Origin of the sequence: Actinoplanes sp. NBRC 103695 (genome assembly GCF_030269485.1) — a bacterium.
Taxonomy (GTDB): domain Bacteria; phylum Actinomycetota; class Actinomycetes; order Mycobacteriales; family Micromonosporaceae; genus Actinoplanes.
Genome location: NZ_BSTL01000007.1, coordinates 295682 through 351431 on the forward strand (window position 1 = coordinate 295682; position 55750 = coordinate 351431).

The 55750-nt window shown below is 70.7% G+C and carries 58 protein-coding genes (2 of these 58 cut by a window edge); 28 read left to right on the forward strand and 30 right to left on the reverse strand.

Going from position 1 to position 55750, the window contains the following annotated elements; all coding sequences use genetic code 11:
* On the reverse strand, positions 1-926 hold the 5' portion of the coding sequence (locus QSK31_RS14675) for an acyl-CoA dehydrogenase family protein (protein ID WP_285684312.1). 247 nt of this gene lie to the left of the window's left edge; 926 of the gene's 1173 nt are visible here — the first part of the coding sequence; the start codon lies at positions 924-926; its stop codon lies off the left edge, out of view.
* 56 nt (positions 927-982) lie between these two features.
* Here QSK31_RS14675 and QSK31_RS14680 point away from each other — a divergent pair, with 56 nt between their 5' ends.
* From QSK31_RS14680 to QSK31_RS14690, 3 genes are read left to right on the forward strand one after another with little or no spacing between them, the layout of a single operon-like run.
* Positions 983-1612, forward strand: coding sequence for a TetR/AcrR family transcriptional regulator (locus tag QSK31_RS14680; RefSeq protein WP_285684313.1), 630 nt, complete (start codon positions 983-985; stop codon positions 1610-1612).
* On the forward strand, positions 1609-3033 hold the full coding sequence (locus QSK31_RS14685) for an aldehyde dehydrogenase family protein (protein WP_285684315.1): 1425 nt from the start codon (positions 1609-1611) through the stop codon (positions 3031-3033). The genes QSK31_RS14680 and QSK31_RS14685 overlap by 4 nt, the downstream gene beginning before the upstream one ends.
* Positions 3030-4118 (forward strand): alcohol dehydrogenase catalytic domain-containing protein, encoded by a 1089-nt coding sequence (locus QSK31_RS14690; RefSeq protein ID WP_285684317.1) that lies wholly within the window; start codon positions 3030-3032, stop codon positions 4116-4118. The genes QSK31_RS14685 and QSK31_RS14690 overlap by 4 nt, the downstream gene beginning before the upstream one ends.
* Before the next feature lie 174 nt (positions 4119-4292).
* Here QSK31_RS14690 and QSK31_RS14695 read toward each other — a convergent pair whose 3' ends face one another.
* From QSK31_RS14695 to QSK31_RS14775, 17 genes are all read right to left on the reverse strand, one after another.
* The gene (locus QSK31_RS14695; protein WP_285684318.1) at positions 4293-5015 is read right to left on the reverse strand and encodes a nitroreductase family deazaflavin-dependent oxidoreductase; all 723 of its coding nucleotides are present in this window, start codon (positions 5013-5015) and stop codon (positions 4293-4295) included.
* A 29-nt stretch (positions 5016-5044) separates the two neighbouring features.
* Positions 5045-5632 carry a TetR/AcrR family transcriptional regulator gene (locus QSK31_RS14700; RefSeq protein WP_285684319.1) on the reverse strand — a complete coding sequence of 196 codons (588 nt, stop codon included), beginning with the start codon at positions 5630-5632 and terminating at the stop codon, positions 5045-5047.
* Positions 5629-6828, reverse strand: a complete 1200-nt coding sequence (locus QSK31_RS14705) for an acyl-CoA dehydrogenase family protein (RefSeq protein ID WP_285684321.1) — start codon at positions 6826-6828, stop codon at positions 5629-5631. The genes QSK31_RS14700 and QSK31_RS14705 overlap by 4 nt, the downstream gene beginning before the upstream one ends.
* Entirely contained in the window at positions 6829-7812 is a 984-nt protein-coding gene (locus QSK31_RS14710; protein WP_285684323.1) for a phosphotransferase family protein, read from the reverse strand.
* Complete coding sequence (locus QSK31_RS14715; RefSeq protein ID WP_285684325.1) at positions 7809-8576, reverse strand: SDR family oxidoreductase; 768 nt, start codon at positions 8574-8576, stop codon at positions 7809-7811. Before QSK31_RS14715 ends, QSK31_RS14710 begins: the two co-directional genes overlap by 4 nt.
* Positions 8573-9313: an SDR family oxidoreductase gene (locus QSK31_RS14720; protein ID WP_285684327.1), complete on the reverse strand. Its 741-nt coding sequence runs from the start codon at positions 9311-9313 to the stop codon at positions 8573-8575. The genes QSK31_RS14715 and QSK31_RS14720 overlap by 4 nt, the downstream gene beginning before the upstream one ends.
* A 102-nt stretch (positions 9314-9415) precedes the next feature.
* A complete protein-coding gene (locus tag QSK31_RS14725; RefSeq protein WP_285684328.1) occupies positions 9416-10699 on the reverse strand; it encodes an ABC transporter substrate-binding protein in 1284 nt (427 codons plus the stop codon).
* 1 nt (position 10700) lies between these two features.
* Positions 10701-11693, reverse strand: coding sequence for a branched-chain amino acid ABC transporter permease (locus QSK31_RS14730; protein ID WP_502872958.1), 993 nt, complete (start codon positions 11691-11693; stop codon positions 10701-10703).
* Positions 11694-11776: 83 nt separating this feature from the next.
* Positions 11777-12655 (reverse strand): branched-chain amino acid ABC transporter permease, encoded by an 879-nt coding sequence (locus tag QSK31_RS14735; RefSeq protein ID WP_285684330.1) that lies wholly within the window; start codon positions 12653-12655, stop codon positions 11777-11779.
* 12 nt (positions 12656-12667) lie between these two features.
* Positions 12668-13384: an ABC transporter ATP-binding protein gene (locus tag QSK31_RS14740; RefSeq protein WP_285684331.1), complete on the reverse strand. Its 717-nt coding sequence runs from the start codon at positions 13382-13384 to the stop codon at positions 12668-12670.
* Positions 13385-13558: 174 nt separating this feature from the next.
* Positions 13559-14338 carry an ABC transporter ATP-binding protein gene (locus QSK31_RS14745; RefSeq protein ID WP_285684333.1) on the reverse strand — a complete coding sequence of 260 codons (780 nt, stop codon included), beginning with the start codon at positions 14336-14338 and terminating at the stop codon, positions 13559-13561.
* Between the two features lie 194 nt (positions 14339-14532).
* On the reverse strand, positions 14533-15147 hold the full coding sequence (locus QSK31_RS14750) for an alpha-ketoglutarate-dependent dioxygenase AlkB (RefSeq protein WP_285684481.1): 615 nt from the start codon (positions 15145-15147) through the stop codon (positions 14533-14535).
* Positions 15148-15201: 54 nt separating this feature from the next.
* Positions 15202-16233 carry a succinate dehydrogenase/fumarate reductase iron-sulfur subunit gene (locus tag QSK31_RS14755; RefSeq protein WP_285684335.1) on the reverse strand — a complete coding sequence of 344 codons (1032 nt, stop codon included), beginning with the start codon at positions 16231-16233 and terminating at the stop codon, positions 15202-15204.
* Complete coding sequence (locus tag QSK31_RS14760) at positions 16233-18143, reverse strand: fumarate reductase/succinate dehydrogenase flavoprotein subunit (protein WP_285684336.1); 1911 nt, start codon at positions 18141-18143, stop codon at positions 16233-16235. The genes QSK31_RS14755 and QSK31_RS14760 overlap by 1 nt, the downstream gene beginning before the upstream one ends.
* Positions 18144-18155: 12 nt before the next feature.
* A complete protein-coding gene (gene sdhC, locus QSK31_RS14765; RefSeq protein WP_285684337.1) occupies positions 18156-18962 on the reverse strand; it encodes a succinate dehydrogenase subunit SdhC in 807 nt (268 codons plus the stop codon).
* Positions 18963-19297: 335 nt separating this feature from the next.
* Positions 19298-20668, reverse strand: coding sequence for a TldD/PmbA family protein (locus tag QSK31_RS14770; protein ID WP_285684338.1), 1371 nt, complete (start codon positions 20666-20668; stop codon positions 19298-19300).
* The gene (locus QSK31_RS14775; protein WP_285684339.1) at positions 20665-22101 is read right to left on the reverse strand and encodes a TldD/PmbA family protein; all 1437 of its coding nucleotides are present in this window, start codon (positions 22099-22101) and stop codon (positions 20665-20667) included. Before QSK31_RS14775 ends, QSK31_RS14770 begins: the two co-directional genes overlap by 4 nt.
* A 98-nt stretch (positions 22102-22199) precedes the next feature.
* On the opposite strand from QSK31_RS14775, the gene QSK31_RS14780 reads away from it, so the two are divergent.
* From QSK31_RS14780 to QSK31_RS14790, 3 genes are all read left to right on the forward strand, one after another.
* The gene (locus tag QSK31_RS14780; protein WP_285684341.1) at positions 22200-23114 is read left to right on the forward strand and encodes a class I SAM-dependent methyltransferase; all 915 of its coding nucleotides are present in this window, start codon (positions 22200-22202) and stop codon (positions 23112-23114) included.
* A 244-nt stretch (positions 23115-23358) separates the two neighbouring features.
* Positions 23359-24210, forward strand: coding sequence for a helix-turn-helix domain-containing protein (locus tag QSK31_RS14785; RefSeq protein ID WP_285684342.1), 852 nt, complete (start codon positions 23359-23361; stop codon positions 24208-24210).
* 14 nt (positions 24211-24224) lie between these two features.
* Positions 24225-24419: a DUF397 domain-containing protein gene (locus QSK31_RS14790; protein ID WP_285684343.1), complete on the forward strand. Its 195-nt coding sequence runs from the start codon at positions 24225-24227 to the stop codon at positions 24417-24419.
* A gap of 126 nt (positions 24420-24545) precedes the next feature.
* Here QSK31_RS14790 and QSK31_RS14795 read toward each other — a convergent pair whose 3' ends face one another.
* The gene (locus QSK31_RS14795) at positions 24546-24761 is read right to left on the reverse strand and encodes a hypothetical protein (protein WP_285684345.1); all 216 of its coding nucleotides are present in this window, start codon (positions 24759-24761) and stop codon (positions 24546-24548) included.
* A gap of 476 nt (positions 24762-25237) precedes the next feature.
* Between QSK31_RS14795 and QSK31_RS14800 the strand changes: the two genes are divergently transcribed.
* Both QSK31_RS14800 and QSK31_RS14805 read left to right on the forward strand, forming a co-directional pair.
* Positions 25238-26134, forward strand: a complete 897-nt coding sequence (locus QSK31_RS14800; RefSeq protein ID WP_285684483.1) for a helix-turn-helix domain-containing protein — start codon at positions 25238-25240, stop codon at positions 26132-26134.
* Positions 26103-26312, forward strand: a complete 210-nt coding sequence (locus QSK31_RS14805; protein ID WP_285684347.1) for a DUF397 domain-containing protein — start codon at positions 26103-26105, stop codon at positions 26310-26312. The genes QSK31_RS14800 and QSK31_RS14805 overlap by 32 nt, the downstream gene beginning before the upstream one ends.
* Before the next feature lie 302 nt (positions 26313-26614).
* Here the strand turns inward: QSK31_RS14805 and QSK31_RS14810 are convergent, their stop codons facing one another.
* Positions 26615-27037: a Uma2 family endonuclease gene (locus tag QSK31_RS14810; protein ID WP_285684348.1), complete on the reverse strand. Its 423-nt coding sequence runs from the start codon at positions 27035-27037 to the stop codon at positions 26615-26617.
* Positions 27034-28740 (reverse strand): prolyl oligopeptidase family serine peptidase, encoded by a 1707-nt coding sequence (locus QSK31_RS14815; RefSeq protein ID WP_502872961.1) that lies wholly within the window; start codon positions 28738-28740, stop codon positions 27034-27036. Before QSK31_RS14815 ends, QSK31_RS14810 begins: the two co-directional genes overlap by 4 nt.
* Before the next feature lie 134 nt (positions 28741-28874).
* Between QSK31_RS14815 and mshB the strand changes: the two genes are divergently transcribed.
* The 4 genes from mshB (at position 28875) to QSK31_RS14835 (ending at position 32468) form a co-directional block, all read left to right on the forward strand.
* Entirely contained in the window at positions 28875-29753 is an 879-nt protein-coding gene (gene mshB / locus QSK31_RS14820) for an N-acetyl-1-D-myo-inositol-2-amino-2-deoxy-alpha-D-glucopyranoside deacetylase (RefSeq protein ID WP_285684352.1), read from the forward strand.
* Positions 29750-30184 (forward strand): hypothetical protein, encoded by a 435-nt coding sequence (locus QSK31_RS14825; RefSeq protein WP_285684354.1) that lies wholly within the window; start codon positions 29750-29752, stop codon positions 30182-30184. Before mshB ends, QSK31_RS14825 begins: the two co-directional genes overlap by 4 nt.
* Positions 30185-30265: 81 nt before the next feature.
* On the forward strand, positions 30266-31987 hold the full coding sequence (locus tag QSK31_RS14830; protein ID WP_285684356.1) for a VanW family protein: 1722 nt from the start codon (positions 30266-30268) through the stop codon (positions 31985-31987).
* A gap of 16 nt (positions 31988-32003) precedes the next feature.
* Positions 32004-32468, forward strand: a complete 465-nt coding sequence (locus QSK31_RS14835; RefSeq protein ID WP_285684357.1) for a hypothetical protein — start codon at positions 32004-32006, stop codon at positions 32466-32468.
* A 537-nt stretch (positions 32469-33005) separates the two neighbouring features.
* Here QSK31_RS14835 and QSK31_RS14840 read toward each other — a convergent pair.
* The 3 genes from QSK31_RS14840 to QSK31_RS14850 form a co-directional block, all read right to left on the reverse strand.
* Complete coding sequence (locus QSK31_RS14840; protein ID WP_285684358.1) at positions 33006-33479, reverse strand: GNAT family N-acetyltransferase; 474 nt, start codon at positions 33477-33479, stop codon at positions 33006-33008.
* A gap of 496 nt (positions 33480-33975) precedes the next feature.
* Positions 33976-34812, reverse strand: coding sequence for a DODA-type extradiol aromatic ring-opening family dioxygenase (locus tag QSK31_RS14845; protein ID WP_285684360.1), 837 nt, complete (start codon positions 34810-34812; stop codon positions 33976-33978).
* A gap of 25 nt (positions 34813-34837) precedes the next feature.
* The gene (locus QSK31_RS14850; protein WP_285684362.1) at positions 34838-35806 is read right to left on the reverse strand and encodes a GNAT family N-acetyltransferase; all 969 of its coding nucleotides are present in this window, start codon (positions 35804-35806) and stop codon (positions 34838-34840) included.
* A 98-nt stretch (positions 35807-35904) separates the two neighbouring features.
* Here QSK31_RS14850 and fdxA point away from each other — a divergent pair, with 98 nt between their 5' ends.
* The 7 genes from fdxA to QSK31_RS14885 all read left to right on the forward strand — a co-directional run bounded on the left by fdxA (position 35905) and on the right by QSK31_RS14885 (position 42579).
* Positions 35905-36234 (forward strand): ferredoxin, encoded by a 330-nt coding sequence (gene fdxA, locus QSK31_RS14855; RefSeq protein WP_285684364.1) that lies wholly within the window; start codon positions 35905-35907, stop codon positions 36232-36234.
* Positions 36235-36237: 3 nt separating this feature from the next.
* A complete protein-coding gene (gene dapC / locus QSK31_RS14860; protein WP_285684365.1) occupies positions 36238-37329 on the forward strand; it encodes a succinyldiaminopimelate transaminase in 1092 nt (363 codons plus the stop codon).
* Positions 37330-37443: 114 nt separating this feature from the next.
* Positions 37444-37842, forward strand: coding sequence for a hypothetical protein (locus QSK31_RS14865; protein WP_285684366.1), 399 nt, complete (start codon positions 37444-37446; stop codon positions 37840-37842).
* Positions 37839-39278 (forward strand): hypothetical protein, encoded by a 1440-nt coding sequence (locus QSK31_RS14870; protein WP_285684367.1) that lies wholly within the window; start codon positions 37839-37841, stop codon positions 39276-39278. Before QSK31_RS14865 ends, QSK31_RS14870 begins: the two co-directional genes overlap by 4 nt.
* Positions 39279-39703: 425 nt before the next feature.
* Positions 39704-40759 carry a S8 family serine peptidase gene (locus QSK31_RS14875; protein WP_285684368.1) on the forward strand — a complete coding sequence of 352 codons (1056 nt, stop codon included), beginning with the start codon at positions 39704-39706 and terminating at the stop codon, positions 40757-40759.
* Between the two features lie 12 nt (positions 40760-40771).
* Positions 40772-41482: a hypothetical protein gene (locus QSK31_RS14880; protein ID WP_285684369.1), complete on the forward strand. Its 711-nt coding sequence runs from the start codon at positions 40772-40774 to the stop codon at positions 41480-41482.
* A 395-nt stretch (positions 41483-41877) separates the two neighbouring features.
* On the forward strand, positions 41878-42579 hold the full coding sequence (locus tag QSK31_RS14885; protein ID WP_285684371.1) for an SIMPL domain-containing protein: 702 nt from the start codon (positions 41878-41880) through the stop codon (positions 42577-42579).
* A 220-nt stretch (positions 42580-42799) separates the two neighbouring features.
* Here QSK31_RS14885 and QSK31_RS14890 read toward each other — a convergent pair whose 3' ends face one another.
* The gene (locus QSK31_RS14890) at positions 42800-44098 is read right to left on the reverse strand and encodes a DUF4407 domain-containing protein (protein WP_285684373.1); all 1299 of its coding nucleotides are present in this window, start codon (positions 44096-44098) and stop codon (positions 42800-42802) included.
* A 58-nt stretch (positions 44099-44156) separates the two neighbouring features.
* Between QSK31_RS14890 and QSK31_RS14895 the strand changes: the two genes are divergently transcribed.
* The 3 genes from QSK31_RS14895 (at position 44157) to QSK31_RS14905 (ending at position 46757) form a co-directional block, all read left to right on the forward strand.
* Positions 44157-45011 carry an aldo/keto reductase gene (locus QSK31_RS14895; protein ID WP_285684374.1) on the forward strand — a complete coding sequence of 285 codons (855 nt, stop codon included), beginning with the start codon at positions 44157-44159 and terminating at the stop codon, positions 45009-45011.
* A gap of 404 nt (positions 45012-45415) precedes the next feature.
* The gene (locus QSK31_RS14900) at positions 45416-45910 is read left to right on the forward strand and encodes a COG1361 family protein (protein WP_285684375.1); all 495 of its coding nucleotides are present in this window, start codon (positions 45416-45418) and stop codon (positions 45908-45910) included.
* Positions 45911-46016: 106 nt separating this feature from the next.
* Positions 46017-46757 (forward strand): class I SAM-dependent methyltransferase, encoded by a 741-nt coding sequence (locus QSK31_RS14905; RefSeq protein ID WP_285684376.1) that lies wholly within the window; start codon positions 46017-46019, stop codon positions 46755-46757.
* 68 nt (positions 46758-46825) lie between these two features.
* Here the strand turns inward: QSK31_RS14905 and QSK31_RS14910 are convergent, their stop codons facing one another.
* The 3 genes from QSK31_RS14910 to QSK31_RS14920 are packed head-to-tail and all read right to left on the reverse strand — an operon-like array spanning position 46826 to position 49776.
* Entirely contained in the window at positions 46826-47893 is a 1068-nt protein-coding gene (locus QSK31_RS14910) for a threonine aldolase family protein (protein ID WP_285684377.1), read from the reverse strand.
* A gap of 13 nt (positions 47894-47906) precedes the next feature.
* Positions 47907-48893 carry a DNA polymerase III subunit beta family protein gene (locus tag QSK31_RS14915; RefSeq protein WP_285684378.1) on the reverse strand — a complete coding sequence of 329 codons (987 nt, stop codon included), beginning with the start codon at positions 48891-48893 and terminating at the stop codon, positions 47907-47909.
* 46 nt (positions 48894-48939) lie between these two features.
* On the reverse strand, positions 48940-49776 hold the full coding sequence (locus QSK31_RS14920; RefSeq protein ID WP_285684484.1) for a LysR family transcriptional regulator ArgP: 837 nt from the start codon (positions 49774-49776) through the stop codon (positions 48940-48942).
* An 80-nt stretch (positions 49777-49856) separates the two neighbouring features.
* Here QSK31_RS14920 and QSK31_RS14925 point away from each other — a divergent pair, with 80 nt between their 5' ends.
* Positions 49857-50456: a LysE/ArgO family amino acid transporter gene (locus QSK31_RS14925; protein ID WP_285684380.1), complete on the forward strand. Its 600-nt coding sequence runs from the start codon at positions 49857-49859 to the stop codon at positions 50454-50456.
* On the opposite strand, the gene dapD is transcribed toward QSK31_RS14925, so the two are convergent.
* The gene (gene dapD / locus QSK31_RS14930) at positions 50439-51389 is read right to left on the reverse strand and encodes a 2,3,4,5-tetrahydropyridine-2,6-dicarboxylate N-succinyltransferase (protein WP_285684381.1); all 951 of its coding nucleotides are present in this window, start codon (positions 51387-51389) and stop codon (positions 50439-50441) included. The genes QSK31_RS14925 and dapD overlap by 18 nt on opposite strands.
* Before the next feature lie 60 nt (positions 51390-51449).
* Between dapD and dapE the strand changes: the two genes are divergently transcribed.
* Entirely contained in the window at positions 51450-52520 is a 1071-nt protein-coding gene (gene dapE, locus QSK31_RS14935) for a succinyl-diaminopimelate desuccinylase (protein WP_285684382.1), read from the forward strand.
* Between the two features lie 34 nt (positions 52521-52554).
* Here the strand turns inward: dapE and QSK31_RS14940 are convergent, their stop codons facing one another.
* Complete coding sequence (locus QSK31_RS14940; protein WP_285684383.1) at positions 52555-52734, reverse strand: hypothetical protein; 180 nt, start codon at positions 52732-52734, stop codon at positions 52555-52557.
* Between the two features lie 166 nt (positions 52735-52900).
* On the opposite strand from QSK31_RS14940, the gene QSK31_RS14945 reads away from it, so the two are divergent.
* From QSK31_RS14945 to QSK31_RS14960, 4 genes are all read left to right on the forward strand, one after another.
* Positions 52901-53689: an LOG family protein gene (locus tag QSK31_RS14945; RefSeq protein ID WP_285684385.1), complete on the forward strand. Its 789-nt coding sequence runs from the start codon at positions 52901-52903 to the stop codon at positions 53687-53689.
* Complete coding sequence (locus tag QSK31_RS14950) at positions 53690-54235, forward strand: LOG family protein (protein WP_285684386.1); 546 nt, start codon at positions 53690-53692, stop codon at positions 54233-54235.
* Positions 54236-54249: 14 nt separating this feature from the next.
* Positions 54250-55275: a LacI family DNA-binding transcriptional regulator gene (locus QSK31_RS14955; RefSeq protein ID WP_285684388.1), complete on the forward strand. Its 1026-nt coding sequence runs from the start codon at positions 54250-54252 to the stop codon at positions 55273-55275.
* Positions 55276-55342: 67 nt separating this feature from the next.
* Positions 55343-55750, forward strand: the 5' portion of a protein-coding gene (locus QSK31_RS14960; protein WP_285684389.1) for a hypothetical protein. Its footprint extends 21 nt past the window's final position; the window shows 408 of its 429 coding nt (coding positions 1-408); the start codon lies at positions 55343-55345; its stop codon lies off the right edge, out of view.

The window sequence follows — 55750 nt, forward strand, 5'->3', positions numbered from 1 at the left end:
TGGTCGACGGTCCAGGCGGCGCGCAGGATCAGCCAGCGCGCGGCCTCCAGCTCGACCTCGGAATCGGCGATCATCCACTGGATCGCCTGGTTCTCACCGATCTTCCGGCCGAACGTCTCGCGGGTGTTCGCGTACTCGATCGCCATGCCCAGCGCGCGTTCCGCGCTGCCGAGCGCAGCTGATGGGATCAGGTAGCGGCCGCGGCCGATCCACTTCATACCGAGCTCGAAGCCCTGGCCGATCTCGCCGAGGATGTTGCGGGCGGGCACCCGCACGTCGTCGAAGATCAGCGACGCCGGCCGGGCGTCGCCCATCGTCTCGATCACCTCGGAGCGCCAGCCCATCGAGCGGTCCACCAGGAACGCCGTGGTGCCCCCGCCGCGGACGCCCTTCTCCTTGTCGGTGACCGCGACGACGATGCAGAAGTCCGCGTCGTTGCCGTTGGTGATGAAGGTCTTCTCGCCGTTCAGCACCCAGTCGTCGCCGTCCTGGCGGGCGCTGAGCTTGATGTTCGCCGCGTCCGACCCGGCGCCCGGCTCGGTGATGGCGAAGCAGGAGATGCGGTCGCCCTCGATGGTCGGCAGGAGGAACTCGCGCTTCTGCTCCTCGTTGGCGTAGTACAGGATGTTGTCCGCCTCGCCGCCGAAGCTGAACGGCACGTACGTGCGGCCCACCTCGGTCCAGATCAGGGACTGCATCAGCGCGGGGAGCTCCATGCCGCCGTACTGCTCGGGTGTGCCCAGGCCCCAGTAGCCGAACTTCTTCGCCTTCTGCCGGAGCTCGACGAGTTCGCCGCGCTCCAGGCCTTTCTGGCCCTTGCGCTCTCGCCGGAGCACCTCGGCCTCCAGCGGCATCACCTCCTTCGCGATGAATTGCCGTGCTGTATCGCGGATCGCGCGTTCCTCATCGCTCAGAGAGAAGTCCATGTGGATAAACTAGCGGTGTAAGTTTTAACACGTCCAGTGCAACTTTTGGAGGCTCCATGGCTCGGCCCCGGCAGGTCCTGCTCAGCCGCGAGCGGATCGTCGACGCCGCGGCCGCGCTGGTCGACGCCGAGGGACTGGAGGCGGTGTCCGTGCGCAGGCTCGCCACCGAGCTGGGCGTCGCCGGACCGTCGCTGTACAACCACTTCGGCACGAAGGCAGAGATTCTGGACGCCGTTGCCGACGCGGTGATCCTGCGGGTCGACATCTCGGCGTTCGAGGCCCACGAGTGGGGCAAGGCGCTGCGGCTCTGGGCGCAGTCGTACCACGCCGTGCTCAGCGCCCACCCCAACATCGTGCCGGTGCTGGCCCGCGGCCCCGGCCGCAACCCGGCCGCGCTGGCGATGGCCGACGCGGTCTACGGCGCGCTGATCCGGGCCGGCTGGTCGCCGTCCCGGGCCACGCACATCGGTGCGCTGCTGCGCTACCTGGTCACCGGTTCCGCGCTGGGGTCGTTCGCCCTCGGCTTCCCCGAGGACCCGGAGCTGTACGCGCACTATCCTCACCTCCATCACGCCCACCACCTCGCCGAACACCGCGAGCGGGTGGACGAGGGAGCGTTCGTCCTCGGCCTGGAGACGCTGGTCTCCGGCCTCGAATCCCAGCTGCAGAGCGAGGCGGAACGATGACGTTGACCCGAGACAAACGCCTGATCCGAGACAAGCTCCTCATCGGTGGAGGCTGGGTGGCCCCGGCTTCCGACGGCGTGATCGAGGTGATCAACCCGGCCACCGAGGAGGTGCTGGGCACGGTTCCGGAAGGCACCGCGGCCGATGTCGACGCCGCCGTCGCCGCGGCACGTGCGGCCTTCGACGGCTGGGCCGGCACCCCGATGGCCGAACGCGGCGCGGCGCTGGATCGCCTGCACACCGCGTTGTCCGCACGGGCAGCCGACATCGCCGAGACCGTCGGGCTCGAGCTGGGCACGCCGCTCAAGATCGCCCAGATGGTCCAGGCGGGTCTTCCCCTCTCGGTTCTCCGGGGGTACGCCGACCTGGCCGCGCAACCGGTGACCGAGCAGACCATCGGCAACTCGCTGGTCGTCCGCGAACCGGTCGGCGTGGTCGGCGCGATCACCCCGTGGAACTACCCGCTGCACCAGGTGGTGGCCAAGGTGGCGGCCGCCTTGGCGGCGGGCTGCACCGTGGTGCTCAAGCCGAGCGAGCTGACGCCGCTGACCGCGTACCTGCTGGCCGACGCGGCCGTCGAGGCGGGCCTGCCCGACGGGGTGTTCAACCTGGTCACCGGCACCGGGCCGGTGGTCGGCTCGGCGATCGCCGGCCACCCCGACGTGGACATGGTCTCGTTCACCGGAAGCACCGCGACCGGCCGGGCCATCTCGCACGCCGCCGCCGACCGGATCGCCAAGGTCGCGCTGGAGCTCGGCGGGAAGTCGGCCAACGTGATCCTGGAGGGCGCCGACGTGACCCGGGCGGTCAAGACCGGGGTGGCCAACGCGTTCCTCAACTCCGGGCAGACCTGCACCGCCTGGACCCGGATGCTGGTGCACCGCAGCCTCTACGACGACGCGGTCGCGCTGGCCGGCCAGGTCGCGGCGGCGTTCACCGTCGGCGACCCGTTCGACCCGGCCACCCGGCTCGGCCCGCTGGTCTCGGCGGCGCAGCGGGAACGGGTGCGCGGGTTCGTCGAGCGGGCCGAGGCCAAGCTGATCGCCGGCGGGCTGGATGCTCCCGTACCCGAGAAGGGGTTTTTTGTGGCCCCGACGGTCTTCGCCGACGTCGACCCGGACAGTGAGCTCGCGCAGGAGGAGATCTTCGGGCCGGTGCTGTCGATCATCCCGTTCGACGACGACGACCACGCCGTACGGATCGCCAACAACTCGAAGTACGGCCTGGCGGGCGGCGTCTGGGGCGAGCCGGAGCGGGCGATCGCGGTGGCCCGGCGGTTGCGGACCGGCGCGGTGGACGTCAACGGTGGCGCGTTCAACCCGCGGGCGCCGTTCGGCGGCTACAAGCAGTCCGGCGTGGGGCGCGAGCTCGGTGCGTTCGGACTGGAGGAGTTCCAGCAGGTGAAGGCCATTCAGCGATGACCGCCCGGGTGAACGCGGTGGTGGTGCGCGCCGCCGGTGAGGCGCCGGAGATCGCCGAGCTGCAGTTGCCGGAGATCGGTCCGGGCCAGGTCCGGGTACGCATCCGCGCGGCCGGGGTGTGCCACTCCGACCTGTCCATGGTGAACGGGACGCTGCGCCCGCCGTACCCGCTGGTGCTGGGTCACGAGGCGGCCGGCGAGGTGCTCGAGGTCGGCCAGGGTGTGACGACCGCGGCGGTCGGCGACCACGTGGCGCTGAACTGGCAGCCCGCCTGCCGCATGTGCTGGTTCTGCACGCATGGGCAGCCGTGGCTGTGCGCCACCACGAGCGGCATCGCGGCGCTGGAGAACGGCAGCACGCTCGACGGCGTCCCGGCGCACGTGACCCTGGGGCTGGGCGCCTTCGCCGAGCAGGTGGTCGTGCCACAGAACGCGGTCATCGGCGTACCCCGGGAATTGGATTGGGCCCCTGCCGCGCTGCTCGGGTGCGCGGTGCTGACCGGGACCGGCGCGGTCCGCAACGCCGCGCGCGTGGCCGCCGGCGAGTCGGTGCTGGTGATCGGCCTCGGCGGCGTCGGACTGTCGGTCGTCGCGGCGGCCCGTGCGGCGGGCGCGGGCACGGTGCTCGCGGTGGACGTCAGCGAGTCGAAGAAGGCGCTCGCCGAGGCGGCCGGGGCGACCGAGTTCCTGGTCGCGTCGGAGGCACTGTCCAAAGAGGTGCGCACCCGGACCGAGGGACGAGGCGCGGACCACGCGTTCGAGTGCGTGGGCCGGTCGGCGACGATCCGGGCCGCGTGGCGGGCGACCCGGCGCGGCGGCCAGGTGACCGTGGTCGGCATGGGCCGGCACGACGACATGGTCGAACTCAGCGCGCTGGACATCTTCTCGTCGGCGCGCACGCTGCGATCCTCGGTCTACGGCAACGCCGACCCGGACGCCGAGATCCCGGCGCTCGCAGCCGACGTGCTGGCCGGCACGCTGTCGATCGACCACCTGGTCACCGACCGGATCGGACTGGCCGACGTGCCGGCCGCCTTCGACCGGATGAGCCGCGGCGAGGGCGCCCGCTCGGTCGTGCTGCTCTAAGCCAGGTCCGTTCCCGGCCCGCCGGTCTGCCCGCTGACGGTTGCTGCCGCCGTTCGGGCTGTGGTCGTTCGGGCTGTGGTCGTTCGCGCGGTAGTAGGAGCGAGTCTGATTGGTAGGTGCGGGCGGGAGTGGTGGGACCGTGCGGCTGGGCTAGATCTTCGCCCCGGAGCGGGGCTAACGTCGCTCGCTCAGGTTGAGCATCGACTCGTGCACCTGGGCGGGGGGCAGCGGTCCGACGGGCAGTGGGCGGGGTGGACCCGTCCGCAGCCCGTCGAGGGTCAGGGCCAGGGAGCGGCGCCAGGCGTCCGGGGCGGTGCGCGCGGTGGCCCGCACGACGTTCGCGGTCGACCAGAAGAGGAACGACAGGTCCTCGGTCGCGAAGTCCGGGGCGCAGGACGCCGGCCTGGCGGGCCCGCTCGACGAGCGGCCGGATCCACTCCAGCTGGGCGTCGCAGATCGCGAGCGCCGGGTGGTCGCCTTCGCGTACTCGGCGTAGCCCGGGTAGGCGGTGGTGATCAGGCTCCAGAGGCGCGCGTACTCCTCGTCGGGGACCTCGGCGGCCAGCACCGCGATCGTCTCGGTGCCCACCTCGGCCGAGACCTCCGGGTGGGCCTTGAGGTTGTCGCACCAGGCCGGATTGACCGGGGCGCCACCCATCGACGCGACGATCAGCAGCGCGCCCTCGTGGCGCAGGTAGGCGAGAGAGCTCACCCGTTCGATCCCGGTCCGCGCGCCCCGACGGTGCAGGAGCAGCATCTCCGAGTCCTCGAAGGGGGGCCCGACCCTGCCGCCGTTCGCCCGGAACTGGGCGATAACCCCGGCGTTCACGGCGGCGATCGAGTCGGCGGTGAGTTCGCCGTTCTGGGCCTGCTCGGTGAGTTCCTGGCGTTCGTCCACGCCTCTACAACGGACGGACCGCGCCGGGTTCACCGTTCCGCGGACAGCAGGGCGGAGACGGTACGCCGGAGGATCGCGGCGGCGGCCTCGGTGCTCAGCTCCATCGGGGTGCGCAGCGTGTCCCACGTGTTCCACATGCTGACGACCGTGATCGTGTTGAGGAGTTCCTGGTCGCCGTCGATCTCGGCGGCGAAGAGCGTGGCCACCTCGTCGCGGGCGCGTTCCATGTGCAGCTTGCGGTAACGCTGCAGGGCCGGCGAGAACGGCTCCTTCAGCGCGGACGCGCGGGCCGCCGGCGCGACCAGGTCGTTGAGCTTGGCGCGCTGGTTGCAGTACGCCTCGATGCGCTCGGCCAGCGGCAGGTCGGCGGAGATCGGCTGGTGGGCCGCGTCCCGGCGTTCGAGTATCCGCTGCGCGCTCGCCGTCATCAGCGCTTCCATGTCGGCGAAGTGGCTCCACAGCGCACGCAGGGAGACCCCGGCCAGCTTGGCGATGCGGTCGGCCGTCGGACGCATGTCACCGTCGGTGATCAGGCTGACGTGCGCGTCCACGATGGCGTTGCGGGTGCGTTCGGACCGGGCGGTGCGGCCGTCCACGCGCGGGGTCGGTGTGGTCATCGTGGGCTCCGGTATCGGTTGATCTCGCGCCGGGCCAGGGAGCGCTTGTGCACCTCATCCGGCCCGTCGGCCAGTCGGAGAGTACGTGCCGACGCCCACAGCCTCGCCAGCGGTGTGTCCTGGCCCACTCCCGCGGCGCCGTGTGCCTGGATCGCCTTGTCCAGGATCCACTCGACCGTCGCCGGAGTAACGATCTTGATGGCCTGGATCTCGGTGTGCGCGCCCTTGTTGCCGACCGTGTCCATCAGCCAGGCGGCCTTGAGTACGAGCAGCCGGGCCTGCTCGATGCGGACCCGGGCCTCGGCGATCCAGTCCTGCACGACGCCCTGCTCGGCCAGCGGCTTGCCGAACGGCTCGCGGGCCAGCGCCCGGGTGCACATCAGCTCGAGGGCCCGCTCGCCCATGCCGATCAGCCGCATGCAGTGGTGGATCCGGCCGGGTCCGAGGCGCGCCTGCGAGATGGCGAAACCGCCGCCTTCCTCGCCGATCAGGTTCGTCGCCGGCACGCGTACGTCATCGAAGAAGACCTCGGCGTGCCCACCGTGATCGCCGTCGTCGTAACCGAACACCGTCATGCCGCGCTTGACCGTCACGCCCGGTGTGTCCCGGGGGACCAGGATCTGGCTCTGCTGCACGTGCCGGGCCGCGTCCGGGTCGGTCTTTCCCATCACGATGAAGATCTTGCAGTTCGGGTTCATCGCGCCGGAGATGTAGAACTTGTGCCCGTTGATCACGTAGTCGTCGCCGTCCCGGACGATCCGGGTGCCGATGTTGGTGGCGTCGGAGGAGGCCACCTGCGGCTCGGTCATCGCGAACGCGGACCGGATCTCGCCGGCCAGCAGCGGCCTCAGCCACCGCTCCTGCTGCGCGGGCGTGCCGAACTCGGCCAGCACCTCCATGTTGCCGGTGTCCGGGGCGGCGCAGTTCAGCGCGGCAGGCGCGATGGACGGGCTGCGGCCGGTGATCTCGGCCAGCGGCGCGTACTGCACGTTGGTCAGGCCGGCGCCGTGCTCGCCGGGCAGGAAGAGGTTCCACAGCCCGCGCGCCTTCGCCTCGGCCTTCAGCGGCTCCAGCGACGCCGGCGGTCCCCAGCCGTCCGCCTCGTAGCCGGCCTCCAGCGGATAGACGAACTCGTCCATGAAGGCGAGGAGCCGCTTGCGGTAGTCCTCGGTCTTCTCGTCGTATGCGAAGTCCATCTAACCCTCCAGAGCCTCGTGCCCCTGCGTGACCAAAGGCGCCACCATACGACCGACCGTCTCGAATCCCGCACCGACGGTCTGGCCGTGCACATAGCGGAAATGGACGCCTTCCAGAATCACGGCGAGCTTGAAACACGCGAACGCGATGTACCAGTGCAGGTCGCTGACGTCCCGTTTGCTGCGCTCGGCGTACCGGGCGGCCAGCTCGGGCAGCGTCGGGTGGCCGGGCACGGTCAGCGGCGACCGCGGCTCGCCGTTCTTGTCGAGCAGCGGGCGGCCCGCGTAGACCTGCATCAGGGCGACGTCGCTGAGCGGGTCGCCGAGCGTCGACATCTCCCAATCGAGCACCGCGCTGACCGTCAGGTCGTCGGCGATCAGCACGTTGTCCAGCCGGAAGTCGCCGTGCACCACGGCGCCGTCGCCTTCCGGCACGTGCACCGCGAGCCGGGCGTGCAGCTCGTCGATGCCCGCCACGTCGCGGCTGCGGGAGGCGTCCAGCTGCTTCTTCCACCGGCGGACCTGGCGCTCGTTGAAGCCCTGCGGCCGCCCGAAGTCGCCCAGCCCGATCGCCTCGGGGTCGAGCGCGTGCAGGTCGGCGAGCGTGTCGACCAGGTGGAGGGTGAGCGCGCGCATCCGCTCGGCGCCCAGCGCCTCCAGGTCGGCGACGTCCCGGTAGATCCGGCCGGTCGCGTGCTCCATCAGGTAGAACGGCGCGCCGATCACGTCGGGGTCGGTGCAGAGCAGCACCGGCGCCGGTGCGGGGAAGCCGGCCGCGGACAGGGCGGACAGCACCTTGTGCTCGCGGGACATGTCGTGAGCGGTGGGCAGCACGTGACCCAGCGGCGGGCGGCGGAGCACCCAGCGCTGGTCACCGTCGGTCACGGCGTACGTCAGGTTGGACCGCCCGCCCGCGAACATGGTCGCGGTCAACGGGCCGGTCTTCAGGTGGGCCCGCAGGGCGTCGAGGTCGAGCCCCTTCACTCGATGCTCCGCTGGATCTTGTTCATGCCGGCCAGCCAGCGGTCCGGGTCGGCGGCCCGGCGCTGGGCGTACTCGGCCACCTCGGGGTGCGGCAGGATCAGGAAGCCGTCGTCGTCGATGCGCGAGGCCACCACCTCGGCCACCTCGCTCGCCTCCAGCGCGCTGTCCGCGAGCAGGGAACTGCTGGCCGAGCTGCTGTCGCCGCGCAGCATCATGTCGGTGCGGACGCCCTGCGGGCACAGCGCCTGCACCTTGATGCCGCGGTGGGCGTACGTGGCCCGCAGCCACTCGGCGTAGGCCAGCGAGGCGTGCTTGGTGACCGAGTACGTGGCGCTGCCCAGCAGGGTCAGCAGGCCGGCCGCGGACACGGTGACCAGCAGGTGGCCGCTGCCCGCCGCCAGCCAGCGGGGCAGGAGCGCGCGGGACGCGTACACGTGGCTCATGACGTTGACCTGGAAATCACGCTGCCACGCGGCGTCCGGCGTCTCCGGGCCGCCACCGGTCAGCACCCCGGCGTTGGCGCAGAAGAGGTCGATGCCACCGAGTTCGTCCCAGGCGACGTCGACGAGCCGCGCGATGTCCGCCTCGCTCCCGGCGTCGCCCGGGACGGCTCGCCCCCCGATCTCGGCGGCCACCGCCGATGCGGCCGCCTCATCAAGGTCGTTCACGACGACGCTCGCGCCCCCGGCGGCGAACCGGCGGGCCAGCGCGGCACCGATCCCGCCGCCGGCGCCGGTGACCACGACCCGTTTCGGCGAGCTCACTGGACCGACCCGGTCAGCGTCACGCCGCCGTCGACGACCAGCGTCTGGCCGGTGATCCAGCCCGCGTCCCCGGAGCACAGGAAGGCCACCGCGCCGGCCACGTCCGCCGGCACGCCGAGCCGCTTCAGCGGGTAGGTCGCCGCGACCTCGGCCTCCCGGCCCTCGTAGAGCGCGGTGGCGAACCTCGTCTTGACCACCGCGGGCGCCACGGCGTTCACCCGGACCATGGGCGCGAGCTCGACGGCAAGCTCCTCGGTGAGGTGGATCAGCGCCGCCTTGGTGACGCCGTAGAAGGCAATGCCGGGCGCCGGGCGCACGCCGGAGACCGACGAGATGTTCACGATCGAGCCGCCGGTGTCGGCCAGCCCGCCGCGCAGCGCCTCCTGCACCCAGCCGAGCGTGCCGAGCACGTTGACGTCGAGCATCTTGCGGGCGGCGCTCAGATCGAGAGACGCGAGCGGACCGTACGCCGGGTTGATGCCGATGTTGTTGACCAGCGTGGTGACCGGGCCGAACGTGGTCCTCGCGGCGTCCACGACGGCGGCACGGTGCTCGGGGTCGTCGCCCTTGCCGGCCACACCGATCGCCACGTCGGGGCCGCCCAGTTCCTTGGCCGCGGTCTCCAGCGCCTCCGCGTTGCGCCCGGTGACGACGACCTTGGCGCCGTCGGCGACGAACCGCTGGGCGATGGCGAAACCGATGCCTCGGCTGGCCCCCGTCACGATCGCGACGCTCATCCACATCTCCTGTCAACAATTTGCACTTGGACTGCAAACATTAGTCGCGCGCAGGCCCGCCGCCAACCATCTCCCGTGCGGCGGCGGGCCGCAAGCGATGCGTCAGGACGCGGCGGGGATGCCGTTGGCCGGAGGCGTCGCGGGCTGCTGCGCGTACTCCTGAACGGGCCCGTCCTTCTCGTCCGTCTCATAGGTCGGGCCGAAGTAGGCGGCCTTGCCGCCGGTGATCTTCGTCAGGCGCATGCCACCGTAACCGGAGTGGTCGTCCTTCGAGTAGCGCAGCGGGGCCAGGCCCGGGCCGCCGGTGAACCCGTTCTTCTGCACCGCCTCGATGATGCCCTCGCGGGTCAGATCCTTGCCCGCGGCCTGCAGGGCCTGCACCAGCAGGTACGCCCCCGACATGCCGTAGACGATCAGGTTGTCGAACTCGGCGTTGCCGTTGTGCTCGGCGTTGACCTTCTTGAAGAGCTGAATCCAGGGGTTGCCGTCGTCGGTGTTCAGCGGCAGATAGTTGTCGGCGACGACGCCCTCGAGCAGGGCCGGCGCCGCGGCGCCCAGCGTCCTGGTCAGCGTGGTCGGGTCGGCGCCCACATTGGACACCACGAACTGCGGCTTGTAGCCGATCTTCGCCGCGGTGCCGAGCGAGAGGGCGGTGAAGCCCGGGATGGTGCCCAGCATGACGACCTCGCAGCCGGCCGCCTTGAACGCGCCGATCTGCGGGCCGACGTTCGGGTTGCTGGTCACGTAGGTCTGCTTGGCCGCCACCGGGGCGCCGAGGCCCTTCTCGAAACCGATCAGGCTGTCCCGGCCGAAGTCGTCGTCCTGACCGAGGAAGCAGGTCTTCTTCCCGGCCCACGTGGTCTTGACGTACGTGCCGAGGATCTTGCCCTCGACCGTGTAGTCCGGGTTGAACCCGAACGTGCCCGGATACTTCTGCGGCTGGTCCCAGCTGCGGCTGCCCGAGCTGACGAAGAGATCCGGCACCCGGTTGGTCTTGAGGAAGTCCAGCACGCCGGTGTGCGTCGGCGTGCCCAGGCCGTTGAAGATCGCGAAGACCTTGTCCTGGAGTACGAGCTCACGCACCACCTGCTGGGTGGTCGCCGGGTTGTACGTGTCGTCCATGACCTTGTAATTGATCTTCCGGCCGTGCACGCCGCCGTTCGCGTTCACGTAGTCGAAGTACGCCTTGCTGGCCGGCGCGATCTTCGAATAACCGGCCGCCGCCGGTCCAGTGAGCGGCATGTGCGTGCCGATCAGGATCTCCGTGTCGGTCACGCCGGGGGTGTTGCCCGACCCGCCTCCGCTGCTGCCACCGCCGTCGTCGCTCGTACAGGCCGCCGTCGTCAGGAGAAGGGCGACGACGGCCAGCTTCGCGATATGTCTCATGTCAGGCCTTTCGCTTCGGGAGGAGCTTCTTGGCGTTCGGGAGGAATTTCTTCAGGGAGGCGATCCCGCCGGGGAACGCGAGCATCACGACGATCAGGACCACCCCGAAGATGGCGAGGGGGAGGTTGCCCTCCAGGCGCTGCGCGACCGCGGCGGAGACGTCGAACGAGTCGGTCAGCGAATGAGTGGTGGCCGGCAGGACCACCAGCAGCACGGCGCCCCACAGCGCGCCGGCCAGGCTGCCCAGGCCACCGATGACGATCGCCATCAGCAGAAAGAGGGACAGGGTCAGGGGGAACGCGCCGGGACTGACACTCTGCGAGAGCACGGCGATCAGCGCGCCGCCCAGACCGGCGCAGGCCGCACTGACCACAAAGGCCATGACCTGGGTACGCGCGACATTGATGCCGGCCAGCCGTGCGGCGGCCTCGTCGTCACGCACCGCCGTGAGGTTGCGGCCGAACCGGCTGCGGACCAGGTTCGCCAGGAACAGCAGGGTGACCAGGGCGCCCGCCCAGGCCAGCCAGGCCTGCCAGCGCTCGTACGGGAAGTCGTAGCCCAGGGCCAGCGGCGGTGGGTCGACCGACACCGACAGTCCCTGGTCGCTGTTGAACGTGGTGTCGAACGTGCTGGCGATCGCCGGCACCACCACCGCGACGGCCAGGGTGAGCCCGGCCAGGTACGGCCCGCGCAACCGCGCCGCGGCCAGCCCGACCACCGCCCCCACGGCCGTGGTGACCACGATCGCGGCGAGCACCGCCACCAGCAGCGTCCACTGCCCCTGGCCGGCGAGCTTGTTCTGGGTCATCGCGAGCGTGTACGCCCCGACCGCCATCAGTGCGCCGTGCCCCAATGAGAGCTGGCCGTTCAGTCCGGTGAGGACGGTCAGTCCCGCTGTCACGCAGAGGTAGGCGCCGACCGTGGCGAGCTGATAGTTCCGGAACGGTGGCAGCGCATAGCTCAGCGCCAGAATGACGACCGCGCCGAGCAGCATGAGCGCGAGATGTCGATATAGAGAAAGTGCGTTCTTTCCTTTTTCGGTTGGCACTTTGGCGGGCGCGCGTTCCCTCAGGTCGGTCATGCCGCCCTCGCCTTCACCGAGCCGAACAGCCCGCCGGGTCTGCCGAGCAGGACCACGAGCAGGAGGACCAGCACCGCGATCGGCGCCACGGTCGCGCCGAGATAGCCGCTGACATAGGAGAGCAGCAGGCCGACGATCACACCGCCGACCACCGCGCCGATCGCGCTGTCCAGGCCGCCCACCACCGCGGCGGTGAACGCCGACACGAACACGATGTCCATGGCGTTCGGGTGCAGGCCCAGCTCGGTGGGGATGACCAGCATCCCGGCCAGCGACCCGACCGCCGCGGCCAGCGCCCAGCCGAGCGTCAGCATCCCGCCGACGTTCACACCGAGCAGCCGCGACACGTCCGGCGCGAACGCCGCCGCCCGCATCCGCAGCCCGACCGCGGTTCGCGTGAACAGCAGCACCAGCAACGCCACCACCGCGATCACCGCGGCGAACACCCACAGGTCGAACCGGGACAGCAGCGCGACACCGCCGACCACGAACGCGTCCCGGCTGAACGGTGCCCCGGCCGGCCGGAACTCGTTGCCGTAGATCATCCCCAGCACCGCCTGGATCACCAGGACCAGACCGAGCGCGACGACCACGCCGTTCAGCGGGGACGAATGGTCGACGAAGCGCATCACCACCCGTTCCACCCCGGCGCCCAGCAGCAGGCCGCCGACCAGCGCCACCGCGAAGCCCAGCCAGTACGAGCCGGTCGCGGTCGCCACCGAGTAGCCGGCGTACGCGGTCGCCACGGCCATCGCGCCCTGGGCGAAGTTGACGATCCGCGCCGCGCGCCAGATCAGCACCAGGGACAGCGCGAACGCGGCGTACACCGCGCCCCGGCTGAGCCCGTCGAAGGTGAGGAAGATGAAACGGTCCATGCGGCGGCCCTCTCAGAAACCCAGGTACGCGTGGCGGAGTTCGTCGTCGGTCCGCAGCGTCGCCGCGTCGTTGCGGGTGACGACGCGACCCAGCGACATCACGACGCCGATGTCCGCGATGGACAGTGCGCTGCGCACGTTCTGCTCGACCAGCAGGACGGTCATGCCGGTGCTGTTCCGCAGGTCGCGCAGCAGCGCCATGATCTGGGCGATGACCCGCGGCGCGAGGCCCAGCGACGGCTCGTCGAGCAGCATCAGGCGCGGGCGGCCGATCAGGGCCCGGCCCAGCGCGAGCATCTGCCGTTCGCCGCCGGAGAGCTGATGCCCGGGGTGGCGCTTGCGGCGGGCCAGCGGCTCGAACAGCTCGTAGACCTCGTCCAGCGCCTTGCGAGCGTCGGCCTTGTCGGAGCGCCACAGGCCGCCGAGCCGCAGGTTCTCGTCGACGGTCAGCTCGGTGACCACGCCGCGGCCCTCGGGCACGTGCGCGATGCCGCGGCGCACCATCTGCTCGACCTTGGTGGTGCGCAGGTCGGCGCCGTCCAGCCGGATCTCGCCCGAGGTGGGTTTGACCAGACCGCTGAGCGTACGCAGAAGGGTGGTCTTGCCCGCGCCGTTGGCGCCCATCACCGCGACGATCTGACCCTGCTCGATGCTCAGATCAATGTCATGGAGTACGGGCGCCGCGCCGTAACCCGCGGTCAGCCCTTTGACCTCCAGCAGCGCGGTCATGCTGTGCCCACCTCTCGCATGCCCTTCTGGCCCTCGCCTTTGAGGCCGTTGGCAGGTGTCGGGTGGTGCCGCTCGGTGCAGGCGGTCATGCTGTGCCCACCTTTCGCATGCCCTTCTGGCCCTCGCCTTTGAGGCCGTTGGCAGGTGTCGGGTGGTGCCGCTCGGTGCAGGCGGTCATGCTGCCGCCTCCCCGAGGTAGGCCTCGGTGACCGCCTCGTTGCTGCGGATCTCGGCCAGCGTGCCGAACGCGACCGGCTTGCCGAAGTCCAGCACGAGGATGTCGTCGCAGACCGCCATCACCAGGTCCATGTGGTGCTCGACCAGCAGCACCGAGCAACCCAGCTCGCGGATCAGCGCGCCGAGCTCGGTGATCTCCTCGGCGCCCAGCCCGCCGGCCGGCTCGTCGAGCAGCAGCAGCCGCGGCTCGGCGACCAAGGCTCGGGCCAGCGCCACCCGCTTGCGGACGGCGTAGGGGAGCCCGCCGGGCAGCACGTGGGCATACTCGTCGACGCCGCAGCGCCGCAGCGCCTCCATCGCGTCGTCGCGCAGCCGGCGCTCGTCCCGATCGGAGCGCGGCAGCCCGAACAGCGCGGAGACGAACCCGGTGCGCGCCGCGTGGTCGGTGCCGGCCAGCACGTTGTCGAGGACGGACATGCCGGCGAACTGCCCGACGCCCTGCAGGGTGCGGGCGATCCCGAGCCGGGTGAGCCGGTGCGGCCGGGGTCGCAGCGGCTTGCCGTCCAGCGTGATGCTGCCCGTGGTCGGCGGCACGAACCCGCACACGACGTTGAAGAGCGTGGTCTTTCCGGCGCCGTTGGGGCCGATCACCCCGACCGTACGGCCGGGCGGAACGCGCAACGACACGTCGTCGAGGGCCACCAGCCCGCCGAACCGCACGCCGATGTGGTGCAGGGCGAGGCCCTGGTTGTCGTCGTCGGGATCCTGCTCAGCCATCGACCCACCTCACCTGAAGAGGAGCGGTTCTGCGGGCACACAGAAGAGCGTCCACAGAGGAGGACGCTGGGTGGTAAACTTATTACACTGCGAGTGTAAGTTTCTCGATCCGCTTGTCAATGGTCTTGTTGCACGGATGTTTCCAACCGTGCTTGCCATTCTGCGCCATCCATCGACAGATGGCGATGTGTTGATCAAGCAACCCCGGCCGGACGGAACTGGACGCTCACGCGCGGGCCGACCGGTTTGGCCGTTTTCGGGATCGCGTGCTCCCAGGTGCGCTGGCAGGAGCCGCCCATCACGATCAGGTCGCCGTGGCCCTGCGGGAGGCGCAGCGTCTCGTGGCCACCCGCTCGCGGGCGCAGCATGAGATTGCGGGGCGACCCGAACGACACGATCGCGACCATGGTGTCGTCGGTCGCCGAGCGGCCCAGGGTGTCGCCGTGCCAGGCGACGCTGTCGCGGCCGTCGCGGTAGAGGCACATGCCGGCGGAGACGAACTCCTCGCCCAGCTCGTCGGCGTAGTAGGCGTTCAGTCGCTGTTTCGCCTCGGTCAGCGCCGGGTGCGGCAGGTCCTCGTGGCCGCCGAACCACCGCAGCAGCCGGGGCACGTCGACCACGTCGTCATACATCTGCCGGCGCTCGGCACGCCAGTCGACGTCGGCCAGCAGCGTCTCGAAGACGGCGTCGGAACCCCGCACCCAGCCGGGCAGCACATCGACCCAGGCGCCGGCGGTCAGGGTGTGCCGAACGAGACGGCCCGGCAGCGGCTCGATCGCCGCGGCCGGGCCGCTCATCAGGTCGAACATCGACGGCTGGTAGGCGGTCACGCCACCACTCTACGCCGCCCTCGTACGCGTGTGCTAATCCTTGTCGGGGGTCGGGTGGTGGTAGGTCACCCGGTCGCTCGGCAGCGGGAACTCGTGGTCGTCACCGAACGGCGACGGCCCGCCCTGCTTCTGCGACAGGATCTCGGCCACGTCCAGCTTGCCGTCGGGGCCGACGGCCGGCGGCTCCGGCTGACGGGCGCTGGAGAACGGAGTCGAGGTGCCCGACGCGACGCCGGTGACGCCCATCGTGTTGCTCGGCGCCATGTTCTCCCGCTCGTGGCGCGACGGGGTGGCCTTGTCCTGCTTCTCCAGCTCGTCCCGGCGGAAGATCTTGCGGCCCAGCCACACCAGCGGGTCGTACTTGTTGTCGACCACGCGCTCCTTCATCGGGATGATCGCGTTGTCGGTGATCTTGATGTGCTCGGGGCAGACCTCGGTGCAGCACTTGGTGATGTTGCAGTAGCCCAGGCCCTGGTGATCGCGGGAGTAGTTCTTCCGGTCCGTACGCGCGTCGAGCGGGTGCATGTCCAGCTCGGCGGCCCGGATGAAGAACCGAGGCCCGGCGAACGCCTCCTTGTTCTCCTCGTGGTCGCGGACCACGTGGCAGGTGTTCTGGCAGAGGAAGCACTCGATGCACTTGCGGAACTCCTGGGACCGCTCCACATCGACCTGCTGCATCCGGTACTCGCCCGGCGCGACACCCTCCGGCGGCGCGAAGGCCGGCGTCTCCCGGGCCTTCTCGTAGTTGTACGACACGTCGGTGACCAGGTCGCGGATGACCGGGAAGGTCCGCAGCGGCGTGATCGTGATCGTCTCGTCGTCGGTGAACGTGGACATCCGCGTCATGCAGCCCAGCTTGGGCATGCCGTTGATCTCCATCGAGCAGGACCCGCACTTGCCGGCCTTGCAGTTCCACCGGCACGCGAGGTCCGGGGTCTGCGTGGCCTGCAGCCGGTGGATGACGTCGAGGACCACCTCGCCCTCGTTCACCTCGACGTCGAAGTCCTGGATCTCGCCGCCGGACGAGTCGCCCCGCCAGACCTTGAAGTGGCGCTTGGTACCCATTACTTCGCCTCCCCAGACAGGGCGTCGATCGCCGTCAGCTCGTCGTCCGTCATGTACTTCGACAGCTCGGTCCGGTCGAACAGCTGGATGAGCTCGTCCCGCATCGTCGGGACCGGCTTGCGTTCCAGGTGCACGTCGCCGTCCGAGTCGAGCGAGCAGATCAGGTTGAGCAGCCGCCACTGCGGGTTCATCCCGGGGAAGTCCTCGCGGGTGTGACCGCCGCGCGACTCCTCACGCTCCAGCGCCGCCTTCGCGGTGCAGATCGAGACGACCAGCATGTTGCGCAGGTCGAGAGCCAGGTGCCAGCCCGGGTTGTACTTGCGGCCGCCGATCGCGCCCACGTTCGCCACCCGCAGTTCGAGCTCCTCGAGCCGCTTCAGCGCGTCGGTCAGCTCGCCCTCACGGCGGATGATGCCGACCAGGTCACCCATCACCACCTGCAGGTCCTGCTGCAACGTGTACGGGTTTTCCCCGCTCTGCCGGCTCAACGGCGCGAGCGCGACGTCGACCGCCTGCTCGACGTCCGCCGTCGCGACCTTCGGCCGTTTCGCCAGGGCGTCGGTGTACGCCGCCGCGTGCTCACCGGCCCGCTTGCCGAACACCAGCAGGTCGGAGAGCGAGTTGCCGCCGAGCCGGTTGGAGCCGTGCATGCCGCCGGACACCTCGCCGGCCGCGAACAGGCCCTCCACCTCGCCGAACGCCGCGCCCGAGTCGGGGTCGACCTCGACGCCGCCCATCACGTAGTGACAGGTCGGGCCGACCTCCATCGGCTCCTTGGTGATGTCGACGTCGGCCAGCTCCTTGAACTGGTGGTACATCGACGGGAGCCGGCGCTGGATCTCCTCGGCGGGCAGCCGGCTCGCGATGTCCAGGTAGACACCGCCGGCCTTCGAACCCCGGCCGGCCTTGACCTCGCTGTTGATCGCCCGCGCGACCTCGTCCCGGGGCAGCAGCTCGGGCGGGCGGCGGTTGTTGTCCGGGTCGGAGTACCAGCGGTCCGCCTCCTCCTCGGTCTCCGCGTACTGCTTGCGGAAGACGTCGGGGACGTACTCGAACATGAACCGCTTGCCCTCGGAGTTCTTGAGGACGCCGCCGTCGCCGCGGACCGACTCGGTGACCAGGATGCCCTTGACGGACACCGGCCAGACCATGCCGGTCGGGTGGAACTGCAGGAACTCCATGTTGATCAGCGTCGCCCCGGCCCGCAGCGCGAGCGCGTGGCCGTCGCCGGTGTACTCCCAGGAGTTCGAGGTGACCTTGTAGCTGCGGCCGACGCCGCCGGTCGCCAGGATCACCGCGGGCGCCTCGAGCAGGATGAACTCGCCGGACTCGCGGTAGTAGCCGAACGCCCCGGCGACCTTGTTGCCGTCCAGCAGCAGCTCGGTGATCGTGGTCTCGGAGAAGACCTTGATGCGTGCCTCGTAGCTGCCGAACTCCGCCTTGTCCTCCTGCTGCAGCGAGACGATCTTCTGCTGCAGGGTGCGGATCAGTTCCAGGCCGGTCCGGTCGCCGACGTGCGCGAGCCGGGGGTACTCGTGGCCGCCGAAGTTCCGCTGCGAGATCTTGCCGTCCTTCGTACGGTCGAACAGCGCCCCGTACGTCTCCAGCTCCCAGATCCGGTCCGGCGCTTCCTTGGCGTGCAGCTCGGCCATCCGGAAGTTGTTCAGGAACTTCCCGCCGCGCATGGTGTCCCGGAAGTGCACCATCCAGTTGTCGCGGCTGTTCACGTTGCCCATCGCGGCGGCCGCGCCGCCCTCGGCCATGACGGTGTGCGCCTTGCCGAACAGGGACTTGGAGATGATGGCCGTCTTCTTGCCGGCGAGCCGTGCCTCGATGGCCGCCCGCAGCCCGGCGCCGCCGGCGCCGATCACGACGACGTCGTAGTGGTGTCGTTCGATTCGCGTGGTCACGTCAGGTTCCTCTTAACCGACGAACCGCAGGTCGGAGATCCAGCCCGCGGAGACGGCCATGATGTAGAAGTCGGTCAGCGCGAGCGTGCCCAGGGTGATCCAGGCGAGCATCATGTGCCGGGCGTTCAGCTTGGACACGAACGTCCAGAACCGGTATCGCACCGGGTGCTTGGAGAAGTGCTTGAGCCGGCCACCGGCGATGTGCCGGCAGGAGTGGCAGGACAACGTGTACGCCCACAGCATCACCACGTTGCCGACCAGGATGATGTTGCCCAGCCCGAAGCCGAAGCCGCTCGGCGAGTGGAACGCGATGACCGCGTCCCAGGTGTTGATCAGCGAGATGATGCCCGCGGCGTAGAAGGCGTAACGGTGCAGGTTCTGCCCGAGCAGCGGGAACCTGGTCTCACCGGTGTACTTCTTGTGCCCGTCCGGCACCGCGCAGGCCGGCGGCGACAGCCAGAACGCCCGGTAGTAGGCCTTCCGGTAGTAGTAGCAGGTGAGCCGGAAGAGGAGCAGGAACGGCAGTGTGAAGGCGGCCTCGGGGATCAGCCAGAAACTCGGCAGCGGGGTGCCGAAGTGAGCCGCCTCGGGGATGCAGCGATCGGTGATGCACGGTGAGTAGAACGGCGTCAGGTAGTGAAAGTCCGCGACGTAATACCACTTGTGCATGAAGACGCGGACGGTCGCGTAGATGACCCACGCGCTCAGGCCCGCGAAGGTGATCAGCGGCGCGAACCACCACCGGTCGGTACGCAACGTCTTCGCCGCGATCGCGGCGCGCGCACGCACCGAGCCCGGCCTCGTTGCCGTCGTAGTCATTGCTTGTCTCCCTGACTTCGCCCGACGGCTGGTCGCGCTGGGGGCGCACAGGCCAGCACGGTTGTCGGGCGTCCGCGTTGTGTGGCACACGTTACGCCGAGGTTCCGGAGTGCACCTCCTAAGGTCAGCCTCGGTTCGTCACATTCCCGCAAACCCCCGCGCACGCGGCCGCCGCAGGCGGGTTGGTGTCGCCTGCCCCAACCCCGCGCCCGCGATTGCCGCCGACGACTTGCGGCCCAAAAAGTGCTAGGCGAAGCCGAGGTGCTTTTTGGGCCGCAAGTCGTCGGTTACAAGGCAATCGCCCGGAGGAGCGAAGCGACGACCAGCAACTCAGCTCACCCGCTCGCGTTGCCGGTGAGGTTCCAGCTGCGCAGGTGCAGGGCGGGCGCGCTGATGCGGTGCCCCGCCCAGCGGTCCGGGATCGGGACCGCCTCGGCGCCGACGCCCAGCACGTCGCCCGGTCCGAGCGCCTGCGGATAGTTCTGGGTGAACCGCATGTTGCTCACCGCCGCGACCACCTCGCCGTCCTCCACCAGCCACACCCCGTTACGGGTCAGACCGGTCATCACCAGGCTCTTCTGGTCCAGCACCCGGGTGTACCAGAAGTCGGTGATCAGCAGACCCCGGCGCATCCCCGCCACCAGCGGCCGTGCCGTCGGCGCGGTGGGGCCGGCGGATTCCGGGGCGCTCGCGACGCCCGGCCCGGGCAGCAACGCCGGCTGATGGGCGACCGGCCCCCAGACGAACGCGATCGCCGACGAGTGGCCGGTCGTCACCGCACCCGCCTCCGCGGCCGACCGCCGGTCGTGCGTCACCGCCGCCGTGATGCCCGCGTCCACCATCGTCAGCGGTCGCAGCGGCGTGCCCTCCAGGTCGAACGGCAGCAGGCCGACCGGGTCGTCGACGATCGTGACCGCCGGGTCGAACTGCGCCTCGCCCAGCCGCGCGAACGACTCGCCGCGTGCGTGCGCCTTCCCGTTGAACCCGTACGCGGACAGGACGTTCAGCACGTCGGAGACCGCGTCCGGCTCCAGCACCACCTCGTAGCGCCCCGGCGGCAGCTCGATCGCCGCGCCCGCGGCCCGGGCCTTCGCCGCCGCGCGGGCGCCCAGCTCGGCGCCGTCCAGCGCGGCAAGCCGTTCGCCGGCCAGCCGGGCCACCCCGTCCACGCCGGCGTCCCGGGCGATGCCGTCCATGTCGGCGCCGGCCGAGCGGCCCGACACCGCCTGCCCGGCCGAGTTCGCGAACGCCCCCGAACGGTAGAAGGTGCGGCAGTACCCGGCCGTCTCCAAGCCGCCGGCCGCGTCCACGAACGCGCGCACCCGCGCCGCCCGCTCGTCCGGGCTCGCACCCGCGGTCGCCTGGTCGAAGTCGTCGTCGGCGGCGGCGAGTGGCATCGGCGGCGTCAGACCCGCCCAGGCCTCATCGACCGGTGTCAGCCGGGCGGCCGCGACGGTCCGGTCCACCAGCGACTCCAGGCCGGCGGCGTCGGTCACGGTGGTCGAGCCGGTCGCCGTACGCCCGTCCACGTGCAGCCGCAGCCGCACGGTCGTGGTCGCGTCGGCCACGTTCTGGTGGATCGCCGAGTTCGCGAACCGGGTCAGCGCCTCGGCCGAGTGGTGCACCATCGCCTCCGCCTCGGCGCCCGCCCCCGCCTTGGCCCGGACGAGATCCAGGACCCGGCTCGCGGTGTTGAGCTCGGTCATCCCCGCACCCCCACGCGTACGTTGGTGAACCGCGCCGGAGCAGCCGGGTGACCGGTGTGCCCGACCTGCCCGGGCTGGCCCTTGCCGCAGTTGGGCGTACCCCAGGAAACGGTCTCCGAAGAGAGCATGTCCATCGACTGCCAGAACCGGGGCCCGATCCCGGTGTAGGTCGGATTGCGCAGCATCCGGCCCCGCTTGCCGTTCTTGATCTCCCAGCCGATCTCGCAGCCGAACTGGAAGTTGAGCCGCCGGTCGTCGATCGACCAGGAGCGGTTGATGTCCATGAACACCCCGTCGTCGGTGGCCGCGATGATCTCGTCGAGCGTGTGCGGCCCGGGCTCCAGGCCCACATTGGTCATCCGCACCATCGGCAGCCGCGACCAGCCGTCCGAGCGGACACTGCCGGCGTAGTCCAGCCCGGCCATCGCCGCCGAGTCGCGCCCGGCCAGCACGCCGACCCAGCGCCCGTCGCGCACCGCGTCCCGCTTCGCCGCCGGGGTGCCCTCGTCGTCGTACCCGAAGCTGCCCAGCGCGCCCGGGATGGTCGGGTCGATGGTGATGTTCATCAGCTCGGAGCCGTACCGCAGCGTGCCCAGCTGGTCCAGGTCCAGCCAGGAGGTGCCCGCGAAGGCCGCCTCCCAGCCGAGGATCCGGTCCAGCTCGATCGCGTGGCCGACCGACTCGTGGATCTGCAGCGCCATCTGCTCGCCACCGAGCACCAGCGTCGTCTCGCCCGCCGGGCAGAGCGGCGCGGTCAGCAGCGCGCGGGCCTCCTCGGCCATCCGCGGCGCGTTCTCCACCAGCGCCAGCTCGTCGACCAGTTCCCAGCCACTGGTGCCGTACTGCCCGCGGTGCGACGGCCAGGACCGGCGCTGGATCTCGCCGTCGCCGAACGCGCTGGCCGTCACGCCCGCGCCGCACTCGCGCAGGTGCTGGTCGATGCGGTGCCCGTCGCTGGAGGCGAACCACTTGCGCGTGTCCCACACCTGATAGATGCCCTCGGCCATGTCCGCGCCGGCGTCCTTGGCCACCCGGGTCGCCTCGACCAGCAGGTCACCCTTGGTCGACAGCGGCACCGACAGCGGGTCGACCTCGCACGGGCTGGCCCAGCTCGCCTCCCCGGCGCCGGTGGGCACCAGGTCGATCGGCGGCCCCGGCACCCGCGAGCTCGCCGTGGCGATCTGCGTGGCGCGCCGCCCGGCCGCCCGGGCCGCCGAGTCGGTCAGGTCGGGCACGGCATAAAAACCCCAACCCGATCCGACCAGCGCGCGTACGCCCAGGCCGGCGCTCTCGTCGGAGGTCAGCGCCTCCACGTCGCCGTCGCGCGCGGTCATCGACTCGGTGCGGCGGATCATCACCCTCGCGTCGGCATATCGCGCTCCGGCGTCGAGGGCGGCTTGAACCGCCGCGCACGCCGCGTCGAACTCAGTCATATCGCCGACCCTATGCGTTTCCCCGGCGCGAGGATCATGGGGCGTCGGAGAAGTGTTCGATCAACTCGCCTCGATGTCCAGGTGGAGAGGCCGATCTGATGCCGTATCGCTTGATCACCGGAGATCCGGACCCCGCGGAGGTCCGCCGGCTGACCTTCGTGCCGTTCCTCCCGGACGGACGCTGCGTCCTGCTGCCCGGACCGGCCCTCCCGGCCGGCGTCGTCCGGGACGGCGAGCACTACCTGCTGGACGCGAGCCTGCGCCTCCCGGACCTCGGATTCCGCGCCCAGCGGGTGCACCCGTTCGCGAGGGACGGCGACCACCTCTACGTCTGGCTGGACGGCGACCGCGTGGACGATCGTCCCGGCGTGCTGGTCGTCGACGCCGACGAGGCGGCGGCCGAGTTGCCGGTCGTCCGCGACGCCCTCACCTCCTTCCGTACGCAGACGGACGCGAGCTACTACGCCGACAACGTGCGCCTGCTCGAACCCGCCTACCTCCGTGGCACCACCCCGCAGGCGGGTTCCGGCTTCGGCGGTGACGCGGCGCGCTGGCGCTCCCGGCGCGGGATGATCGTGGACGGCGTGCACCGCGACGGCACCTTCCTCGACGTGGGCTGCGCGAACGGCCTGCTCATGGAGTCGGTGCGGGAGTGGGCGGCCGAGCGGGGCATCACCCTCGAGCCGTACGGGATCGACCTCGCGCCGGGCCTGGTCGAGCTGGCCCGGCGCCGCTTGCCGCAGTGGGCCGACCGCATCGAGGAGGGCAACGCCATCGACTGGGCGCCGGCCGACGGGCGGCGCTTCACCTTCGTCCACGTGCTGCTCGATGCCGTGCCGCGAGCCCGCCGGGCCGACCTGATCCGGCACGGCCTGACCCTCGTCGAGCCGGGCGGGCGCCTGCTGGTCAGCCACTACGCCCTGACCCCCGAGCCCGCGGGCGAGGTGCTGCGCGCGCTCGGCTTCGAACCGGCCGGCTTCTCGGGCTCGACCACGGCGTGGCTCAACGTCTGAGATGACATTCGCGACCGCCGGCACCGGCCTGAAGCCGCGACGCAGGGTGATCAGCGCCCTGCAGGCCGCCGAGCGTTTCAGCGCGGGCGTACGCGGCCCGTTCGTGTGCCTGAGAAGTCCCCACCAAAAGGCAAGTCATAAAAATGGAAGTTGTACTTTTATGACGCGTATCAATGTCGCCTGAAAGGGTGAACGTTCCGAGAAGTGGGCATACTGTTCGTGCTCGAAGCGCGAAGGGGAGTCAATGCCTGCTCGTAAGAACCTACCGACGGTCGGACGCCGCCGGCTGGCGATGGAATTGCTGCAGCTCCGCGGCACTATTACCCGGGAGCAGGTGTCGGCTCACACGGGCATCAGCACCGGCGCCCTCTTCAAGATTGAGAAGGCGCAGACCCGCCCGCAGCGACGCACCCTCCTGCAGCTCCTCGACTTTTACCAGGTCGAGGACCAGCGTCGACGGCAGGATCTTCTCGACCTGCTGCGCCGATCCGACGAGACGCACTGGCTGCAGCGCTTCGAGGACAACCTGCCTCGCAGTCTCCAGCACCTGATCAGCTTCGAGGCCGACGCAGTGCAGATCTCCGTGTATGAGGGAAGCTTCGTACCAGGGCTTTTGCAGACGCAAGCCTACGCGGAAGCCCTTTCGCGGGCCCTTCTGCCGGGAGCGACCGAAAGTGACATCGATGATCGCGTCGAGGTGCGGCTGCGTCGGCAGGCGGTGCTTGCCGCGGTCCCGGCGCCGAAGTTGTGGGCGGTCCTGGATGAGGCGGTGGTCCGGCGGGTTGTCGGTGACCCGGCAGTTCATCGAGATCAACTTCGTCGACTGCTGCAAGCCTCCCGATCGCCCAATATCATTTTGCAAATAATCCCGTTCGACGCGGGGGCGCATACCGGAATGCCCGGCCAATTCACTATCATGGATTACGTCGAGCCCGACCCGCCAATGGTCTACGCGGAAAGTGCAGCTGGCGGCCTGTTCATGGAAGCCGAACGGGACGTCGTCCGCTATCGGGAGAATTTCCGACAGCTCACCGCGCAGGCCGGCAGCGTCGAGCAGACGACGCGAATGATCGAGGATGCGGCGAAAGCCGCCTAGGGGAGGAGTGCGCGATGGAAATCGCCAACGCGAAGTGGATCAAGAGCACCCGGAGCGGGCTCGAGAACTGTGTCGAGGTGGCGTTCCTGACTGAGGGTGAGGTCGCCGTCCGGGACTCGAAGAACCCGGCCGGGGCCGCCCTGCGGTTCACGCCGGCCGAGTGGGACGCCTTCATCGGCGGCGCCAAGGACGGCGAGTTCGACAAGTAGGTAACCCTCGCTGCGCCGGCCCGCCGTGCTCGTGGCCACCCCGATCGGGGGTGTCCGTCGGCGGGTCGGTCGCAGCGTTGCGCGAGTGCGGCACGCCGCCGGGACCGACCAGTACCTCCCGCTCCATCAAGGTGAGTTGACCCCCTGATGTGATGGCGTTCGCCGAGCGGAGAGTTCGTTCCTGACAGCGGTGGTTCGGCCGGTGGCCTCCGAGGCAAGGGCCGCCAGGAACCGATCCAGCAGTTTCCCCAGTTCCTCGACGTGTGCCTCGGTCACGGGCAGGTCGAGGTGGTGCTCGATGACGTCGGCGATGGCCTCGGTCATTGTCGTGACGACTGCCATGGGGCATCGCTCCTAGGTGGTTGCCGGCGCGGATCGTCGCGCCGAGTCGGTTATCCATCCGAAGAACCGGTCGTGGAGATCGTCACCCGCCGCCAGGCCGTCGGCGATCGCGTCGGCGAGGTGGAGACCCACGTATATCGAGAGGTAGAGCCGGTTGCCGCCGGTTTCCGCATGGAGTGATCGCCTCTGGGCCTCGCAAGGCCAGGGCAGGTCGCAGTCCTGACATTGCCAGCCCGGCCGGGACGGCCGGTGGCATAGATCCATCGGAATCCCCCATCGATACCGTTGCCTGTCATCTGTGTTTGTAGATGTTCATTCCGTAAGGTGATGGGGTCAATCTTCCGGAACACTTATCTTGGGATTGATCTTCACGAATGGGTGAAAAGTCAGATGACGTTACATACCGAGCCCTGTCACCTTCCGATCTGTAAGGTGCGAAAAGCCGATGTGGAAGGGAGGCGGCCCACGTGACAGGCGTGGCCGTAGCCTCGACGGTCCCTCGGCGCATCCTCGGCATTGCGCTACGGCGGTTCCGCACGAGAGCGGGTAAGACGATGCGAGAGGCCGCCGACGTCATCGGTCAGTCCGAGCAGTCGGTACGCCGCATCGAGCAAGGCACAGTGTCAACACCCACCGGCAAGGTGGCCAATCTCTGCGAGCTGTACGCAGTGCCTGCGCAGACTCGCCAGGCGCTGCTGGGCTTGGCCAAGGAGACCAAGAGCACAGCCGCCTGCTGGTGGCACTCCTATGCCGACGTGGTGCCTGCCTGGTTCGAGCTGTACGTGGCCCTGGAGGCCACCGCCTGCCGGCTGAGGTGCTTCGACCCGTTGCTGGTCAACGGCCTACTGCAGGGCGACGCCTACATGGCGGAGGCAATCCGGGCGATCGAGCCCGAGTTGTCCGAGGAGGATGTTGACGCCCGAGCCGAGCTGCGCCGTTCCCGGCAGCGGTTGCTGGCGAGGTTCCCCGATCCTCTGCGGCTGGAAGTCATCATCGCCGAAGCCGTCCTCCTGGCTGAGCTGCCCGAAGGGGTGATGCGCGCTCAGCTATGGCACCTGCTGCAGGCGAGCGAGCTCCCGCATGTGCAAGTTCGGGTACTTCCTTTGTCGGCCGGACTTCACCAGGCGGCGGTGGCCGGTCCGTTCACGATGCTGGACTTCCCCGCGGAGGACGGAGGTGTCGCGGCGAGCACGGTCTACGGCGAAAGCTTGACCGGGGCGATCTACCTGGATGCTTCCTCGGAGATCGCCGCTTATGACGGAGTCTGGGCGGCGCTGGCGGCCGCCTCACTCAGCAAGACCGAATCCATCGAGCTGATATCCCGAAGAATGAAGGAGTTGAATGATCGTGAGTCAGGACCTGACCGGGGCTGAGTGGCGCACGTCGTCACGGTCCGGTGGCAGTGGCCAGTGCGTCGAGGTCGCCACCAACCTGAGCGGCATTGTTGCTGTTCGGCACAGCAAGCGGCCCGACGCCGAAGTGATCATCTACACCGAAGCCGAGTGGGCAGCCTTCATCGGCGGTGCCAAGGACGGAGAGTTCGACCAGTAGGTAAACCCTTCACCTGCCCGGCCCCGCCTCCTGCAAAACGGTCCGGTGGTAGCAGCGGGCGCGAGTGGTAGGACCAGGCACGCAGTGGTGGGACAGCGCGGCATCCGACCCCGAAATACCGCCCTGAACCACCACTGTCCGCACGCGTGGTAGCTCAGAGCAGTGGATAGCGCCCGGCCCTACCACCGGCCGCGGAGATCGGCAGGCCGCCTCGGTCGTGGCGGGCCGTCAACGCCGGAGATGCCGCTCTGAGCTACCACCGGGCGGGCTCGGCCGGCGCATCCCTCGGCCGGCGTCGAGCGCTACCCGGCCAGGATCTGCTCGAGCTGCATGACCGAGCGTTCTTGATAGGCCCCGCCGACCAGGTAGTGGCCGCGCAGCGCGTTGCTGTCCTGCTCGACCAGCAGGTACCAGGGGATGCCCGCCTCGGCGTAGCCGTGCATCTTGAGGGTGTGGTCGAGCGTCGTGCTGACCGGCGAGACCACCTCGACGACCAGGTGCACGTCGGCGGCGTCGACCACCGGGTCGTCGATGTCGATCGGGCCGGTGACCACGATGTCGGGGATGACGAAACGCTGCTCGCCGAGGCGGACCGTGACGCCGACCAGGACGTTGAGGTCGCGCCGGCCGACTCGCAGGGCGCCGGCCAGGGCCTCGATGATCAGCTGGTGCCGGGGGCTCGGGCCGGGCCGGAGCACCACGTTGCCGTCCCACACCTCGTTCATCGCAGCTGCTCCCGGACGAAGGTCAGCTCCGCTTCCAGATCCGAGGAGTCGGTGATCAGCAGGGCGGGGTGCGGCAGCTCGGCGGTGAGCGCGTGGTGGGCGTACATCTCGGGGGCGTCGGTGGCACGGCCCAGGTAACGCTCCGCGAGCGGGGCGGGCAGGTCGTGCCAGTCGGTGACCGGATCGCGGGCCACGCCGCAGCGGACCTCGTCGCCGCGGCGGACCACGGCCAGGCCGGCCAGCCAGCCGCCGAGGCCTGCGCCGTGCGCGGCCACCCGGCCGATGTCCAGGTCGGGGTGCTTGCCGGTGAGGTCGCGGAGCGCGTCGAGGACGTCGGCCAGCGTGACGTCGGCCAGCCGGCGATGCACCGCCTTCTCGAAGCTGGGCGCCAATCCGGGCGTACCCCGGGGATCGACACTGACCACCGCGAAGCCGGAACCGGCCCACCAGGCCCGCTCCTGCCACCCGGCCGGGTCCTGGGTGACCTGCTGGTGGCCGGGGCCGTCGCCGAAGGTGAGCAGCACCGGCAGACGCGTCCCGCCGACGTGGTCGGGCGGGTAGAGGACCGAGGCGGGCAGCCGACGATCGGTGACCCGTTCCAGGATGGGGCGCGGGGAGTATGGCAGCGGCTCGGCGGACGACCGCAGGCGGTGCACCACGCGGTTGTCGCGCCGCACCTCCTCCCCGATGACCAGGACGTCGCCGCCGACCGCCGCCGGTCGCGCGACGGCCACCCGCTCGGCCGAGGCGCCACCGCCGCCGAGCGAACCGCGTACCCGGAAGATGTCGCTGGTCGCCGGGTCGCCCTCGGTGGCCTCGACGACGAGCTCGGCGCCGGGCAGCACCCCGATCACCCGGCGGACGTAGAGGCCGGGCGGGGTCAGCAGGCTGCCGTCCGCGAACAGGCAGCGCGCGTCGAAGCCGTCGTGCGCCAGCTCGCCACCGACCAGAACCCGGCCGTCCGGCAGGTGCCGCGGCGTGCCCGCGACGGGCTCCACCCAGCGCGCGTCGGCGAGCTCGGCGTGCACCTGCGTCTCACCGGTGCGCGGGTCCACCGACAGCACCAGCCCGTGCTGCTGGAGCCGGCGCAGCACGGTGATCAGCGGGTTCCCGCCGTCGCCCCAGTGCACGTCCACCAGGTAGGGGTAGGTCTCCCGGTCCCAGTGCACATCCACCCAGCCGCCGTCCAGGTCCAGCAGGTGCAAGGAGATCGACCCGGCGGTACGCGAGGCGAGCACCTGAGCGCCGTCCGGCGACCACCACCAGCCCCGCCGCCGCCCGAACTCCAGCCCGGCCGGGTCGGTGACGCCCCACCGGACGCCGCCCGGGTCTCGCCACGAGCTGTCCCCGGGCTCCCCGGCCAGCAGCTCGTCGCTGCCGTCCGGGCCGGCGATCCGCAGGCAGCCGTCCGGCGTGGTGTAGCCGATGCTCGCCCCGGCCGGGTCCGGATGCGGGTCGATCGCGGGCGCCTCGGTGTGCATCGCGGTCACGTCGCCGGTGCGCAGGTCGGCCCGGAAGAGCCGGCCGTCGATCGCGTACGCGGCGACGGTGGCGTCCCGGTCGACGCCGTACCGCTCCACCGGACCGGGCGCCACCTGCTGCTCCACGCCCGCGGTGACGCTCAGCACCCAGAGTGAGGCGGCCGCCTCGAACCGCCCGGCCGAACGCAGGAACACCACGCGCGCGCCGTCACCGCCGACCATCACGTCGTGTGGCGCGCCGTGCCGGAAGCCGCCGGTGCGCCGCGCGAGATCGGGAAAGTCCACGGAGACCAGCATCCCTGATCAAGGCCCCTCCGCGCCTGTCGTTGGTATGAGTTGCCCGTAGAGTTGCCCGGGTGATTGAGGAAGACCCCCGGAGCCTGCTGCTGGTGCACGCGCACCCCGACGACGAGGTGACCGGAACCGGCGCCACGATGGCCCACTACGCGGCGGAGGGCGCGCGCGTCACCCTGGTCACGTGCACCCTCGGTGAGGAAGGCGAGATCCACGTTCCGGCGCTGGCGCAGCTGGAGGCCAGGCAGGCCGACCAGCTCGGCGGCTGGCGGATCGCCGAGCTCGAGCGGGCGTGTGCCGCGCTGGGCGTGACGGACCACCGGTTCCTCGGCGGTGCGGGTCGCTACCGCGACTCCGGGATGATGGGTCTGGAGACCAACAACCACCCGCGGTGCTTCTGGCAGGCGGATCTCGACGAGGCCGCGGGGCTCCTTCTGGAGACCATTCGTGAGGTACGCCCGCAGGTCATGATCACGTATGACGAGAACGGCTTCTACGGCCACCCGGACCACATCATGTCCCACCGGGTGGCGATGCGGGCGGCGGAGCTGGCCGGCCCCGACGCCCCCAGCAAGATCTACTTCACCGCGATGCCGCGCAGCGTGCTGATCGGTGGCATGGAGGCGTTCCGCGGGCTGGACGACAACCCGTTCGCCGACGTGGAGAAGGTCGAGGACCTGCCGTTCGGGCATCCGGACGAGGAGATCGCCGCCCGGATCGACGGCACCGACCAGTACGAGAGGAAGGTCGCCGCGATGCGCGCGCACGCCACCCAGATCCCGGACAACTCCTGGCTGTACGGCATCGCCGGGGACTTCGGCGGCGAGTTCATGGGTGTCGAGTACTTCACCCTGGCCAAGGGCGAGCGAGGCGAGGTGGGCGGGCCTCACTCGTGGGAGAGTGACCTGTTCAGCGGCTTGTTCGCCGGGGACCGTCGATGACGGTGTCCACGTCGCCGTCGCTGGTGCAGTCGTCCGAGGAGCCGCCGCCTCCACCGGCCGACAGCGCCCTGATCCGGGCGGCCGGGCTGGTCGTCACGATCGTGGCGACCATGGTCACCGCCGTCGTCGAGCTGTACCTGACGCCGCTGCGGATCGCCGGGGTGCCGATCGGCGCCTCGGTGATCTTCGCGGTGGCGGTGAACTGGGCGCTCGCCTGGTTCGTCCTGCACACCAGCCGGCGGCCGTGGGCGGTCGGCGTGCCCTGGGTGCTGTGGACCGTGATCATGCTGTTCGCGGCCGGTGCCCGCACGACCGAGGGGGACTACCTGCTCGGCGGCGACGACTGGATCGCGCTGGTCATGATCCTGGTGGGCAGCCTGTCGTTCGCTGTCTTCGCGTACCGGATGATTCTCGGAAAAATCCGGCTGTGAACCTGTCCAGGTTTGTTGTCACGGGCAACTGATCACCGGCAGAATTGCTCGACTTTCTCACCTTCCCCCCAAGGGTGTGCCGTGACGACCGTTGAGCAGCAGGAACCCACCACCGAGGCGATCGGTGGGCCGGAACCACGCCGGAAGACGTGGATCATCGTGGCCGCCTCCACCGCGGGCGTGCTGGTGGCCGCCGGCGCCGCGGTCGTGCTGTGGACCACCCACGGCGACGTGCCACGCGGCACCAGGGTGCTCGGCGTCGACCTCGGTGCGAAATCGCTGGCCGAGGCCACCCGGGCGCTGACCGGCGCGTTCGGCGACCGCACCGGCGAACCGGTCGACGTGGCGCTGGACGGCAAGACGGTGCAGGTCAAACCCGAGGCGATCGGGATGACACTGGACGTCGACGCCACCGTCGCGGCGGCGGCAGCGGGCGGGCGCCGGCTGTGGGGCACCTGGGAGGTCGCCCCGGTCGTCCGGCTCGACCAGGCGCTGCTCGACAAGGCTCTGCGGGCCGAGGTCGACCCGAAACGGATCACGCTGAAACGGCCCGGCATCGCGTACGCCGGCCTCACCCCGAAACCCACCTACCCGGCGCCGGGCCGCACGCTGGACCCGGCAGCCGCCGCGACCGCCGTGCGCGGCGCCTGGCTGACCGGGCGCCCGGCCACCGTCGAGCTCACCGAGCTGCCGCCGGCCACCACCAAGGAACAGGTCGACGAGCTGGTGCGGACGCTCGCCGCCCCGGCCGTGGCCGCGCCCGTGACGGTCAACGCGGACGGCAAGTCGTTCACGCTGAAACCGGCCGCGATCGCCAAGGGCCTGGTGTTCACCGCCGACGACGCCGGCCGGCTGAGCGCCGCCGTCGACGGCAGGAAGCTGCACGCCGCGGCCGCCGCCGACTTCGCCAAGGTCGAGGTGGCCGCCGAGAACGCCACGGTCACCCTGGCCGGCGGCAAGCCGAAGGTCGTCGCGAGCACACCCGGCAGGGCGATCGATCTGACCAAGCTCGCCCCCGCGCTACTCGACGTGCTGCCCTCCGCCGGCCCGCGCACGGTCGAGGCGTCACTGGTCACCAAGGAGGCGGCGGTCGGCGACGACCGGGTGGTGAAACTCGGCATCAAGGAGCGGGTGTCCACGTTCACCACCAACTTCACCGGCGGACGCGGCTCACCGCGCAGCCAGAACATCATCACCATCGCCAAGGACGTGGACGGCGCGATGGTCCTGCCCGGCGAGACGTTCTCCCTGAACAAGCACACCGGCGAGCGCACCTACTCCAACGGCTACAAGGACGCGCCGGTGATCGTCGGCGGCAAGCTCGAGCCCGGCGTCGGCGGTGGCGCGTCGCAGTTCACCACGACGCTGTTCAACGCCGCCTACTACGCCGGGCTGGAGGACGTCGAGCACAAGCCGCACTCGTTCTACTTCTCCCGCTATCCGAGCGTCATCGAGTCGACGATCTTCTACCCGACGCTCGATCTCAAGTTCAAGAACATCACGCCGTACGGGATCCTGATCGACACCGCGACCACCGGCAGCTCGGTGACCGTGTCGATGTGGAGCACGAAGCACTTCGACAGCGTCAAGACCGAGCGGAGCCCGCGCCGCAACTTCACGTCGCCGCCGACCATCCAGCGCGAGGCCGGGCCGAGGTGCATCGCCACCGGCGGGCTCCCGGGCTTCACCCAGGACGCTTGGCGCGTCATCCGCAAGGATGGCAAGGAGATCCAGCGGGAGAAGTTCACTTGGAAGTACGATCCCGAGCCACGGTTCGTGTGCGGCGGGGACAACGACGAGTAGTGACGGGGAGGGCGCGGTGAAACGACGGTGGACGACGATCGCGTTGGTGGCGGTCGGGCTGTTCGCGATCAATGTGGTCGCACGGTTGATCATCCGGCTGGGCTTCGACGGTAACGATCAGGCGGAGGGCAACGTCTCCTTGATCATGTTCGGCGTGATCGGCCTGGCCCTCGCGGTGATCACGTTCATCCGGTCACAGCGGCACCGGCCGGCCGAGTGGCTCCCCGACCTGGCCGCGGCGGCCGCCCTCGGGATGCTGCTCACGATCCTGATCGGCCCGTTCGTCAGCGGCGACACCCCGTTCGGCGGCGGCGCGGGCAACTTCTTCTCCCAGGTGTGGCTCTACGGCGGCTTCGCCATCGTGGGCACGCTGCTCGGTTACTGGATCGCGACGGCGCTGGGCCGGGACTACCGGTCACGCTCCTTGAGCGCGTACGCCCAGTCCCGCGCGACCAAGCCCCGCCGGGTTGTCCGCCGCTAGCGATCGTTCACGGGTGGCGGTCTGATCGGCCGTCCTTTCTGGTGTGTGGCGGTGCCGCCGTCCTTCGGGTGCGAGGCGTTGTTGCCGGCGTCTCCGCTGGGTGTGGGGTCGGGCCGGGTCTGCCAGGCGCCCGGGTGCCCGCTCATCGTCGCTGCCGCAGCTCGCGGTGGTAGCCGGGCACGCATTAGTGGTAGCCGGGCACGGCAGTGGTAGCTGAAGGCGCCATCTGCGGTGTTGACGGCCGGCCTGGTCTTTGTGTGCCGCCCGCACCGGGCGGCCGGTGGTAGGACCGGGCGCTATCCACTCAGCTTTCGCCGCTCTGAGCTACCACGCGCGCGGACCGTGGTGGCTCAGGGCGGCATTTCGGCCCGGATACCGCCCTGACCCACCACTGCGCGCATGTCCTACCACCCGAGCCCGCTCCTACCACCGACCGCGCCCGGCCACGGCCGCGAGCGGCGGCAGCAACAGTGAGCAGGCACCCGGGCGCCTGGCAGACCCAAGCGAACCCAAGGCCCGTAGAGGGTCAGGAGAGGGTTAGAGCTTCTTGACGTATCGCCGGCACGGCACCGGGATCGTCGTGTCGCCGTGCCGTGCGGCGTACTGGAACGCGCCCTCGTCGTGCCAGCCGAGGCGCTCGTAGAACCGGCGAGCCCGCGCGTTGCCCTCGACGACGGCCAGCCAGGCGGACGCGTGCCCGTTGCCGGCGACCTGCCGCTCCGCCTCGGCGAGCAGCACCGCCGCCACGCCGCTGCCCCGATGGCCGGCGTCGACGAAGACCTGCTCCACCTCGTCGTCGGCGACCATGATGAACCCGGCCACCACCCCGTCGACCTCGGCGACTGTGGTGTCCGTGATCCGTTGCGCGGCACGGTCCAGGAACGACGCGTGCGTCCGTACGGCGACCAGCTCTTCCGGCACGTGCCCGAGATGCCCGTCGCGCCACGCCGAGGCCCAGATCGTCCCGACCGCATCGGCGTCCGTGTCTCGCGCGGCGCGCAACTCGACCATGCGCGTCACCCTACCGACAGGGCACGTATTAGCCGGCCCGGGAAACCGTGAACCTGTCCAGGACTTCGCCCGCCGGAACGGCTGATTTCACCGGCAGCCGATTCGTTGTGGCAGCCGTTCTCTCATATTCGTCGCTTAACCGATTACTCGGCACGATGGCGATCACCTCGACCTTCATCGGCGGCCGGCTCGTCGGGCTAGGTCCCTCCGGGGACGTCCGTCGCGGTGGCCGCCGGCGACGTCGCGAGGCTCGGAGGGCCGTGAAGGCGCCGTTGTGATCCAGCACGACGACCATCGCGGAAAGCACTCCGGCGAGGGTGCCGATCACCGTTGCGGCGGTCACGATCCGCGCCGTGCCCAGTCTCCGCCACATCCGTCGGAAACCCGAACCACGTCGATCGACGACTGGCGGAATGCTGTCCGGCACGGCTGTCTCATCGCGCACGGGAGCCCTGTTTTGTCTCCCGAATCGAGAGCAAAAGCAAATGCGAGCCGGTCAGTTCACCTGAATGGAGCGGATCGAATTGTTGTAGCGGGTGCTGGTGATCACCGACGCCGCGGTGGCCGGGTCGGACGCCGCGCCCAGCGTCAGCAGCAGTGGCACGTAGTGGTCGGCCGTCGGATGTGAGACGTGTGCGGCCGGCGCCTTCACCCGGTAGTCGGCGAGCGTGTCGACGTCGCCGCGGGTGAGGGCGTCGGCCGCCCACTCGTCGAAGGCGCGGGTGTGTCCGGCCAGCGCCGGGTTCCGCATCGCCGCGAAGCTGTGTGTCATGAATCCGGAGCCGATGACCAGCACACCCTCGTCGCGCAGTGACCGCAGGCGCTCGCCCAGCGCCAGCAGCGCCGCCGGGTCGAGGCTCGGCATCGACACCTGCACGACCGGTACGTCCGCGGCCGGGTACATCGCCATCAGCGGGATGAACGCGCCGTGGTCGAGGCCGCGCCGTGGGTCCTGGTGGACCGGGCCGAGGGTGCCGGCCAGGCGGCGGGCCAGGTCCGACGCGTCCGGAGTCGCGTACGGAAGGGTGTAGTAACGCTGGTGGAAGCCGCCGAAGTCGTAGAACAGCGGGGTGCCGGCCGTGGCGCCGCAGATGGCGACCGGCGCGTTCTCCCAGTGCGCCGACACCACCACGATCGCCCGTGGCTTGGGCATCGACCGGCCCCAGGCGTACAGGTCGGCGAGCCACTGCGGGTCGTCCAGCGTGGGCGGCGCGCCGTGGCTGACGAACAGCGCCGGCATCGGTCCGTCGGCAGGCTCCCAGACACGCTGGTCGTGAGCCTGTGGCAGCACGCGGGCCAGGAGATCGTCGTAGGCGCCTGCGGGAACTGTCACGGCCACTCCTCGGCTACTTGAACTCTCAAGTAGCGTACCCGGGCTCCACCCGCGTCAGGTAGGTGTGGTGGGTGGCGAAGCCGAGCTTGCCGTACAGCGTGACCGCCGGTGTGTTGCGCTCCTCGACCTGCAGGTAGGACCTGGTCGCGCCGTGCTGGCTCGCCCACTGGGCCATCGCGCGGACCACGTGGGCGCCCAGCCCGGTGCGCCGCGCGTTCGGCGCCGTCTGGAGCAGCGACACCCCGAGCCGGCCAGGTTGGCCGGTCACCACACCCCGGGCCACCGCGAGCAGGTCACCCTCGGCGTCACGGACCTGGGCAAAAACCGTCTGGGGTACGCCCGTGAGCACCCGCCGCGCCGCCGCGGGGAGCGTGCCCTTGTGGTCGGCGACCATCGCGTACCAGTCATCGGACGGAGCGTCGGCGAGCGCGACCGGCGGCAGATCGGTGCGCACCGGCTCGGCCAGCAGCCGCGTGAGCGGCGCGATCTGCACCAGGGTGAGCGGCCGCGCCGCCCAGCCCCGCTCGTCGAGGGCCGCGTTGACCGGAGCGGCCAGTGGCATCGGAGCGTTGATCAGCGCCTGCTGACCACGATCGGCGTACCACCGCACCACCGCGTCGATGGCCTCCTCCAGCGGGCGGTCCGGGTCGCCGACGGCCAGCGCCGAATTGGCACGCCCGGTCCAGTTCTCCGCCGAGCGCAGGATCCAGCTGCCCAGCCTGGCCTGCACCGGCGCCGGCCAGGCGTCGTTGGCGGCGAGTTCCAGCGCGATGACCTCGGCGGCCGGCGGCCGCCGGGCGATCGGCACCCGCTTGGCCCGGTGCACCTCGTGCAGCGGAACCCGCACGGTGCCGTGCGCGGTCGCGATGGTGAGATCTGTCTCGGTGAGGTCGACGAGCTCGCCGAGCGCGTCGGAGAACAGCGTGCGATCGGCAGAAACGCCTACAATTCGGCGCACCACCACCCGGTGTCCCACATCCTGCCGTCGGAGCACGCGCGACCTCCCTCCGGCGAGATACTAGGCTTTGCAATTGCTGCCGCACTGCCCGCGCCAGATCCGCGCTGCCGAAGGGCCTGAGAGGAACTACTGCCGTGACATACATCATCGCTGAGCCCTGCGTCGATGTGCTCGACAAGGCATGCATCGAGGAGTGCCCGGTCGACTGCATCTATGAGGGCAACCGGATGCTCTACATCCACCCCGATGAGTGCGTTGACTGCGGTGCCTGCGAACCCGTCTGCCCCGTCGAGGCGATCTTCTACGAGGACGACGTGCCGGAGCAGTGGAAGAACTACACCAACGCCAACTACGAGTTCTTCGAGGACCTGGGCTCGCCCGGCGGCGCCTCGAAGGTCGGCAAGTTGGACAAGGACACCCCGTTCGTGATCTCGCAGCCGGCGGGCCTGAACGGCGAGCACTGACCCGTGCCACTGTCGTCGAAGCTGCCGGACTTCCCCTGGGATCTACTGGAGCCGGCCAAGACCGTGGCGGCCGCGCACCCCGGCGGCATCGTCGACCTGTCCATCGGCACGCCGGTCGACCCGGTGCCACCGGCGATCCGGGCCGCGCTGGCCGACGCGTCGGACGCCCCGGGTTACCCGCTGACCGCGGGGACGCCCGCCCTGCGCGCGGCGATGGCCGCCTGGGTGGCGCGTTCCTGCGCCAGCACCGCGTCGGTCGGCGTGCTGCCCACGATCGGCTCCAAGGAGCTGGTCGGCTGGCTGCCGACCCTGCTCGGGCTCGGTCCCGGCGACGTGGTGGCCATCCCCGAGGTCTGCTACCCGACGTACGAGGTGGGCGTGCAGCTCGCCGGCGCCACGATGGTGCGTGCCGACTCGCTGACCGCCCTGGGACCGGACCCTCGCGTACGCCTGCTCTGGATCAATTCGCCCTCGAACCCGACCGGCAAGGTCCTCCCGGTCCCGCACCTGCGCAAGGTGGTCGCCTGGGCGCGTGAGCGGGGCGTGACCGTGGTGAGCGACGAGTGTTACCTCACGCTGGGCTGGGAGGCCGAGCCGGTCTCGATCCTGGCCGACGAGGTGTGCGACGGCGACGTCACCGGGTTGCTGTCCGTTCACTCCCTGTCGAAACGGTCCAACCTGGCCGGTTACCGCGCCGGGTTCGTGGCCGGCGACCCGGCGCTGATCGGCGAGTTGCTCGCGGTCCGTAAACACGCCGGGATGATCATGCCGGCGCCGGTGCAGGCCGCGATGGTCGCCGGTCTCGGCGACGAGGACCACGTGGCCGAGCAGCGCGCCCGGTACTCCTCCCGCCGGGTGATCCTGCGCGAGGCGCTGCTCCGTGCGGGATTCCGCATCGAACACTCCGAGGCCGGTCTCTACCTCTGGTCCACCCGTGACGAGGACTGCTGGGCGACCGTGCAGTGGCTCGCCGAGCGGGGCATCCTCGCAGCTCCGGGCGCCTTTTACGGCCCGTCCGGCAGCCGCCACGTGCGGGTCGCGCTGACCGCCTCGGACGAGCGCGTGGCCGCCGCCGCGGAGCGTCTCGCCCCCTGATCCGCCGAGACGGGGCCAGGTTATCCACAGCGGGTCCGTGACGGGTACCCCTGCGTCGCACGCTGCGGTTACTCTCGATGCGTTGCCGTTGAGCGCGATCACGGGGAGGCAGCGGTGAGTGACCCCTCCATCAATGTGGAGACCGGCGAGTTGAACAACTTCGCCAAGGACGTCCGGTTCGAGGCCGATGAGGTGTTCCGTCCGGCGGTGAGCCGCGCGGCGGTGAGCCTGTCCGGCATCAACTTCGGGCAGAAGAACGCGAGTGGCGCGGTGCACGCGGCGAAGACCCGGTATTCCCAGGCGATGAGCGCGCACGTCCGCAACCTGAACGCGTATGTCGAGGCGGCCGGCATCATGGCCGCCGCGGCCGAGCTGGTCGCCAAGGAGTTCGACGCCGTCGACGCCAACAACGCCGAGGCCGCCGCCCGGGTCAACGCGATGCTGCGGTCGGCCACCGACGAGGCGCACCGCAAGGCCTTCGAGCAGGCGTACGGCACCGGGGGTGCGGTGTGAGCGAGCCGCCGCTGACGTCGAGCTGGTGCACCGCCTGGGGATCGTTCAACACGCCGCGGCTGTGGGCGATGGTCGCCGACGAGGACAACCCGGACGCGTGGCGCCAGGTCGCCGCGTGGGGTGACGTCGCCACGTCGGTCAAGGACCAGCGCAGCCGCCTGGTCGCGGCCAAGGCGGCGCTGATCGCCGCGTGGCCGCCCTCGCAGAACGCGTCGGCCGACGCCTTCGTCACCGAGCTCGACGACCTGCTCAGCCGGATGGACCGCGCCCACCAGGACGCCAACGCCACGGCCGACGGCTACGCCAACATCCTCGAGGCGCTGCGGCAGGCGAAAAACCAGGTCCAGCCGCTGTACGAGGAGTACAAGCAGAAGAACGACGACTGGGTGCCCGGCTGGTTCGACAACGCCGAGGACGAGATCGACGAGAAGGCGCGCAAGGCCCTGATCGCAGCCGAGCAGGCCGTCGAGCAGAACGTGCCGTCGATCAAGGTGCCCGAGCCGTACAAGATGGACCCGAACGCGAAGTCCGGCTACACCCCGCCGAAGGAGAACACCGCAGGCGACGGCACCCGGTACAGCGGCGGGGTCGGCTCGACTCACGCCACGACCAGCTCGTCATCCGGCGGCGGCCAGGACGGGGAGATCCCGGTCCCGCACGAGCCGGTGCCGCCGATGCCCGGCATGGACCCGATCGACCCCAGCGACGGCTCCGGCGGTGGCGGTGGTTCCGGCCCCGGCGGCCCTGGCGCCGGCGTCCCCGGCAGTGCTGGCTCCGGCAGTGGTGGCTCCGGCGGTGGTGGCGGTGGCACCGGTCCCGACCTGGCCGGCGTGACGCCGCTGCCAGTTCCGCCGCCGCTGCCCGCGCCGCCGCCCGGTGTGCCGCCGATCATCGGGCAGCCGTTGCCGCCCGCACCGCCACCGACGATCCTGCCCCCGCCGATCCTCGGCGTGCCGCCCACCGTCACCGGCATCGGCGGCGGCCCCGGCGGCCCTGGCGGTGCCGGCAAGCCACCGCCCACCGCCCCCTTCGGCCGCAGCGGCGGTCGAGGGGCGCTGCCCTCCGGCGCGGTCATCGGCGAGACGGTCGGCCGCAGCGGCAACGCCCGCCCCGGCGGCGTCGCGGCCGGCAACGTCGGCCGCAGCACCACCGCTCCCGGCCGGGCGAACTCCCCCACCGCCCGCTCCGGCCAGAAGCCGCCGCGCCCGTCCTGGCTGCCGCCCGACGACCACGCGGGCACCCGAAGCGCAACGTCACAGACCGCGATGTCCGGCGCCCGCCGAGGCAACCAGCAGGGCGACGAGCCCGAGGGCAAGCGCTTCGACCCCGACAACCCGTGGGAGGTCGAGTCCGGCGTAGCGCCAGTGATCAAGCCCCCGACCGGCACCCCACGCCACGACCCCGGCCCCAACGTGATCGGCGGCTACCGCGGGTGATCGCCGAGCCCCTGGCCGAGCCCCTGGCCGAGCCTCCGGCCGAGCCTCCGGCCCCGGCGTCGGGTTCGGCCTTCGCCGCTGGCGCCGGCCTTGATCCACGGCCGGGCCTGCCTTCTGTGTCGGCGGCGGGCACGGTGGTCGGCTTGTCTGCCGTGGGTGGTGAGCGCCTTGACGCTCTGCCACCCGCCCGGCGCTCGCGCCTGCGTCCGGCGATCGGCCGGGGCGGCGCGGCCGGCGGGGCCTTACATGTGGACGCGGCGGGTTCGGGTTCGCGTGAAAGCGCGGCGGGTTCGGGTTCGGGTTCGCGTGGAGGCGCGGCGGGGCGGGGCTCGCGTGGAGGCGTGGCGGGGCGGGGCTCGCGTGGAGGCGCGGCGGGCTGGGCCTCGGGTGTCGGCGCGGCGGGCTGGGTACGGCGGGTGGGTGCGATGCTGGCGGCGGTTGCGCTGGTGGCGCCGGCGCCGGCGCCCGCGCGGGCCGACTCGGTGCGCGACAAACTGTGGTATCTCGACTCGCTCGACGTGGCGGCGGCGCAGCGGATCAGCAAAGGTTCCGATGTGGTCGTGGCCGTGCTGGACACCGGCGTCGACGCCAAGCACCCCGACCTGAAGGGCGCGGTGCTGGCCGGCAACAACACGACCCGGCCCGGCGCCACGGGCAACGCCGACACCGAGGGCCACGGCACCGGCATGGCCGGCATCATCGCGGCCCGCGGGCGCGGCGACCGCGGCGTGGTCGGCATCGCCCCGGCCGCCAAGATCCTGCCGATCCGGCCCGCCGACGATCCGTACTTCGCCGCCGACGGGATCCGCTGGGCGGTGCGGCACGGCGCGAAGGTCATCAACATGTCGTTCGGCCTGCCCGACTCGGAGACGCTGCACTCGGCGATCCGCGAAGCCTCGGACGCAGGCGTGGTGCTGGTCTCGTCAGTAGGCAACACCGGCGACAAGGACAACAAGCCCGACTATCCCGGCGCCTATCCCGAGGTCATCGGCGTAGGCGCGGTCGGCCGAGACGGCAAGGTCGCGAAGTTCTCCCAGCACGGCCCCCAGGTCGACTTGGTCGCGCCGGGCGTCGACATCGAGCAGGCCGGCCTCTACGGCACATACCGCAACGGCTTCGGCAGCAGCAACTCGGCCGCCGTGGTGTCCGGGGCGGCGGCGCTGATCCTTGCCGAGTTCCCCGACCTCACCCCGCAGCAGGTGGCCGACCGGCTGTCCAGCACCGCGAAGGACAAGGGCGACAAAGGCCGCGACGACTACTACGGCCACGGCGAACTCGACCTGGTCAAAGCGCTGACCGCACCCCAGCCCTCTTCCTCCTCGGCCCCACCGACGGCCGGTGCTCCGGCCGCGGCCCCGCCAACCTCGGCGAGCGACTCTGACGGCGGCATTCCGCCCCTGGTGTTCATCGGCGCAGGCTTGCTGCTTCTGCTCCTCGCCGTTCTCGCCGTCACGATGGCGATCCGCCGCTCCCGCGCCTGACGCGCGACTCTCTTGCTGGACGCGCTGGATGCGCTGGATGCGCTGGATGCGCTGGATGCGCTGGATGCGCTGGATGCGCTGGATGCGCTGGATGCGCTGGATGCGCTGGATGCGCTGGATGCGCTGGATGCGCTGGATGCGCTGGACGCGCTGGACGCGCTGGACGCGTCGGTCTTGCGCTGGACGCGTCGGTCTTGCGCTGGACGCGTCGGTCTTGCGCTGGACGCGGCGCTTTGCGCTGGACGTCCTGCTCCCGGGCTGGACGCGCCGCTCGGGCGGGACGGCGCCGCTCCGGCAGGCGCGCGTCGCTCTCGCGGCGCGCGGCTTCCACTAGCGCGCTGGGCGCGCTGGTCTCGCGCTGGGCGCGCCGTTCTCGGGCGCGAGGCGCCGCTCCGGCAGGCGCGCGTCGCTCCCGCGGCCGCGCGCGACTTTCGCTATGGGCGCGACTTTCGCTATGGGCGCGGCTTCCGTAGCGGGCTCGGCGACCCCGCGTGGCGCTGCCTACTCGCGCTGGGTGCCGCCACCCGCGGCCGAGGTGGACAGGCAAGCGCACCAGGCCGGCGGAACTGCCCGCTCGCGCTGGTCCCGCCGCTCGCGGTTGTCAGTGGTAGCTCAGCGAGGGGCGGTTCCGCGCGGTGGTGGCTCCGCTCGGCGGTGGTAGTGCAGCGCGGTATCGAATCCGTGGATGGCGCTCTTCCCTACCACCGGATGTTGTGGTGGTAGCGAGGCGCGGTATCAGGCCCGTGGATGGCGTTCTGGGCTACCGCTCGCTGCGGCGGTGGTAGGCGGTAGTGGTAGCGGGGCGCGGCGGGGGCTGTCCGGGGGAGTGGTGTGGCCGGGACCGGGCGGGACAACCCGGATGGTGGGGCGCGGAGGTCTCCCCGCGCCTGGCCGGCCTCGATGACGGGACTCTTCGGTCACACGTAGTCATCGTTTCTGTCTTTGGCTTTCGGGCGAGGGCGAGGGCGAGGCGAGGGCGAGGGCGACGGAAGGCGGCGGTTGATGTTTGCGGGAGGGCGACGGAAGACGGCGGTTGATGTTCGGCGCGAGGGCGAGGGCGACGGAAGGTGGCGGTTGATCTTCGGGGGAGGGGGAGCGGAGGCGGGTAGGTTCGGGCGATGAGTGAGCAGCGGAGCGGCGGCCCGGCGACCGTGGTGGTTCGGGGTGAGGCGGTGCGGGAGGTGCCGCCCGAGGTGGCGGTGGTGCAGGTGACCGTGTCGGCGCGGGAGGGGGAGCGGGAGCTGGTGCTGACCCGGCTCACCGAGCGGGCCGCCGAGCTTCGGAGTCACCTGGATGACTTCGCCGAGGCGGTGGAGCGGCGGGAGACCGGCGGGGTGCAGATTCATCCGGAGCTGAAGCGGGGCGGCGGCAGAGTGGTCGCCTATCGGGGCTCGGTGACGACCTCGGTGACGGTGGCTGACTTCGCGGCGCTGGGGGATCTGCTGCTGCGGCTGGGGCGGCTGGACTCGGCGAGTGTGGACGGGCCGTGGTGGCAGCTGCGGCGGGGCAGCCGGGCCGGCGGGGACGTGCGGGCCGAGGCGATCGCGGACGCGTTGCAGCGGGCCCGGGAGTATGCGGCGGCGGTGGGGGCCCGGGTGGACCGCCTGATCGAGATCGCCGACGAGGGGGTCGGGGGTGTGCAGCCGATGATGGCCCGGGGGATGGCGTTCGCCGCGAAGGCCGAGTCCGCTGACCTGGATCTCGAGTTGGATCCGGCGCCGCAGACGGTGCAGGCCTCGGTGGTGGTGCGGGTCTCGATCACTGAGCCGACCGCGGTGCACGGTGACGGACTGTCCGATTCGGATCAGCCCTCGCGCTGATCACGCTCGGTGCCGTTGTTACCGATACGTGACATCTTGAGCGGTCTTTACGCGACTCGGCGGGCCCTTGGCACAGATCGGGCAGGAGCAGCAGAAACGGGCCCCTGAAACAGGGGCCCGTCACCACGGCGCAAGTCGCCAGAGCGGCCTGGCCGCCGATCAACAGAGCGTGGGCAGGCGATGCGCCGGAGCACATAGTAGCGCCTCTGTGCAACTTGCGTTAAGTCCGAACGGGTTTCTTCTCCGCCAGGCGATCGACCGGGCGTTCGGGCTGGACAGATATATGCCGATCAGTACGCCGTAACCGGGACGTAGGAGCTTCGCCGGCGGCCACATTGGCCCGGAGGACGTTGCGGGCCCGCTCGGTCGCCATCTCGGTGAGCTGCTCGTCTCTGGTCGCCGCGTCCACCCCATCGGCGACCACGCGCATCGTGGCCTCGCCGTAGACCCGCGCGTCGGCGACCCCGCGCTCGTAGGCGATCAACGCAGCGTGTTCGCGTTCGCGGGCCGCGCGGGCCTCGGCGCGCTCGTACGCGTTGCCCCGGGAGACGAATTTGAGCCCTACCGCCGCGCAGTCCAGGGCGACGAGCAGGAGCGCGATCCCGATGTAGAACACGCCGATGCCCCAGAAGTCGTCGGCCACCAGGTACGCCATCGCTTTGGTCCGCGCGCCGAAGCCGGCGTCGGCCCGGACGGCGGCCGCGTTCTGTTCGCGCTGGTCGGCGATCAACTTCGTCAGCGACACCATCTCCGCGGTGCGCGCGTCCCGGGCCGGCCGCTGTGCCGACCGCAACGTCGCGGCCTGCCGGTCCAGTGCGGTCGCCTGGTCGTCCAGGATGCGCGACCTGCGGACCAGCTTGTCGCAGTCGCCGCCGGTGGGGCAGCCGGCCCGGCGGGAGATCCCGTCGCCCTCGGAATCGGCCAGCGCCTGCTGGTAGAGCGCGCGGGCGTCGCGTCGTTTCGCGATCGCCTGGACACCCAGCCGGGTCACCGCCTGGTCGTCCTCGCCGGCGCGCTGCCGCAGGTAGGCCAGCCGCTGGTCGTACGCCCCGATCGCGCCGGTCGACGACAGCGCCAGGATCTGCTCGTTGTGCACCCGGTTCAGGTACGCGTCGATCTCACCGCGGTAGCGCGCCAGCATCAGCGGCTCGGTGATGATCACCGCGAAGAGCAGCGCCAGCCCGACCCGGCCCAGGTAGAGCCCGAGCGTCGGCCGTTTCAGCAGGTGGCTGGGGTCGGCCGAGTCCAGGTTCTGGTAGCTGATCGCGACCCGCCCGACGACCGCCCGGTCGTAGGCGACCACGCCCACCGCCACCAGCGGCCCGACCAGCCACTGCCACCACGGGTGGGTGTAGTTGGCGCTGGCGTCCACGAACGCCGCCCCGCCGACCGTCGCGTACACGAAGTAGAGCAGCACGAAGACGCCGATCGCGCTGTAGAGCACCCGGTCGGAGTGGGTGGTCACGCTCTCCGGGTTGACGTTGGCAACCCTGAGCAGGACGTCCCGGCGCCTCGGCATGCAGCCGAGTCTTGCGGATCACAGGTGCACGCGTCCCCGATTCGGGTAAGTGTGGTGGATGACCACAGACATCCCGACCATCACGCTGAATGACGGCCGTACCATTCCGCAGCTCGGTTTCGGGGTGTTCCAGGTCCCGCCGCCAGAGACCCGCGCCGCGGTCACGATGGCGATCGAGGCCGGCTACCGGCACATCGACACCGCGCAGATGTACGGGAACGAGAAGGGTGTCGGCGAGGCGATCGCCGATTCCGGGCTGGACCGCTCCGAGTTCTTCCTGACCAGCAAGCTGAGCAACGCGGCGCACCTGCCGGACGACGCGCGCCGGGCGTTCGACCGGACGCTCGAGGAGCTCGGCACCGACCACCTCGACCTGTTCCTGATCCACTGGCCGCTGCCGACCCGGTACAACGGCGACTTCGTGCAGACGTGGCTCGCCCTGGAGGAGTTCTACCGTGAGGGGCGCGCCCGCTCGATCGGCGTCTCCAACTTCACCCCGCACCACCTGGGCCGGTTGCGCGCGGAGACGCAGGTCCGGCCGGCGGTCAACCAGATCGAGATCCACCCGTACCTGACGAACGAGCAGCTCCGGGCGTACAACACCGCCAACGAGATCGCCAACGAGGCCTATTCGCCGATCGCCCAGGGTGAGGTGCTGAGCGACCCGACGATCGAGTCCATCGCGCGGGAGGTGTCCCGCACGCCGGCGCAGGTGGTGCTGCGCTGGCACATCCAGCGCGGCGACATCATTTTTCCCAAGAGCAAGACCGAGGCTCGGGTACGCGAGAACGCCGCGATCTTCGACTTCGAACTCGACGCGGGCGCCATGGCGGCGATCAGTTCCCTGGACAAGGGGGAGAAGGGTCGTACCGGCGGCAACCCCGACACGATGGCCTGGATCCCTGAGGAGTGACAGGCCGACCCTGGCGGGTTAATACGAACCCTATTTCTGGTAACTGGCCACCTGGCAGTTTGAAAGCGTAGCCGTCAAATGCTAGGAGCTTGTTTCCGCAGCTCAGGGCGCATGAGGAAATGTCTGAGGGCGGGGGCATCGGTGGATTTCCGGTGGCCCCGCCTCCCTCGTTGGGGTTAAGCCGGACAGTTCCCGCGCGCCGCATTTGTGCGTCAACAGCGTACGGAATCCCGATCACGAAATGCCTGCTCATCAGGTTGTCTGGAGTAGTCCGGAACCGGTACGCAGGAGGAATGCGCCGTATGCGAAACATGAGCGCCGACCGGCAGCCCAGCATGACGGTGGTTCCGGAACCGGACGAGCCCACATGGGAAGTCAGGCAGCCGACATCGGGACGGTCCGGGATGCGCAGGTTCGACGGCCGTACGCGGTCGATCCTCACCGTGGCGGCGGTCGTCGCCATCGTGGTGAACGCGGGCGTCGCCTGGACGTACTGGAAGGTCACCGGCTCCGAGCCGGCCGCCCAGTCCGGCACCGCCGTGGAGCTCACGCTGCGCGGGCGGTCCGACTTCAACCGGCCGCTCGGCCCGGGCGAGACCGGCAACCTGACCGTCACGCTGACCAACGACTACGACTTCCCGATCACCATCACCTCGGTGCGGCCGGCTCCGGGCGGTCCGGTCGCCGACGACGAGCACCGTGACGCCGGGTGCAAGGATCCCCGGGTCTCGATGAGCCGGGTGTCGTACGACGTGGAGTGGAACGTGTCGCGCAACACCATCGGCGCCTTCACCATCCCGGATGGCCTGACCATGGCCGCGAACGCGCCGGCTGCCTGCCGCGGCGCCACGTTCACCATCCCGATCCAGGTCAGCGGGCGCAGCCGAGACAGGACCTGAGCGGCGCGTCTGGTGACGATGCCGTTATCGGGGTGTAACCAGAGCGTGCCTGAAGAGCACGCACAACTGCGGCCGAATCTCGATGACCCATGGTTACCGTCGTGGGGTGCAGACAATTCCGGAGTATGACGAGCTGGTCGGCGAGGCCGAGGGCGTGACCCTGGTGGGCTGGGAGTTCGGCTGGCAGGACGGCCGCGCGGTCGGTTTCGACCCGTCCTGGTCGTACCCGGATCTGGCCCGGCCCCTGGTCCGGCGGGCGACCAGCCTGCTCGACCTGGACACCGGCGGCGGCGAACTGCTCGCCGAACTGGCCCCTTTGCCCGCGCACACGGTCGCGGTGGAGACCTGGGCGGCGAACACCCCGGTGGCCCGCGACCGGCTCACGCCCTTCGGGGTGTCGGTGGTCACCGAGCTGCCCGGCGGCGAGAACGAGTTCGACGTGGTGCTCAGCCGGCACGGCCGCCTCCCGGCGGACGACATCGCCCGGCTGCTCGCCCCCGGCGGGACGGTGCTCACCCAGCAGGTGGGCAGCGACGACCTGGCCGAGCTGAACGCCGCCCTGGGCGCGCCGGCGCCGTACTCGAAGCGGTGGACGGCCGACGTGGCGGTGGCGGCCCTGGAGGCGGCCGGGCTCGAGGTGACCGACGTCCACGAGGAGCGGCCGGAGGTCGTCTTCCACGACGTGGGCGCGATCGTCTACCAGCTGCGAGCCGTGCCGTGGCAGGTGCGGGACTTCTCCACCCAGCGGTACGACCGGCAGCTGCGCCGCCTCGACGCGATGATCCGCACGGCCGGCGAGTTCAGGACGACGGCGCATCGCTTCCTGGTGGCGGCCAGGCGTCCGTGACCGGCAGTCCGTAATCGGCCGGGTCGACGCCGAGGAACGAGACGACCTCGCCGATCGACAGGACAGGCCTACGAGGCGGTCAGCCAGGCCAGCGTCTCGGCGATGAAGGACGGCTTGTGCCGCAGCGTGGCGCTGCCCACGCTCAGCTCGGTCCGGGCCACGTCCGGGTCGCCGGTGGGCTCCACCCGCGGCCACACCCAGAACCGCTGCTCGTCGGCGAGCTGCTTGGCGCGGGCCGAGTACGCCTCCACGGTCGTGTCCAGCAGCAGGTGCATCATCGGCGTCTGCGGCGGATCGGGCACCACGCGCACGGTCAGCACGTCGGCCAGCGCCGCCGCGATCGCCCGGGCGTGCTCCATCCGGGCGGGCATCTCGGCCAGCGCCCCGGGCAGCAGGTTGAGGGCGGAGGCGGCGGCCGGCCACAGCCCGAACAGCGTGCCGCCGAGCCGGTGCCGCCACTCGCGCACCTCGGCCATGTCCTGCTCGCTGCCCGCGAGGCAGCACCCGGACAGCGCGCCGACGCCCTTGTAGAAGGACACGTACACGGTGTCGAAGAGGTCGGCGATCTCGGCGGGTGTCCGGCCGTACCCGGCGCTGGCCTCCCACAGCCGCGCGCCGTCCAGGTGGGCGGCGGCGCCGCGGTCGCCGGCCCAGGCGGTCTGCGCGACGAGCTCGTCCCAGGGCGGCAGCTGGCCGCCGAGGTCGCGCTGCGGCAGCTCGATCACCAGCGCGGCGACCGGCTCGGCGACCCCGGCCAGGTCGGCCGAGGTGAGCAGCTTCTCCCGGTGGCCGGTCGGGCGGCCGACCAGCTGGTGCAGCCGGGCGTACGCGCCGTTCTCGTGCTCCTGGACGTGGCAGTACGGATGCCAGACCACGGTCCGGGTGGTGCGCCGGTCGGCGTGCACCCGCAGCATCGCCGGCTGGGCCATGGTGCCGCTGGGCAGGAAGACGGCGGCGGGTTTACCGAGCAGGCCGGCGAGGTGCCGTTCCAGGTCGGTGACCGCGCCGCCGTCGCCGTACACATCCTCGACTGTGTCCGGTGGGATGGATCTCAGCAGGTCGGTGGGCCGCTGCAGGCCGTTGCCGTGAAAGGAGTCCGTGCAGTTGGCGCGCCGCAGCCTGATCTCGTCATCCACGCCGACCAGTCTGTCAGTGTCGCACCGGCATCAATAGCGAGAATCGATCTTGTTCCGGCACCCGGACGGCCAGCGGGTGGATCGGCCCGTCGAGTTCCAGCACGAGCTGCCCGGCCCCACCGGCGTCCAGCGCCTGCAGCAGGTAGTCCCGGTTCACCGCGACATGTCCGTCGACATCCGCCGCCCACTCCTGCTCGGTCGCCGTCCGCAATTCCTGGTTCAAGATCACGAGGGGGTACGGGGATCCGTCGTGTTCCCGCATCACGACCGGTTGCGACTCCACAGCGGCGCGCAGTTCCGCCACGTCGACCTGAACCCGCGGGCCGCCCGGCCGCCGGACCAGCCGCCGGAAGTCCGGGTAGTCGCCCTCGATCGGGGTGATCTCGGCGCCGTCGACCGTGACCCGCCCGGGTTCCAGGGTCAGCGTCCCGGCTTTGTCCGGCAGCTCGCCGGCCGGCACCACCACCCGGATCGGCGGCCCTTCGACCTCGGCCGTCGCCGAGGCCACCGCCAGCCGGAAGCGGTCGGTGGCCACCAGCGTCAGCGAGCCGTCGCCGGCTTCGAGGAGGACGCCGCCGAGCAGTCCGGGGTCGGTGCCGGCGGCGAACCGGACGGCGGCGACAGCGGCGGCGAACGCTCCGGCGGGCAGGGTGACAGTCGTCATGAGAATCTCCAGCTCCAGCAGGGTGCGGGCGTGGGAGAGCTCCCGGCGGGCATCGGCGAGGCCGTCCTCGAGCCGGCGCAGATGCCTCTCGATCAGCGCGTCGACGGCCGTGGCGTCGGGCAGGGCGCGTACCGCCGCGGTGATCTCCGCGATCGGCATGCCCACCCGGCGCAGGCTGGCGACCAGCCGCGCGGCGCGCACCTGGTCGTCGCGGTAACGCCGGTACCCGGTGAACGGGTCCACTTCGGCCGGCACCAGCACCCCGGCGCTGTCGTAGAACCGCAGGGCGCTGACCGTGAGCCCGCTGACCCGGGCCATGTCACCGATCCCGCGCATGTCGCTCTCCACCCTGATCACGCTGTCGCCTCGACCAGGTCGAGGGTCAACCCCGCAGTGCCTCGGCCGCCACTTCCTTGACCGCCGTGGTCAGGTCGGCCAGGACGTCGGACTCTATCCGCCAGCACTGCCAGTAGAGCGGAACGTCCAGGTGGCGGCCCGGGGTCAGGTCGACCACCCGGCCGGCGGCGATGTCGTCGCGGGCGATCCGCTCGGGCACCAGCGCCCAGCCCAGGCCGAGCCGGACGGCGTCGACGAACGCGGCCGCCGCCGGGATGTAGTGCACCGGCGGGTCGAGCTTCCGGCGGCTCACCCGGCTCAGGAACTGATGCTGGAGCTCGTCCTTGCGGTTGAGCAGGATCACCGGCGTGGTCGCGAAGTCGTGGTCCAGGGACGGCGCGGCCACCGCGAGGTAGCGCATCGCGCCGAGCCGTTCCACTCGGCAGCCCTGCACCGCCACGTGCTGTGAGGTCACCGCGGCCATCACGGTCCCGGCGCGGAGCAGGTCGGCGGTGTACTCCTGGTCGTCCTGGTGCAGGTCGAAGGCCAGGTGCGGCAGCCGGGTCAGGGCCGGCAGGAACCAGGTGTGCAGCGAGTCCGCGTTCACCACCACGGACACCCGGACGCGTTCCCCGGCGAGCCCGCCGCGCGCGGCCGCGAGCGCCTCCCGTTCCAGCAGGCTCACCTGGCCGGCGAAGCGGACCAGCGCCCGCCCGGCCTCGGTCGGCTCGCACGGCTTGGCGCGGCGCACCAGCACCTGGCCGACGTCCTGCTCCAGGGCCTTGATGCGCTGGCTGACCGCCGACGGCGTGACGTGCATCGCCCGCGCGGCGGCGTCGAAGCTGCCCTCCTCGATCACCGCCTGGAAGGTCGCCAGCTGCATCGCATCCACGTAAGCGATGCTAATGGTTCTGTAGAAACTTGAGCTGTTCTTACAGCGGCGACGACCGTAGCTTCGGGTTCGTGCTCAGTTCCGCCCTCGCCGGGTTCGCCGCCGCCCTCGTCCTGATCGTCGCCATCGGGGCGCAGAACGCCTTCGTGCTGCGCCAGGGACTTCGCCGGGAACACGTCCTGGTGGTGGTGCTGACCTGCGCACTGTCCGATCTGGCGCTGATTCTGGCCGGCATCGGCGGCCTCGGCGCCCTGATCACGGCACACCCCACGGCCGTGTCGGTCGCGCGCTGGGCGGGGGCGATCTTCCTTCTCGGGTACGCGGTCCTCGCCGCCCGCCGCGCCCTCCGGCCGACCGGGCTCACCCCCGCCGACGCGGCCCCGGCGACCCTGCGGGCGACATTGCTGACCTGCCTAGCCTTCACGTACCTGAACCCGCACGTCTACCTGGACACGGTTCTGCTGCTGGGCTCGATCGCGCAGCAGCACGCGTACCGCTGGGTCTTCGGTCTGGGAGCCGCGACGGCCAGCCTGGTCTGGTTCACCGCCCTGGGCGCCGGCGCGCGCAAGCTCGCCCCCGTGCTCGCGCGACCGGTCGCCTGGCGGGTGCTCGACGGCCTGATCGGCGCCGTGATGGCGGTGATCGCCGTGACGCTAGTCGTTCGCGTGTAGCACGGTGTTGAGCTCGATCCCGGTGCCCTTGCGGGGGCGGGCCTCCAGCGCCCCGGTCACCGAGTTGCGCCAGAACAGCAGGTTGTTCACCCCGGCCAGCTCGCGCGCCTTGACCACCCGGCCGTCCGGCAGTGTGATCTTCGAGCCGGGCGTTATGTAGGTCCCGGCCTCGACCACGCAGTCGTCGCCCAGCGAGATGCCCACCCCGGCGTTCGCGCCCAGCAGGCTTCGCTCGCCGATCACCAGCTTGTCCTTGCCGCCGCCGGAGAGCGTGCCGAGGATCGAGCTGCCGCCGCCGATGTCCGACCCGTCGCCGACCACCACGCCCTGCACGATGCGTCCCTCGACCATCGAGGCGCCCAGCGTGCCCGCGTTGAAGTTGACGAAGCCCTCCTGCATGACCGTCGTGCCGGTGGCCAGGTGCGCGCCGAGTCGCACCCGGTCGGCGTCGGCGATCCGCACGCCGGTCGGCACCACGTAGTCGGTCATCCGCGGGAACTTGTCCACCCCGAAGACGGTCAGGTGGCGCCCGGCCGTCCGCTCGATCAGCCGCAGCTCGTCCACCCGCGCCGGCGGGCACGGGCCGGCCGAGGTCCAGGCCACGTTCGCCAGGTGCGCGAAGATCCCGTCCAGGTTCAGCTCGTTCGGCCGGACCAGGCGATGCGAGAGCAGGTGCAATCTCAGGTACGCGTCGGAGGCGTCCTTGATCGGGTCGGCCAGCGAGCCGATCACCACCTGCACGGCGACGGTCTCCAGCCCGGCGAGAGGGCGGGGACCGGTCAGGCCGGCCGGCAGTGCGGACTCGGCGTCGGCGGGCGTCTCGCCCAGGCCCAGCGACCCGGCCGGGAACCAGGTGTCGAGCACCTGTCCCTCGGCGGTCACGGTGGCCAGGCCGACGCCCCATGCGGGCGAGGTCGAGATCTCGGGGGTCACGGAGCCGACGATACCGGTCATCCGCAGGCGGGTTCACCGGCGGCCGGTATCGTGCGGCCCATGGCCAACCCGCTTACCCAGGACGTCCTGGTCGATCCGGTCGTGCTGACCCGCGCCCTGGTCGACCTCCAGTCCGTGTCCCGCGAGGAGAAAGAGATCGCGGACTGTGTCGAGGAGGTGCTCAGGCAGGCGCCGCACCTGAGCGTGGACCGGCTGGGCAACACCGTGATGGCGCGGACCGACCTGGGGCGTGAACAGCGCGTGGTGCTGGCCGGCCACCTGGACACCGTGCCGATCAACGACAACTTCCCGTCGACCGTCCAGGACGATCTGATCTTCGGCTGCGGCACGTCCGACATGAAGTCCGGCGTCGCGCTGGCCCTGCACCTGGCGGCCACCCTGCCCGACCCGCGCTACGACCTCACCTTCCTCTTCTACGAGGCGGAGGAGATCGACTCGCGGTACAACGGGCTCCGGCTGCTCGCCGAGGACCGCCCGGAGTGGCTGCGGGCCGACTTCGCGGTGCTGCTCGAGCCGACCTACGGCATCGTCGAGGCGGGCTGCCAGGGCACCCTGCGCGCGCTGGTCCGCACCACCGGGCGCCGGGCGCACACCGCGCGGGCCTGGCGCGGCGTCAACGCGATCCACGCGATGGGCGATCTGCTGCAGCGACTCAAGGACTACCGTCCGCGCACGATTGCCATCGATGGGTGTACGTATCGTGAGGGGCTCAACGCGGTCCGGATCAGCGGCGGGGTGGCCGGGAACGTCGTACCGGACGCGTGCGAGATCGAGGTCAACCTGCGCTTCGCGCCGGACCGGACCGAGAAGCAGGCGCTCGAACACGTACACGAGGTGTTCGAGGGTTTCGACGTCGAGCTCACCGACTCGGCGCCCGGGGCCATGCCGGGGCTGGGCGCCGCGCCCGCCCGGGAGTTCCTCGCCGCGGTCGGGGAGCAGCCGGACGCGAAGCTCGGCTGGACCGATGTGGCGCGGTTCGCGGCGCTCGGCATCCCGGCGCTCAACTACGGCCCGGGCGACCCGCTGCTCGCGCACGCGCCGGACGAGCACGTCGAGATCGGCAAGATCCGCGACGGCGCCGCCACGCTGCACCGCTGGCTGGCCCTCTAGCCGCTGGCCGGCCCTCTAGCCGCTGGCCGGCCCTTCAGATCAGGGGTACGGCGACCCTGCCGATGGCCCGCGGCCGGATCTCGATCGTCGCTTCGCTCTCCAGGGCACGTTCGTGCGGCCGCAGGGCCATCGCCATCCGCCGTTCCTCGACCACGAGTCGGATGCGCCGCTGCATGCGGCGCTGCTCCTTGATGCGCTCATATCGCGTCGTCACGGTGGCTCCCCTGCCTGCCCGTGGGAAATCGGACTACTGAAACAGACGCGCGACAGGCACCGTCCGTTGCCTCAATCTGGCAAAAAGGTCCCGGCGCCGCAATCCTCTTGCCGAAACACGTCAGCTTATTCACCGGGTCATGCACCCTCGCACTACCGTTGGTGCCATGACAGACAGCACCAACGGGCGACCCCGAAGGACACCGGAGCGTCATCGCGGCGCGGTCACCCTGCGGCGCGAATCGATCCCGCCGAGCACCGCCGACGAGAAACTGCTCGATTCGCACTACCGCCGTGAGTGGAAAACGAAGGACGCCTGGCGGGCGTTGCGGATCCTCTCCGAGTTCGTCGAGGGATTCGACACGCTCGCCGATCTGCCCCCGGCGGTCAGCGTGTTCGGCTCGGCGCGCAGCAAGCCGGACAGCCCCGAGTGCGAGATGGCCGCCGACCTGGGCGCGGCCCTCGCCGAGGCGGGCTACGCGGTGATCACCGGCGGCGGTCCCGGCGTGATGGAGGCGGCCAACCGGGGCGCCACCGAGGCCGGTGGGATGTCCGTCGGACTGGGCATCGAGCTCCCGTTCGAGCAGGGCCTCAACGACTGGGTCGACGTCGGGATCGACTTCCGCTACTTCTTCGTCCGCAAGACCATGTTCGTCAAGTACGCGCAGGCTTTCGTCGTCCTGCCCGGCGGATTCGGCACCCTCGACGAACTGTTCGAGGCGATCACACTCGTGCAGACCAAGAAGGTCACCCGGTTCCCGGTGATCCTGATGGGCGCGGCGTACTGGGGTGGCCTTCTCGACTGGATGAAACGCACGGTGCTCGACGACGGCAAGATCAGCCCGACGGATCTCGACCTGATCCAGGTGACCGACGACGTCGACGAGGCGGTGCGGATCATCGTCGACGCGGCGCCGATCTCCTCCTCGAACTCCGTCGTCATGGAAGAGGACTGAGTGGCGGCGATCGGCGTCTTCTGCGCGTCGTCCACCCGGCTCGACGAGCGCTGGCTGGAACTCGCCGCCGCGACCGGCAAGGAACTGGCCGCTCGCGGCCACACCCTGGTCTCCGGCGGCGGCAAGGTCGGCATGATGGGTGCGGTCGCGGCCGGCGCCCGCTCGGGCCGGGCGCACACCCTCGGGATCATCCCGCAGACGCTGGTCGACTGGGAGGTCGCCGATCAGGACTCGGACGAGCTCGTCGTCACCGGGTCGATGTCCGCGCGGAAAGATCTGATGATCGAGCGCTCGGACGCCTTCATCACCCTGCCGGGCGGACTCGGCACCCTGGACGAGCTCTTCGAGGTCTGGACGACAGCCACCCTGGCCCTGCACGCCAAGCCGATGGTCGTGCTCGACCCGGACGGCTTCTACGAGGGCCTCTTCGCCTGGCTGTCCGGCCTCACCGAGGACGCCTTCATCCGCCGCGAGGCCCTGGCCATGGTCACCGTCGCCGGTTCGGTCCCGGCCGCCTTCGACACCATCGGCGCCGCTCTCACCTGACTACACTGCGTGCCATGCCGTCGCAACGGCCGACTCTTCTCCAGGTCGCCCAACGGGCGGGGGTCTCCCGCAGCACGGCCTCGTTCGTCCTGGCCGGACGCCATGTGGACATGCGGATCTCCGAGGAGGCCCGGCAGCGGGTGCTGCGCGCGGCGGAGGAACTCGACTACCGGCCCAACCTGATGGCGCGCAGCCTGCGCACCAAGGTGACCAAGACGATCGCGCTGGTCTCCGACACCATCGCCTCCGATCCGTACGCCGGCCGCGCCATCCACGGCAGTCTCGCCGCCGCCGTCGCGCACGGGCATCTGCTCTTCATCGGCGAGACCGAGGGCGACCCGGTGATCGAGGAGAAACTGATCTCCGACCTGCTCGACCGGCAGGTCGACGCGTTCGTCTACGCGAGCATGTCCACCCGCTACGTACGCCTGCCGAAACTGTTGCGCGGCTCCAAGGTGGCCCTGCTCAACTGCCTCACCCGGGCGGCCGCCCCGGCCCAGCACGCGGTCATCCCCGACGAGGTCGCGGCCGGCTGGAGCGCCGCGCAGGTGGTCGTCGAGGCCGGCCACCGCACCGGCATCCACCTGGTCGGAAACCTTGCCGAGCACGTGTTCGCGGGGCGCGAGCGGGTGGCCGGCATCCGCGAGGGGCTGGCGCAGGCAGGGGCCCGACCGGCCGGGACGATCGACTGCGACTGGTGGCCCGACCCGGCGTACGAGGCGGTCCACGCGGCGCTCGCCGGAGGGCTGCGGCCGCGGGTGCTGATCTGCCTCAACGACCGGATCGCGCTGGGCGCCTACCAGGCGTTGCGGGAGGCCGGATTCACCGTCCCGGATGACGTCTCGGTGCTCTCTTTCGATGACTCCGACCTGGCCGCGTGGCTCCGGCCGCCGCTGACCAGCATCGCGCTGCCGCACTACCAGATGGGGTGGCGGGCGGTGGAACTGCTGCTCAGCCCCGATGCCGAGCCGGGCGTGGTGCGGGTGCCGATGCCCGTGCGCGCCAGGGCATCGGTCGGTAAGCCGGTCGACCTGACCTGACGGGCGACAGACACCCGCCCCGCCGCGGGGCTACGGTCCACTGTGATTCCCTGATCGGAGGTGCGCGGTGACCCGGAAACGTGTCCTGCTGCTCGGCGCCCTCCTGGCCGTGGCCGGCGTCGGCGCGCCCACCACGATGATCCTGATGTCCGATCACCGCGACGCGACCGACCCGCCGCCCGCGCCGCCCCGGATCGCCACCCAGCCGGTCCAGCCCGCGGTCCAGCCGATCGTCGCCGGAACTCCCGCGCCCGTCTCGGCGGCGCCGGTCACCGAGGTGGTGGTCACCACGTTGCCGCCCGCCCTGGCCACGCCCGTCCTGTCCACTCCGGCCCTGTCCACTCCGGCGGGACCGGCTACCACGTCGGGCCGGCCGGACCCGCTCACGATCCGTAAGCCCGTCGTGCAGGTCTCCGCGCCGCCACCCCTGTCGACCGGCGACCCCGTCGCCCAGCCGCCGCCACTGACCGGCGAC

Coding starts and splice junctions, on each gene's coding strand:
- QSK31_RS14750 (WP_285684481.1), bottom strand. CDS start 15,147: ATGTTCGACCTGATGAGCGGCCCGGCCGCGGCGATCGAGCCGCTGCCG.
- QSK31_RS14680 (WP_285684313.1), top strand. CDS start 983: ATGGCTCGGCCCCGGCAGGTCCTGCTCAGCCGCGAGCGGATCGTCGAC.
- QSK31_RS14825 (WP_285684354.1), top strand. CDS start 29,750: ATGACGGTGTCCACGTCGCCGTCGCTGGTGCAGTCGTCCGAGGAGCCG.
- QSK31_RS14740 (WP_285684331.1), bottom strand. CDS start 13,384: ATGACCGCGCTGCTGGAGGTCAAAGGGCTGACCGCGGGTTACGGCGCG.
- QSK31_RS14745 (WP_285684333.1), bottom strand. CDS start 14,338: ATGGCTGAGCAGGATCCCGACGACGACAACCAGGGCCTCGCCCTGCAC.
- QSK31_RS14885 (WP_285684371.1), top strand. CDS start 41,878: ATGAGTGAGCAGCGGAGCGGCGGCCCGGCGACCGTGGTGGTTCGGGGT.
- QSK31_RS14725 (WP_285684328.1), bottom strand. CDS start 10,699: ATGAGACATATCGCGAAGCTGGCCGTCGTCGCCCTTCTCCTGACGACG.
- QSK31_RS14690 (WP_285684317.1), top strand. CDS start 3,030: ATGACCGCCCGGGTGAACGCGGTGGTGGTGCGCGCCGCCGGTGAGGCG.
- QSK31_RS14895 (WP_285684374.1), top strand. CDS start 44,157: ATGACCACAGACATCCCGACCATCACGCTGAATGACGGCCGTACCATT.
- QSK31_RS14810 (WP_285684348.1), bottom strand. CDS start 27,037: ATGAACGAGGTGTGGGACGGCAACGTGGTGCTCCGGCCCGGCCCGAGC.
- QSK31_RS14955 (WP_285684388.1), top strand. CDS start 54,250: ATGCCGTCGCAACGGCCGACTCTTCTCCAGGTCGCCCAACGGGCGGGG.
- QSK31_RS14840 (WP_285684358.1), bottom strand. CDS start 33,479: ATGGTCGAGTTGCGCGCCGCGCGAGACACGGACGCCGATGCGGTCGGG.
- QSK31_RS14790 (WP_285684343.1), top strand. CDS start 24,225: ATGGAAATCGCCAACGCGAAGTGGATCAAGAGCACCCGGAGCGGGCTC.
- QSK31_RS14890 (WP_285684373.1), bottom strand. CDS start 44,098: ATGCCGAGGCGCCGGGACGTCCTGCTCAGGGTTGCCAACGTCAACCCG.
- QSK31_RS14915 (WP_285684378.1), bottom strand. CDS start 48,893: ATGCGCGGGATCGGTGACATGGCCCGGGTCAGCGGGCTCACGGTCAGC.
- QSK31_RS14900 (WP_285684375.1), top strand. CDS start 45,416: ATGCGCAGGTTCGACGGCCGTACGCGGTCGATCCTCACCGTGGCGGCG.
- QSK31_RS14755 (WP_285684335.1), bottom strand. CDS start 16,233: ATGGGTACCAAGCGCCACTTCAAGGTCTGGCGGGGCGACTCGTCCGGC.
- QSK31_RS14720 (WP_285684327.1), bottom strand. CDS start 9,313: ATGAGCGTCGCGATCGTGACGGGGGCCAGCCGAGGCATCGGTTTCGCC.
- QSK31_RS14775 (WP_285684339.1), bottom strand. CDS start 22,101: ATGACTGAGTTCGACGCGGCGTGCGCGGCGGTTCAAGCCGCCCTCGAC.
- QSK31_RS14780 (WP_285684341.1), top strand. CDS start 22,200: ATGCCGTATCGCTTGATCACCGGAGATCCGGACCCCGCGGAGGTCCGC.
- QSK31_RS14815 (WP_502872961.1), bottom strand. CDS start 28,740: ATGGTCGGCGGTGACGGCGCGCGCGTGGTGTTCCTGCGTTCGGCCGGG.
- QSK31_RS14805 (WP_285684347.1), top strand. CDS start 26,103: ATGATCGTGAGTCAGGACCTGACCGGGGCTGAGTGGCGCACGTCGTCA.
- QSK31_RS14795 (WP_285684345.1), bottom strand. CDS start 24,761: ATGGCAGTCGTCACGACAATGACCGAGGCCATCGCCGACGTCATCGAG.
- QSK31_RS14685 (WP_285684315.1), top strand. CDS start 1,609: ATGACGTTGACCCGAGACAAACGCCTGATCCGAGACAAGCTCCTCATC.
- QSK31_RS14920 (WP_285684484.1), bottom strand. CDS start 49,776: ATGCAGCTGGCGACCTTCCAGGCGGTGATCGAGGAGGGCAGCTTCGAC.
- QSK31_RS14945 (WP_285684385.1), top strand. CDS start 52,901: ATGACAGACAGCACCAACGGGCGACCCCGAAGGACACCGGAGCGTCAT.
- QSK31_RS14875 (WP_285684368.1), top strand. CDS start 39,704: ATGCTGGCGGCGGTTGCGCTGGTGGCGCCGGCGCCGGCGCCCGCGCGG.
- QSK31_RS14705 (WP_285684321.1), bottom strand. CDS start 6,828: ATGGACTTCGCATACGACGAGAAGACCGAGGACTACCGCAAGCGGCTC.
- QSK31_RS14735 (WP_285684330.1), bottom strand. CDS start 12,655: ATGGACCGTTTCATCTTCCTCACCTTCGACGGGCTCAGCCGGGGCGCG.
- QSK31_RS14770 (WP_285684338.1), bottom strand. CDS start 20,668: ATGACCGAGCTCAACACCGCGAGCCGGGTCCTGGATCTCGTCCGGGCC.
- QSK31_RS14730 (WP_502872958.1), bottom strand. CDS start 11,693: ATGCTGCTCGGCGCGGTCGTCATTCTGGCGCTGAGCTATGCGCTGCCA.
- QSK31_RS14785 (WP_285684342.1), top strand. CDS start 23,359: ATGCCTGCTCGTAAGAACCTACCGACGGTCGGACGCCGCCGGCTGGCG.
- sdhC (WP_285684337.1), bottom strand. CDS start 18,962: ATGACTACGACGGCAACGAGGCCGGGCTCGGTGCGTGCGCGCGCCGCG.
- QSK31_RS14700 (WP_285684319.1), bottom strand. CDS start 5,632: ATGACCACACCGACCCCGCGCGTGGACGGCCGCACCGCCCGGTCCGAA.
- dapE (WP_285684382.1), top strand. CDS start 51,450: ATGGCCAACCCGCTTACCCAGGACGTCCTGGTCGATCCGGTCGTGCTG.